Raw genomic sequence first — 40,570 nt, 5'->3', positions numbered from 1 at the left:
TGCAAAGAGTGGCCAAAACATACGAGGTATATCCGCGCCATTTGTTTTATAGCCCTTTGGGATGGTTATTTTTGCATAGTCAGCGGATGCCGATTTATCGGCTATATCCGCCCCTTGAAAGCGTGATGGGGGATTGGGTGCAGGGATAAGGGGGCGGCTTCGCAATTTAAGCCCCCTTGTCACCTGCATATAAAATTCACAATCCTTTAAACAAATCTCATAATCCGCCACCAGCTCGAACCTATCCTTATCATATGGCTTTAATACTGGACGAGAGATTTTAACTATCTCGCCTTTGTTTTTATCTAGCACCTTTTTAGTAAAGAGTTTAGCTATGTAGGCTGTGAGTAGTTTTAGCATTTTATCTCCTTTTTAAGTTGTTTTGATAATATAGCAGTATATACTCTTATATAAAGGCATATTATGAAAACATACTCTTTAAAACTTGATGACACCCTCTTTAAGCAGCTTAAAGAGGTTACAGACATTACAAAAGATAGCTTTGCCTCTTTTATACGCTCTGCTATCGCTTTAAAAATCGAAAAAGAAAAGCAATCGCTATCTTTTCGCCTAAACAACATTACAAAGCTAGACCCCAAAGAGAGCAAAGAGATAATGGACGGTTTAAACGCTTTAAGTGATGATGATTTAAGCATATCTAGCAAGGTTAATATTAAGTTATGAATATAAACATTAGCTTTACTAAAAAAGCCGATAAATTCTTTTTTAAACACGAGGACATAAGGGCTAAATTTATACAAAATATCACCAAATTTGCTAAAGGTGATAAGGTTGATATAAAAGCTCTTGCTGGCACTAATGAGCCGATTTATCGCATGAGAATTAGCAAATATCGCATTATTTTTAGCATTAATGCAAACGGCGAAATTATCGCTGTTATTGTGCTTGATGCTGGTAGCAGGGGTGATATTTATAAATAGGTCCATTGTCTTTATTCTTTGCTTTGAAGCTCTAGTTTTGGCATATCTTTAAGCACATTTTCTACCCTTAGCTTGCTTATATCCATCTGTCCTTTTTCTACTTTGTCTTGCAATGTATAAGCCCACTTCCAAACTTCAGCACTCCATCTACCAAATGCTTCACCCTCAGCCCTAAAAGCATTGTCATATCCAGCGTAACTTCTTGCTGTAACTATATTGTCATATCCTTTTTTCTTAGCCTCACTATCAAGTATATTATCTACTGCTTTTATAAACTCAGCCTTTAGTTTTACTAAAATTTCATCAGGGTTTGGCTCTTTTTTAAGCTCATCTGGTAGCTTAACAGCCTTTGTAAAGGTTATATTTGCTTGCGAGCTTACATATGTTTTACCATTTATCGCCCCAATAAAGCTAAACTCTACATCATTCCACCTTGTATCTAGTGGGTCTGCTATGTAGTATTTCATTATCTTTCTCCTGTGTTTGCTAAATTTAACGGACTTAAGCTATTGCTATTTATAAGTGTTGTATAAGATGCATTTGCAGTACCATTACTATATATTTTTTTACCATCACAGATAAATATACTTTGTAGCTCAAGGTCTGAACTATCACTTATAGGGTATGCGCCAAACTCAAGCTTATTAGAGTAAGGTATTGGCATATCAAGCTTTGCATCTGATATCTTTACTAATGTATTATTTTGCGCACTGTAAGCGTTTGTCTTATCAGTTAGGCTAGGATTAGACACTGTTAGATTTGCCCCACCATAGCTTCTTATATTTGATGAGTTGCTTATATGATAGCAAGAGCCATCATTTAAGATAAGCAAAGCATTATAGTAGTAGTAATACCTTTGAGAGAGTATCTTTACCTCTTTTACATTATTAGCGTAAAGCTGCCAGCCTTTATTTCTTAAAACTTCACCATTTAGCCCAACTAAAGTAGCGCTTATATCTTCATTATTGTTTAAAAATAGCTTACCATCATTAGTTAGTAGCATACCTAGTCTGTAGTTAAATATATGCACCCATTTTACACCCTCAAACTCAGTGCCATCAGTTCTTTTTATAGCCTCATAGGGTCTGTTTCTTTGATTAGAGCCAACACCAAATTTAACCATACCATCAACAAGCCCAGCCGCATAAGCCTTACCATCTTTTATATACCACGCACAATCATGATAGCTATTGCCTGAAGAGCTTGGATAGTTGCCATACTCATCAGCCTCAAAGCTTTGGACATCTTTTACTACCTCTATCCATGAAGTCTTATTTGTGCCACTAACTCCAAGTGAGCCAAACTGATTATATCCACATCCCCAAACATCATATCTATCCCTTAACCCACTTTTAGCCCTTGTAACTACAAAGCTAGTTAGCCCAGCACTTACAAATACCCTAACTATACCCTTACCACTAAGTGAGCTTTTTATAAATTTAGAGCTATTTACCGTTGTACCGATGCCTAGCTCTGCATTGCCATTATGTCCGCAAACATAAAGCTCATCATTTTCTAAAAGGACCCAGACTGTGCATTCGCAAGCTGTAGTTTGTGCCATGTAGGACCATACCTCTTTGACATTAGCATTAAATTCTATCTTTTTAGGAACATTTATAACATTTGTATGACCTGCTCCTAGTTGTCCATAGCCATTATAGCCCCAAACATATATATAAGGCTTTGCTTTTAGCTTAGCTATGACAAAAGCGTTGCTATATTGTCCAGTGCTTGATACTAGCTCTACACACTCCTCATTATATGGCAAAGATACACGCATAAAATCAGCATATCTATCATAAGACACAGCATATGGCGTTTGTGCAGAATACGCTACCGCACCTTTGCAAAATATATCACCATACTTTATTATCTCATTTGTGCTAGCATCCCTTGTAACTTCTTGATAAAACCACTGATAAGGCACACTGCTAAGACGAGAAAATATCCTTACGCCTTTATATGTATCAGTCTTTAACTCTGTTTTTAGCTCTTGTTTTGTGATGTACTGGCTAGCTAGCTTACCTCCTAGCTTTGTGCTATCGCTAGCTATTTCATCCTTGCCAAGCTTTGCATCTAGTGCCTGCCTCGTAGCTGTTGAGATAGGTTTATTAATATCAGCCGTATCATCGACATTTGATAAACCAATATCGCTTTTATTTAGCTCTGGTATTACCGACTTATCTATCTTACCCTCATCATTAGTTGTTATGGTATTTTTAGGCAGTAGCTCTTGTATGCTTTGTTTTAGCTGCCCTAAAAGCTCACCTATCTTATTTGAGCTATAGGTTGTGTTTGGTGAAGGGGCGGTATCGTTTATGGTGGCACTTGTTTCTACATTAGGAGCTTTAATGTTTTTTAAAAGCTCATTTATGCGCTTTTCGCCATCTTTTAACTCTTCTAAAAGCTCTACCATCTGCTTTACTTTGTTAAGCTCAGCACTTACGCGTACCATTTGTTCTACCTGCTGTTTTATTGTATCAACTGCATTTTTAGCTTCTAAAATTTCAGTTTTGGTTTTAGCAATCCCTTCAATATCAAGACTTAAAACCTCCTCATAATGATCGATTAAATAATCAATCATCTTAGTAAATTCATCTAGCTGTCTAATATCTACTTTATCTCTCATTTTTATTCTCCATTCTTTTTTTATAGTGCATTCTTACTTTATCGGCGTAAAATTTATTTAGTATAAAGCACTCTTTTATATCTGCTATTTTTTTGTTGTTTTTAGTGTATAGGTCCATTGTTTTTAAAAAGCAAATCACCGCCTTTTTTGTCTGCTCATCAAAAAACGGCTCACTTTTTCTCATCATAAATCTATCCGCATCATGTTCAAAATTTGGATCAGGCAACATCGCCTCGCCTCTATCATGCAGCTTTGAAAAGTACGGCTTTATATCTTGTGCGCGTGGCAAGTCTAGACACTCTTTAAAGCTTATATCACCTTCGCCATCTAATAGATAAAATTTCACGCTATCAAATTCATAATATTCGCCATGCTTATTTATTTGTAGTGCATTTATGCCTTGTGATACTTGTATCTGTTTTAAAAGTATGCAGTATGGGTTAAAAAGTTTTAATAAACCACTACTTTCAAAGATTACATTACGCATTAGAACTTCCTTTTATTTTGTATGTTACTTTAAAAGTAGCGGCAAAAAAAGGACACTATTTTATTTATTTCCAAACATTTGTTAGTATGCCTGAAGCTTGATTTTCTTGTGAAATTTGTCTATTTACGCGATTTTTTTCAGCTTTAAATATCTTATCTTGATACCTTTTCTTAGCTATGGCATCATAAACCGAGCCTACACCACTAAGCACTGAACCAGCTATACCAAGATAAGAGTTTGCCTTATCTAGCATACCCATACCAGCCCCAGCTCCTGCAGTTTTACCCATATCAAAGCCCTTTTGCATATCTTTATTAAACATTATGCTATTTGTATTAGCCCCAAACTCCCCCATCCCTGCAAATGCTGAAGTATTATTTGGCATAGCTGGCGGCGTAAGGCTTGGCGCATCTATCATATACTCAGCGCCCCACTGCTTTTTACCTAGCCTTTTTATATCAAACTCATCCATTTTTTATCCTTTCTTATTTATTACCATTTCATTTGAGCATCTACTGAGTGATTGTACATCTCATTTCCTGCCATATTTTCATACAGCCTACCCGTTACAAAACTGTTTATCTCTTCGTATTCGTCTCTGTCTATTTTTGGATAGCTTAGGATGTAGGCGTATGGTTCATTTACTGTTAGCGGAGCATACTTAAACTCTCCAGCCATAGTCGAGTTATACATATCCCCACCCGCAAAATACCGATACATTTCAGTACTTGTTATGATATTATAAAATATCTCGTTTGCACTAGCTACAGCATTAAGCCACTTGTTATAATGGTCCATATACTCTTCATAAAGCTTACGATATCTTTCGTTTGTGTCTGCTATATATTTTGCCGTGCTATATATTGAGTAGCCACTATATGTCATCCCAGCGACACTAAAAGCAGTGCTTAGCCACGCTGGCACATATGAGCTTACAACTGGTGCGACCATACTACCTATACCAAGTGTAGCGTAATAGTATGTGATGATATTTGATATCGCTGCCACTCCAGCATAAATTTCATCTATATGTTTTTTAATATGTTGTGAGTTTAAAACAGCTTTTTCTAAGCTGCCCAACGCGTTTAAATTTGCGTAAGTTAGCCCCCCATTGTTTGTCAATGTATCAAAATACACCGCAACCGCAGCCAAAGCCCAGTATTGCTGTGTCCAAGCACTAACTACACCAGCAACAACACCTACACCACCTTTAAGGCTATTTACCACTCCTTGCTTTATTAACTGTTTGCGCCCTTGGATTGCGCCTTTTGGTATATTTGCCGCTGCTTGACCTAGATACTTTGTCACATTTACTGCAAGTTTGCCAGTTTGTTTTATTATCTGTCCTACCCTACCACCTATCTTATCGCCGATAAGTATAAGCGGACGACCTGTAATTTCTCCGATCGTCTTTAACGGTACCTTTATCGTATGCCCTACTGCTTTTGAGATTGCTTTACCTACTGCTTTTACGGCTTTACCCATTGCACTACCTTTAAATTTGGTAAAACTATCTCGTATTCATCTTTTGTCTTAGTTGGCTTTGCCATGCTTTTATACTCCCAAACATCTTTTGAATGTACAAAGACTCTTTTACCTTCAAAGTTTAAGAGTATCTGAGTATAAAACCATAGCCAAAATGGCTTTTTGCGGTAAAACTCATCTATATAAAAATGAGTTAGACTTACACCATTTTGACCAATAAACCAAAAAGCAAAGGCGATAAGCTTACCGCTATCTTTTACACCTACCGCATTACCAGCATTTATGTAGCTATTCATATTTTGCTTTAAATTTCTTTGGTTATATCGCTTTGAAACTATTTTAAAGCACTCATTAAGATCGCGTTTTTTTAAAGGCTGTATGTAAAATAGTTTTTCATCGCTAAATACATAAGGCAAAGCAAACATAGCTTTTACTCTCTAGCTAAGCATTTTTTGGCTATATCGCCAAAAGTTGTCTTGCTGTAATCAAGGCTATTTATATACTCTTGCGTAAAATTTAAAGGATAATACTCATCAAGCTCAAGCCAAAATTCTAACCACGCAAAACTATCAAGCCCAGCTTTATTTAAACTATCATCAAGCCCTACCTTATCTCCACCCACACAAAAGACTATTTCATTAACCTTCTCTAAAAACTCATTTAACATTTATACTCTCTTTTTGGGTGTAAATTTCACCATTAATGTTGATTTCACAAACTATTTCTTGCTTGCCTTTGGTGCTAAATTTATGCATAACCTTTTGTGCTGTGTAGCTGTCACCTTCTATCGTCCAAGTAAATTTTATTGTTTTTTGGTCCGCTCCAGCTATCAAGCAGTAAAAGTGCGTTAGTTCGTTTTGCTTTGGCTCATTGCTTGATATTATCCTTACTATTGGAGCAGTTGTGAGTTTGTCTGCATTTGTTGCGCTGCTTAAATCTATTGGCATTAAGTCTGGCTTTGTGATAGCTATACTCTCTTCTTTAAGCGGATTTGTTCCTATAGATAGCACATTGTCTTTTACTAAAGTATGCAGGTTTTCATTTCTGATATTAAAATCCTTATCATCGCTTAAAACCTTTAAATAGTTATTTAAATGCTCTCCACGCTTAATGATCGCATTATCGTTTGCCGTTTTTATAAGTACTTTGCGCTTTTCATTCTCTGCAACATTTGATATATATGTACCAAGCAATTGTTGCTCTTTTAACCTTATTGTAGCTTCTAGCTCAAGTTTTCGTAAATTCTCATTACTATTTTGTGCTAAAGTTAAAGCCTTGCTGGCTAGTCCTAATTCTTGGTCTATCCTTAGTTTTAGGACCTGCTCATTTAGTGCGCTTATCTCAGGTTCTCTTTTTGCGTTTTCTGTGATCTCTTGCTCATAGCTTAGCCCTAGTCTTAGCGTTGCTTCTGTTGCAGTTGTTAGTATCGCACTAAATGCTTTTGACATAAAGTCCGCATAAGCCATCGCCTTTTCTTGTTCGCTAAACATAAACCTTTCAAGTCCAGCTTCAAAGCTCTCTTTTGATTGTTGAAATATCTCGCTTTGCATGTAAAGCGTATCAAGTTCGTTAAATCTATCTTTAAATTTTTGTAGTGCTAAGCTCATATTTATACCTTTAGGTATTTTGTCCTAATCTTTTTACTCTCAGAGTATCCTTCGTAAATTTGTGCGATTTTTTCAAGCTCTATTTTAAAATTATTGTAATAATATCTTGATTTTTGTAAGCTATCTACACGCTGCTCTTTTTGCAACGCTAGATACATCACATAAAACACAACGCATTCAGTGCAATACTCCTTAAGATAAAGCTCGTCATCTATATCGTTTATCCTTTTAAAGCTATTGTAAATTAACATTAGCTCACCAGTTTTTAGCTCCTTATTTAGCATTATGCCTTCATTTATAAAACTAGCACTTAACTCATTAAAGCTTATAACGCTATCTAAGCTTTTTATGGGTATTTGCCTACCATTTATAAAAACGGCAAGTGGCGTTAATATATCATGAGGAAAGGGATAAATTTTAGAGCCGTTTAGTTCAAATTTTAAGCTGTTTTTAAAAAGGTGAAGCTGTGAAGCGATAGTAAGATAAGCCATATTTACATAACTTACTAGCTCCGCATCGCTTAAAATTTTATCAAAATCAGCTTTTTTTGGGTCTTCAGTTCTAAGTCTTGATTTAACAAGTAAAATTATATCCCTAACTTTTATCATTCCTGTTTTTTCCTTTTTTTTATGTTCTTTAGCGGCGTAACAAAGTCACGCCTAAGAACCAATGCTAAAGACTTGTCCGACTTCGCGGACTAAATTTATGTTCTTTAGCGGCGTAACAAAGTCACGCCTAAGAACCAATGCTAAAGTTATATTTTTGCTACTCGCAAAATAAATCAATGTTTTTAGCGTTTCTTTTACGCAAGGACAAGGGGGCTTAAATTGCGAAGCCGCCCCCAAATCCTTGCACCCAATCCCCCCGCACGCTCAAAGTTGCTTCACTTCGTGAAGTTTTATTTTGACTTTGCGGACTAAATTTATGTTCTTTAGCGTGGTAACAAGTTACCACTAAGAACCAATACTAAAGACTTGTCCGACTTCGCGGACTGGATTAATGTTTGGTTCTGTTTGTCTCGCTTTGCTGTGCGATACTTCACGATTTAAATAAAACAAACTACATCTCTGTAAAATACACCGATGGCGTAAAGTAATGCACTCTTACAGCTATTTTTCCAGTATCTGCACTATTTGCACCTGTTACATCTATTATCACTGAAGTATCTTTAAGCACTTTAAAATTTTGCTTTTCGCTGACAATAGTCGCTTTTGCGCTAAATAACCCTTTTGCACTATCGATAAAATAATTATCTGTGCCATTAATACCAAGTTTAAAATTTGTAGCCTTGCTGGTTTCTAGCACTTCAACCGCCACGCTTAGCACGATTGCGCCTTTTGGCAAAGAGGCAACAACTTTATTTTTGCCAAGTTCTGCTACATCGTATTCATTGTTTATTAAATATCCTATTTGATGTATATTTTGTCTCATTTCTTACTCCTTATTTTGCCGATATGATGCCGATTACGCCGTAATCTTGCCCTTTGTAAGGCGACACTGAAGCTCTTTCATGTGGCTCATAAACAGCCTTTGAAATGCCCAAAATCTTATCTATACCTACACGGATTTTACGCCCCATATCGTGAGACTTGTCAATGTATAAAGTAGGCGTCTCATTCATTCCTATACATAACGCACTAGCCCCTAAAAGCACACCGATACTAGTCTCAACACTAGACTTACCACCATAATCAGCTAACTTACCAGCTTCTCTGCCTATCTCAATATGACTTTCAAATTTAGCTTGATTAAATCCAGATGATGGAAGTCCTACCTCGTAATCTGTCCAGCTACCCATATCTATCACGACGCAGCCTTCTATCGAACCAATGCAACCTGTAAAGATATTATTATCCTCTCCCCTTGCTCCTGCTTGTTTTTGCATCTCTTGCCACTCTTTGTCTTGCTTTAGCTGCTCAGCTTGTTCTCCAGATACAAAAAGTATATATGTAGACCTAAAATACTTTATACCCTGTTTTGTTTCAGCCTCAAAGCCAAAAGGACGGATAGGAAATGTCGTAGTACCATCATACTTATAGCCACGCCTTGCCATGCTAATGGCTCTTTGTATAGTCTTAACGCTTAGCTTATCATCTTTTGTGATTTTACCGCAAAGCTCTTTTACACTCTTTGCTGTAGTATCTTGATAGCCATCTGTTGCTTTTGCTGCAACAACATTTGTAAAGTTATTTACTATATTAGCAAACACAGATGCACTTACATAGTCCTTCATCCAGTCTTGTAAGCTCTCCACCGCCTCTTTTGCAAAGTCGATATTTCTTAAATCATCATAATGGATTATATCGCTTTCAAGTGAGTTGCCAACTACTTCAGGCTGTATTGTATAGCTAAATATCTCCATATTGTCTTGATTAGCATCAAAATTTGTATTTCCTTTTATGCCATCTCCACGCAACTTATCCTTAATACGAGGACGAAACGGCTCAATACCTTTGCGAGGATACACACGCAAAATTCTATTTTTACCAGTGCCTATAAAAGGATCTAGCTTACTCTCTAGCCAGTAGCCTTTTTCTATCTCTTTTGCCACCTGTGTTTGCACAGATTTATCATCATATATAGCATTCCATCTAATCGGCATTTTTAAACTCCTTATTATCTTCTAAATGCTGGGATGTATTCATCAAGCCCGCTCATCCCGCTATCTTGCGTAAAGCTACCCTCTAATTGTTGTGGTAGTTTTTCACTCTTAGCACCGCCACCCATTAACTCATAAACTTTCTCATAACCCTGTAAAGCAGGTAAAGACAGTATCTCCTCCCTTTGCTTTTTGGTTGTTTCGTTTTCAAAAAACTCACTCATTGCATTAAAGTCAGCGTCAGGATGAGCTTTTAAAAACTCTTTTTTAGCATTGGCAATATCTCTATTTTGCACTTTGTCTCTAATTTTTAAATTTAGCTCATTGATGGTTTTGACCTTACCGCCTAATTGCTCTTCTATAAATAGCTCTTTTTGCTCTTCAACTTTTAAAAAGAACTGCTCTTTATCACTGAAAAACAACTCCTCAAGCTCAGGGCTTAAATTTTCACTCATAAACTTTGCAAATCCAGCATCAATTGCGTTTCTGCTTTGCTCTAGTTCCTCTTGTGCTAGTTTTAGCGCCTCTTCGTCCGAGACTGTGTCAAACTCATCAACTTGCTCTTGCGATGGCGTTTGTTGTAATTCAGACTCGTTTTGCACTTCTTCATTTTCTGGCATGCCTATCCTTTCATTTGAAATTTCAGGAACGATAACATAAGTTAAATTTAAAAAAAAGGACACAAATTTAGTCCGCAAAGTCAAAATAAAACTTCACGAAGTGAAGCAACTTTGAGCGTGCGGGGGGGGGATTGGGTGCAAGGATTTGGGGGCGGCTTCGTAATTTAAGCCCCCTTGTCCTTGCGTAAAAGAAACGCTAAAGAACATTAAGATTATGGTGGGCAAGAGGGGAGCTACTTTCGAAGCGTTCCCCTCTCGCCCCCTAGCCCCCACTCACCCCTAGCACGAGCAAGGTGATCAAACTTCGTTTGCATAAATTTAGTCCGCGAACTTAGTATTGGTTCTTAGTGGTAACTTGTTACCACGCTAAAGAACATAAAATTTAGTCCGCGAAGTCGGACATAGCTTTAGTATTTGCTACTTTAGGCGTGACTTTGTTACGCCGCTAAAAGTAGGTAAAAATAAAAAGTAGGTAAAAATAAAAAGTAGGTAAAAGAGGAAGCAAGGGCTAGAGGGCATTTAAAAACTCAAAGCCCCTAAAAAGGGGCTAGGCTTAGTAAGCCTTGACTATGATCATACAAAGTAGTATAATAGCCACTGAGATTTTTAAAAGCACTAAAATCACCTCACTTTCTGAGGCATAATTTAGGCTGGAGGTCCGACCCTCTAGCCTAACCTCTAGCGCAATTATACACAACTTCCCTTAAATATTAAACGCTAAAAACATTAATTTATTTTGCGAGTAGCAAAAATATAACTTTAGTATTGGTTCTTAGTGGTAACTTGTTACCACGCTAAAGAACATTAAGATTGGTGGGCAAGAGGGGAGCTACTTTCGAAGCGTTCCCCTCTCGCCCCCTAGCCCCCACTCACCCCTAGCACGAGCAAGGTGATCAAACTTCGTTTGCATTAATTTAGTCCGCGAACTTAGTATTGGTTCTTAGTGGTAACTTGTTACCACGCTAAAGAACATAAAATTTAGTCCGCAAAGTCGGACAAGTCTTTAGTATTGGTTCTTAGTTTGGCTGTGCTAAACGCTAAAGAACATTAAGTAAAAAACAAATTTTCTTTTTTCGCACACTCTAAAAACTCGCCATAAGCCATATTAAAAAAGGCTGTATAACTCATCTTTAGCTTTCTGGCTTCTTTTTTTATTTTTGTATTTAAGCTTGGTGGTAGTGGAAATTTTATTCGTTTTGTAGCATTTTTTGCTTTTGATATATGCTTCATTTTGCCCCTTTGCCTTTTTTAAAAAATAAAATCTTATAGCTGCTTCAATTATCCTTGCTCTTGTTTGATTTTCAAACCATGCTATATACTCTATTTGTTTTAAAATTTCGCCATTTAAAGAAAGCATTATTTGTCTCTCTCTTGGCTTTTTAAAATGCTTTTTATAGTGACTTGGTCTATTGCTCATCTTTAGCCTCTGCTTCTATAATTAAATTTCTTAGCTCATCATCGCTAAGACTTGCCATATCCGCCATACTTGCCGAGCTGTTAAAATTTGCTATATTTATCACATTTGTAGGCTCTTTGCCATGTATGCTTTGCTTAAGCGTTGCATATACATTCATCACATCCTTACTAGCTGAAATTATCTTTTCAGGCTTTACTCCATGATTTACCATCTGCTTTAAATTTGCCTTTGCAAGGACTGCTATTTCAGCCATTGACTTATTTATAAAACTAGCACTCATCGCTTCAAGTAGCATTTCATCAGCCCTTGTTTGGACGATATCATCACTACACTCCACGCCCAATTCATCAAAGCCTTGTTTTATCTGTCTTGCTACGCTTTGCTTTGCATAATCAAGCTTACTAGCCATTGCCGTTTGCACTAGTTCGCTTTGTATTACATCATTACCAGTTTTAGCAAATCTGCCTTGCTTCCAGTCCTCCTTTTTTATCCAATCATAAAGAGTTCTAGCTGAAATTTTAAATTTCTCAGCTACATCCTTAACCTCGTAAAAATGCGTCTCGTAATATGTTCTAATACTCTCTTTATCACCTTTAAAAGCCATTTTATTAACTCCTTTTTATTTTTATGTTCTTTAGCGTTTCTTTTACGCAAGGACAAGGGGGCTTAAATTGCGAAGCCGCCCCCAAATCCTTGCACCCAATCCCCCCCCCACACGCTCAAAGTTGCTTCACTTAGTGAAGTTTTATTTTGACTTTGCAAAACTATTTTTACCTACTTTTAGCGGCGTAACAAGGTCACGCCTAAAGTAGCAAGATAATCAAATTCATATCCGCCATGTCCGTTTTAGTGCATATCTATTATTTTCTAGTGGCTTTTTATCTGTCATCTTTTTGGGTGACACGACACCATTTAACACAAATCCCTTACAAAGTGCATCTAAACAGTTATCCTCATTTGAAGTTTTTTCAGGGTTAAATTTTTTAAACTCTTTTTTTATCTGCTCTAAGCCTCTTGCGTTGTTTCTTACCTTTAGTTGTCCGACATTGTAATAACTAAGCATAGACATGATACTAGCATTTTTGCTTATGTCTTTACGCGGCGTAAAGCTAAAGATAGGATTTTTTATCGTCTCTTTGCCCTCACTTCTAAACTTTGCATTTACAGCCGTTACCTTTTTCATTAGTAAGCGATGTGCTGTTATTCCGCCTCCTGCTGCTTCGATGTAAAGCGGAGCTTTTGGATGTGCGATCATCATGTCTATCATCTTATCACAAAACTCATCCTCTTCCCACTTACCATGAAAACAATCAAGCATTACACAAAGTTCTCTTTCTAGCTCATCTATTGCCCAGCCTTCACACACTATAGCCCTATCATCGCTAGTTGATTTTACACTTTCACTAGCATCAACAAATATATACTCACTAAGTTCAGGCAATTCATAATCATTTATCCCGCTTAATAAACTTTGATCAAATACACCTCCATCGCTTTCGCTTGGGTCTTGTTGCATTTGTGAGCTAAACTCAGCCAGTCCCATCTGCACCTTTTTAGCCTCTAAGTCAGCTAAATTATGCTTTGCAGCAAATAACGGCTCGTTTTGTGCTCTTTCGTATATAAAATTACCGTAAGAGTATGTCTTTGGCTTATCGTTTAGGGCTTGAAGCCCTATATGCAGCCACTGGTTGCCATGCTCTTTTAAAAGCTCTCCGCAAAGATCATCTTTATGAAGTCTTTGCATTATTATTACGATACTTGCCTTTTTATCTGCGGTCTCATCAAGACGGCTTAAAAGTGAGCCACTAAAATAATTGCTTACCTTTTTTCGCACCGCCACGCTTGTAGCTTCACTTGCCTTCATCGGATCATCAATTATTATCGTATGAGCGTGAAATCCAGTAACCGCTCCGCCGATAGTAGTAGCATATAATCCACCACCTTGCGGAAGTCGCCAATGACTTGCTTGATCTGTGGTTAAATTTTCATGTGCAAAGATATTTAAAAATTCTTTGCTCTTAAAGTATGTCCTTGCTTCATCACTTGTTTGTACGCTTAGTTCATCGCCGTAAGAGGTATAAATAAACTTATGAGCTGGATTTTTACCGATACCATAAGGGATAAATGTCCTACCTATAAGCTCTGTTTTGCCATAACTTGGCGGTATATTTAGCATTAGCCTTGTTTCCTCGCCTCTTAGCACCGCTTCAAGTGCTTCGCACATGTAGTCAATATGCCAATTGTTAAGTAGTGGTTTTTTGTAATAGTATTGAAATTTATACTCTAAGTGTGCTTTTAGGCTTCGTCTTGCTAGTTCTCTTTGAGCAAGCATTTTTTTAAGCATATCTTTATTCATTAAATCTCCTTATCATAGCTCTTACTTGAGAAATTTCTTTAAAATTTCTCCTTTTTATAGCCTCAGATAAAAGCCGTTTTAGCTTTTTAGCATACAGTGTCCTAACTGCTACTTGCATATTAGTTTCAGGTGTTTGGTACAAAAGGACCTCCCTTAATGCTACTGAAGTAGTATCACTTATAACCGCACGAAAAGCCTCTTTTGTTGTTTCAAACTCATCAACTGTCAAAAACTCAGTAACATAGCTTTTATTCTCAGGGTTTAGCGCCATAAATTTTATAAGTGCTGCCTCGATAGGGTCATATCTGTTTAATATAGCCTGCTTAACTCTAGCTGGCATATCTAAAGAGTTTTCATTAAGTTCGTAAGTATGCGTTGCGTAAGCCTTGTATTCACGCTTTAAAAAGCTATCATCTATAGAGTTTATAAATCTTTTTAAATTTGCTACTTTTTGCATTCTAGACTCTATTGCCAAGTCAAAAAAGCCTTGCATGATATAATCTATATAGTATTTTATTATCGGCTCTTTTTTGGCGTTTAGCAGCTTGTCGCTCTCACCATTTTTTACCATATCAGCTATATCTTTATATTTTGTATTAACCACCATCACATAGCTATCATAAAGACGGTTTAAACAAAGCAGCTCTATACCTTTTAAGCAAGCTGCCCTTCCTGCATTGTCATTGTCAAAAAATAGCGTGATTTTTACACCAAATTTTACTATCTGGCTTAAATGCTCTTTTGTTAAAGCCGTTCCAAGCGTTGCAATAGCGTTATTAACCCCTGCTTGATGTGCCATTATCACATCTATATAGCCTTCACATATCACCACTTCTTTTGTTCTTATAATCTCAGGCTTTGCGACATCAAGACCATAAAGCAAAGTAGATTTATTAAAAACATTGCTTTGAGGGCTGTTTGTGTATTTTGGATTAACATTTTTATCAAGACTTCGCCCACCAAAGCCAACAACACGCCCAGTATGTAGCTTTATAGGAAAGATTAGACGGTTATTAAACAGCCAAAAACCAAAACGCTTTTTATCCTCTTGCTTTATATTTGCAAGCTCTATACCAAAACCAAGCTCAAATTTTTGCACCATCTCATCACTTATGCCACGCTCTTTTATATACCCCATGACCTTAAAAAGCTCGTTTTTGTAGCTATCTTTGGCATATTCTAAAAGCTCATTATCAGCTTTTGCCTTAATGCTTGAATTTACACTACTACTTTTTATAAGTGTAAAATTTATTTTGTCTGCTATCTCTTCGCAAGCCTCCTCAAAGCTTAGCTTTTTGTATTCGCTTACAAATCTTATTGCATCCCCACCAGCTCCGCAAGCAAAACAGTGATAAATTTGTTTTGAAGGGCTTATTATTAAAGATGGCTTTGTGTCAGCGTGAAAAGGACAAACAGCACTAAAATTTGCACCATTTTTTTTAAGTGGTAAATAGCTTGAGATAACATCACAAATATCAATACTCGCCTTAAAATCATCCAAATTTTGAATCATTTACACCCTTTAGCTCTTTTAAAATTTCTAAAACTTGCGCTAGTTTTTTGCGGCTCTTAACGCATACTTCGCTTTTTCTTTGCAAATAAGCTTGAAGTATTAAGTCAAGTTCGCATAAGTTATTTTCTATATCATCACAAGCTTTTTGCATAGATAAAATTTCATCGATATATTGCTTGCGGCTCTTATTTAAGGCTATCATTTTCAACCGCCATCCCAAGCTTTTTATTTTCACCTAAACCACAAGACAGATTTAGTACTTTACCACCACTCATACTAAGCCTTGATCTTGTGCCTTTTGTAAAAAATACCCAAGCGCTTCAGGAGTATCACTTGCAATAGGTATATCTTGTTCTATAGCCTTGCAAAACTCCGCATAAACACCTTTTGAGGTTTTAACATACTCGCTATCACTTATGCAATTAAAGGTTATAAATATCTCATCACACTGCTTTAACTGCAAAAAGCATATTTGCATCGCTTCATCCCAGCTAATATTTTTGCACTTCCTCATATTTGCCAAAACTGGCGAAAAAAGCTCGACACTATCATCATTATAGTATTTTTTAGCACACTCAAGCGCTGCACTTGCTACTCTTATAGTAGCCCCACCACCTAAGTTTAAAATAGCCGTATATGGACTGCACACATAAACTTTTTTTGTTATTTTCTTTGCTCTTGCTCTCATTGTTATATCCTTTTTTGTAGATAAAATTTCACATTTGTTACCATGTATCCCTCTTTACTAGTAGTAAAAAACCGCATCAACCATCTTACAAATTTCATTTTTTTACTCCTCAAAGTCCTTTATTTGAGGTTTTGCCTGTGTTAAATACACACGCTTAAACCGCCTTGTTATAGGGTCAAACGCCACCTCTTCTTTAAAGTGCTTTCCAGTTTGCTTATTTTTCTTTATGATAAGCAACCTTTTTGTTGGATCATACTCCATATTTTTCTTATCGTCAGCACTTGGCTTTATATGCTCTATGCGTATTGTTATTGAGCTTTCATGTCCGCCTTTTTTGCTACCCATAGGGTTATTTGGATCGCCCTTTGCGGTTTGAACTATTAGCATTATTACTATCTCTAGCGAGTGTGCTAATTTTGCAAGAGTTGAAAATTTCGCGCTCTCTTCTTCCTCCATGCTTCTAGCCTTACTTACTTCAATACGCATTTGACTATCTATTAAGAAAAACTTTACACCCATCTTATGCAAAGCCCTTATATTTTCAGCCACTTCGTTTATATTGTAGCCTTCGTTGATGATAAAAAGATTTTCATTTTCGCAAAATTTTGGATCTTGCTGTAACTTTGCTGTTATGTATTGCCTTGCTGTAAATTCAAAACAAAAAAACGCCGCTTTAAACCCTTGCGATACATTTTCAAGTATCTGCACTCCGATACTAGTCTTACCGGCTTCAGGCTCACCGCTAAGCAAGACAAGCTGAGACATCTCTATACCGCCACCAAATGCCATATCTAAAAAGCTAACTCCTGTTTGATAGCGTGGTAAGACTGGCAAATTTTGTATATACTCTGCCCATTGTTTAAAATTTCTAAACTCATGCGGTGCATCTTTAGCATAAGCCATTATGTCATCTATATCAACGCTTATGCCATCATCCGCCTTGTCTGTTAGCATTTTAGCTATCTGTCTTTGGCGATTGATCTTGTAGCTATGCTCTAGCTCTGGTATATAGCTTATGATATTTGGCGTAGGATTAACAGGGGCGATAACATTTAAAAGTAGATTTGTTAGCCCTTTGTCATATTGCACCCTAATGGCTAGTTTTTCAAACTCTATAATCTCATTAGCATTTCTTAAGTCTATAAGCTCTGTGTAAAGCTCACTATAGCCGTTACTTAGATGATATGGCTTTATGATTCTACTAAACTCATCAAATTTTTCAGGATAGCTAATAAGCGATGAGATTATTAAAGGCTCTAGCACTGCTTTATCCATCTACTCCCCTTCTATCTCATTATACTCATCACAAAGCTCAAAAAACCGCTCATTTAAAAGATCAAAGCCCTCTTTTAAATACCCACTATAAACAAAATCAAATTGCTCATCGTGCATTGATGGCACATAAAAGCTAAGTATCTGTTTTATATATTTACGGTGAAAATTACTAAATTCGTCTTTTATATGCTCTTTAGCTAAACTATCATCCGTTTTCCTTGGTGCTTCGTCAATGGATTGTATCCACTCTAAACATATCTGCCTTACCTCTGCAAGCTCCTGAACTTTTAAAAGTGCATGCGGATTTTCTTTTGCGCCGTATTCTTGCAAATCATGCATGGCTAATTGCATACTCTTTTCAAGTTTTTTTAGACTATTTAGTGCCTTTTGCTTTGCACAATTGTTAAATTTAGCAATCTTATCAAGTGCCTTTTTTTGTTTTTGTATATCTGGACTACTCATCTTTTACTCCTTTATTCACCTTGTATAGGATACGCCTCGTAAGTTAATTGCAGATCAGACACTGCATTAAATACCCTTAAACAATTAGGACATTCAAAATTATCCCTCCTTGATGTGCTTTGTATCTCTTGCATTCGTTTATCCTTTGTATTTAATATATCTTGCAAATCTGACTAAACGCCAAAAAACATTAATTTAGTCCGCGAAGTCGGACAAGTCTTTAGTATTTGCTACTTTAGGCGTGACTTTGTTACGCCGTTAAAAGTAGGTAAAAATAGTCCGCGAAGTCGGACAAGTCTTTAGTATTGGTTCTTAGTTTGGCTGTGCCAAACGCTAAAGAACATTAATTTATTTTGCGAGTAGCAAAAATATAACTTTAGTATTGGTTCTTAGTGGTAACTTGTTGCCACGCTAAAGAACATTAAGATTATGGTGGGCAAGAGGGGAGCTACTTTCAAAGCCTTCCCCTCTCGCCCCCTAGCCCCCACTCACCCCTAGCACGAGCAAGGTGATCAAACTTCGTTTGCATTAATTTAGTCCGCAAAGTCAAAATAAAACTTCACGAAGTGAAGCAACTTTGAGCGTGCGGGGGGATTGGGTGCAAGGATTTGGGGGCGGCTTCGCAATTTAAGCCCCCTTGTCCTTGCGTAAAAGAAACGCTAAAGATCATTAAACTAAAAAGGACACCCACCGCCATCATAATATTGACCAATATCTGTATTTGCATAGCCACTATCTTGTTTTTGTTGCGATTTTATAGGCGCACTCCATACAACTTCATAAAGCAAGTTACTCTCTTGTTGCGGCTTAAAAAGTGCTATATACAGCCTACCACCGCTAAATACTGGACTTTCTATATGTCCCCTTAGATAGTGTTTGCCATCTTTGCTTATATTGTTCCAAACTCCGCCTATAACCTGTTGAGAGCCTTGCCAAGTCTTGCCTTTATAAAGCAAGATTTTAAAGATAGGCAAGTTTGTATTATTTTTCAACTCTTCATCATTCGTTGGCGACAAGATTACATTTATAGGGTTTAAAAATGGTAAATTTATACTACCACCTATAAAGTTTATCGTCTTGCCGCTGCTCTCATCTGTGTATTGCCTGTTGGTAAAATAGCCTATATTCATTCTGTCTCCTTTATCTTTTTGTAGTTTTTAAGGTATTGTACTAGTCTTTTTGCCACATTCTCATTTAGTGCAAACGCCAATGAGCCTAAAAACTCATCCGTTGCGTCTTGCTCTATGCTTTGTGCTATAAAACACCCATTATATTCACGCTCTTTTGCCTTCATATTTCGTTGTCTTTTATAGTATGCTTGCATTAGTTCTGAAATGTCAAAATAATCCAAAACATCATCGGCTTTTAACTCTTGTAGTATATCCTCTGCATCAACATCGATACAAACTCGCATAATCACTCCTTGTGTAAAATTTTGATTTATTTTGTCGGACGAATCGATGAGCCATCCTTTTTTATCAAGAGTATAGCTCTCACAGCTTTTATCACTAAAGAAAAACACTAGCGTAAGTTGTTTTTCGTTAGTCTTTGTGTAGTCGATAAACTCATTATTGTTTAAGTGGCTCATGCCAAAGAGTTTAAGTAGATTTTCATTATCTCTTTTACGCATAAGATTATAAACCGCCACCGCTCTTTTTGATAACCTTGTATTATCTTGCATCTTTTTTTGTTTTAAGATTGAAAACTAAGTAAAAACCAAAAAGACGAAAAACACAGCATCTTTTTTGTTTTTTGTAAAAATTGTATTTTGTATAGCCTAGCCTTATAAGCCTTGTAGCAGTCCAACCTATAGTTCTCATAACCCGAAGGTCGGCGGTTCAAATCCGTCCTCTGCAACCAGTTCAAAGCTCCTCTTTAACTAAGTATAAAGTTGCTCAAAAAATTAAAAAATCATAAAAAATTTTATATTATTTGTTTTTTTTCAGTATTTTGATGTATAATAATAAACACAAAATTTCAAGCAAAGGAGTTAAAATGAAAATATCAGGTAAAGTAACCATGATGGTTATAGCATCGCTAACGGTTTTGCTAGTAGCCCTTGTTGCTTTAAATCACAAGTTTTCGGGCGATATGATCACCGAATCAAAAGAGGAGTTACATAATGCTCTTATGGATAAGCAAAAAACTGCTTTAATAAATGAGATGAAAATTTACACGGACTTCATTAGCGCAATAGAAAAAGCATATATAGAGGATGGCGAAAGCAAGGATGTTACTATTAATGATATCGTATTTAAATATATTAAAAATATAGTCTTTGGCAAATACAAAACAGGTTATGCATTTGTCATGAAGCCAGACGGTACCTATGTTATGCATCCAAAGCAGCCAGAACTAAATGGCAAAAATGGACTTGAAATAGCCGACAAACACGGAGTAAAATTTATTAAAGAGTATATAAGAACAAGCACTCTTGATGAATTTGTTGAACACACCGTAACTATAGACGGAGAAGATGTGCAAAGACTAGGCTTATCTCAGGCTATTAAGATAGCTGGTGAAGATTTTGTTATAGCTATGGCAACATCATTAAATTCTCTAAATGAACTCATCGCAGAAACCGAAGAGCACCAAGAAAAAATGGCAGCTGAAAATTTGATGATGTTTATCATACTAGCTGTCGTTATAGCTGTAATCGCACTTATTTTAACGATGTTGTATTCAAAATTTTCTATCATCAAACCACTAAATGAACTCATCATAAGAGCTAAAAACCTATCAAGCGGAGATGGCGATCTAACAAAAAAGCTTGAAGTTAAAGGCAGAGACGAGATAGCACAAGCTAGTAGCGCCATAAATGATTTTATCGAAAAAGTAAGGGTTCTTATCGCAAATGCAAAAAGCCTCTCATCAGAAAATAGTTCTATCGCAAACGAGCTAAGCTCCACCTCACTTCAAACTGGCAAACGAGTTGAAGAATCAACCGAAATGGTAACTCTTGCCACTCAAAAGTGTTCAGACATGCAAACAACCATGTCAGACTCTGTTGAACTAGCAAAAGTTGGCAAAAGCGACCTTCAAAAAGCAAGCGAATATATCGCGACAGCAAACCACGCTATACAAAATTTATCAAGACAGATTATGAACTCAGCCCAGATTGAAGGTGAAATGGCACTTAAGATCGAGCAGCTAAGCAAAGACGCCGATCAAGTAAAATCAGTCCTTGATGTGATAAACGATATCGCAGATCAGACAAATTTGTTAGCACTAAATGCAGCTATTGAAGCGGCAAGGGCTGGTGAACATGGTAGAGGATTTGCCGTGGTTGCTGATGAAGTTAGAAAGCTAGCTGAACGCACACAAAGCTCGCTAACTGAAATAAATGCTACTATTAGTGTTATCGTTCAAGCCATTAGCAATAGCAGTGAACAGATGACGCGCAACTCAAAACAAATTCAAGAGCTAACCAAAGTCGCTAGCGATGTCGAAGAGACTATAAGAGTCATGGGTGATGCTATGAATGGTGCTATTGGCATGTCAGATAAAACCACAGAAGACTTCATAAATACAGGTAAAAGCGTTGATGGCATAATGGAAAATATCGCAAATATTAACGCTCTTTCAACCGAAAATGCAAGAAGTGTTCAAGAGATTGCCGCAGCAGCAGAGCACCTAAACAAGATGACTGATGCGCTAAATCACAAGCTTGGCGAATTTAGAACCTAAAAAACAAAAAGTCAGGGCTTTAGCTCTGACTTTATCTTTAAAATTTACAAAACTACTTTTATTAAACCATATCAGGCTTTGCCATGCCAGCCTCTACCAAAAAGCAGCTTGGTAGATAGTTTACTTTTTTTATCTTGTCAAATTTCGCATAACTTAGATAAAGCTCATCTTTTGCCCGTGTGACTGCTACATAAAAAAGCCTTCGCTCCTCATCCAAAGAGCCTCCCATATTCATGAGCTTTAAATTTGGAAAGCGGTTTTGTGCCAGATCAACAACAAAAACAATACCAAACTCAAGCCCCTTGCTAGCATGCACACTAAGCAAATTTACACCCTGCCCTTGACTCATTTCAGAGCTTCCAAGGGTTAAAAAATTATAAAATTTACTAATATCATTATAGTTTTTACTCATCTCAGCAAGCAAGCAAGCCTTTTGCATGATACGCTCTTTTGACTCATTAAATAAAATAGGATCAACACTACCGTTTTTAAGCGTAGCTCTTTTTGTGGCAAGCGTATCGACGATAAAATTATAAATTTTACTATTTTTTATCTCGTTTATAGCTAAATTTGGGCTTTTTTGCGTACAAAGTGAGCCAAAAAGCCTATACGCTTCATAAAGAAATTCTGCTCCATTTTCGCTAAGCTTTTGAAGTTTTAAGGCTGGATGTGAGATAAAATTTTGGCTAAATCCTAGGTTTAAAAACCTAGTTGTATCACCAAATTCATCAAGATCGTCAAAAAGCCCAAGCTGGTAGTTTCGCCCACGGTTACTTGAGATATTTACGCTTGTATCTGGATTTAAAATTCCATCCAATACACTCTTATGCCCAAGCTTCATCAATGCATCAAAAAGCTCCTTTGCCACGGCACTTCCGATACCTTTTGCATACTCAAATATATGTATAAACGCCATTATATCACGCGGATTAACAACGATACCCATGATGTCAATAAGTGCTTTTATCTCCCTACTTTCAAAAAAACTAGTACTACCCTTGCGTTTTGAGCTTATGCCTCGCTCACGAAGTGCTATCTCAACACCATCTGCAGATGAGTTGTTACGAAAGATGACTGCTATATCTTCACGCGGTAAAGGGCTTAGCGAGATAATGTCGGCGATATTTTCATACTGTTCGATTAGTTCGTTATAAACTAGTAGGCGCGGTGGCTTAAACTCGCCCTCACGGCTTACGATTAAGTTTTTAGGGTACAAGCGTGGATTATTTGCTATAACCTTATTAGCAAGGGCTAATATACTTGAGCTTGAACGGTAGTTGATATTTAAAGCATAGATATTTGCGTCCTTAAAACGCTCGCTAAAGGTACCGATAATCTCGATATTTGCGCCATTAAACGCATAAATGCTTTGATCAAAGTCACCAACACAAAAAAGACTTTTTGTGTTAAACGCATCAATCAATGAGCCTTGTAAAGTGTTTGTGTCCTGATATTCGTCAATTAAAATTTCATCAAAAGCTAAATTTACTCCACTATTTAATTCATTTCGCATTTTTATGAGCAAATCATTAAAATCAGCATAGCCGAATTTCTCCTTTTCTGTCTCAAACTCACGCAAAACATCATCGTAAATTTCAGCATAAACAGCTTGTTCATCATTTTTTTGTTTAAAGTATTCATAAAAACTAAGCTTAGTTTCAGTATTTTGATAAAGTGAATAAACATCGTACAAATACGCTCCACCATAAGGCTTTACATCACTTAGATGATAAAATTTTCTACGCTCAACAAGGCTTTTTAACAAAATTTTAAGCTCACTTGGTTGCTTTAAGACTATATTTTTTCCAAGTGCTTTCAGCAAAGTAAAAGACACAGAGTGAAAAGTTCCAGCCGTTATCTTGCTAGTTAAGCTCTTATCAAAGTATCGTCCCAACCTAGCTATCATCTCGCTTGCAGCTTTGTTTGTAAATGTAAGTAGTAAAATTTTTTCCGCGCTTACGCCTTGGTGTAATAAATGTGCGATACGGGCAACAATGGTACTGGTTTTGCCTGTGCCTGCTGAGGCTATGATTAGATTGTGTCCTGATGGTGCAGTTGCGGCGGTGTATTGCTCTTGATTTAACTTTGAAAGTGGCATAGTTTTCTCCAAAAAAGGCTTGATTATACCAAAAGGCAGATAAATTTTGATATAATCCGCCCTATGTTTTTTAAAATTTTAAAGCTTTTTACTCTTTTTTTTCTTGCTTTTTTTTGCTTTTTTTTGACGCTTGATGTCATTTACCCATTAAATTTAGATGCGCTTAAAAAAGATGAAAGTAAGGTTGTTTTTTATAGCAACGGTGAAATTTTACGCATAAAACTTGCTAGCGATGGGACTCTTAGATTTTATACAAAAAATGTCCCAGATGTTTTAAAACAAAGCGTTGTGCTTTTTGAGGATAAGTATTTTTACTATCATTTTGGCATAAATCCACTCTCTATCATACGAGCCGCCATACACAACATAAACCATAAAAACCGCATAGGGGCAAGCACCTTAACCATGCAAGTAGCAAGAATGCTTAGTCAAAACGAACGCACCTATGCAAACAAAATTCGTGAGATATTTGTCGCACTTCAGCTTGAGTGGCGTTTTAGCAAAGATGAAATTTTAAATTTTTACTTTAATCTAGCGCCTTATGGCGGTAACATACAAGGAGTAAAAGCTGCCTCACTTAGCTATTTTCAAAAAGATCTTGATGAGCTTAGCTATGCACAAATGGCACTCCTTAGCACCATACCTAAAAATCCAAACAAAAATAGACTTGATCGTCGCTCAAATATAAATATCCTTAAAAATCGAGTCATAAAAATGCTTTACAAAGCTAACATCATCGATAAAAACGCCTTTATCAGAGCACAAAATGAGCCGTTTCAAAACACCCGCAAGAGCCTACCATATAACGCCCCTGACTTTAGCGATGTAGCTATAAAAAATGGCTTAAAAGATACAAATTTAAGCCTAAAAATGCAACAAAATTTACAAAATGTCCTAAAAACTTCCATGCTAGCGTTGCGAGAAAAAAATGCAAATAATGCCGCTGGTATAATTATTGACAACACAAAAATGAGCGTAATAGCCTTTGTTGGCTCGCATGACGAGCTGGCAAATGATGGAAAAAATAGCGCACTAAATATGAAACGAAATGTAGGCAGCACCCTAAAGCCATTTATATTTTCTCTAGGTCTTGATAGCGGTCTTATAACACCAAAAAAAGAGCTTATAGATACGCAAATAACACTAAATGAGTATACTCCAAGAAATTTTAATAATAGCTTTATAGGCATAGTAAGCGCATCTGACGCACTTCGTTTTAGCTTAAATATCCCATTTGTAAGCCTAAATGAAAAGCTTGGTGAAAATTCACTATTTGAACTAATGCAAAAAGCAAATTTAGTTGATGAAAAAAAAGAATTTTACGGAGCAAGTATAGTGCTTGGTAGCTCTGAAATAAGCCTTTTAAATCTAGCTCATCTTTATACAATATACGCAAACAAAGGCATGCTAAAGCCACTTGAGTTTGCTGGCGAGCTTGTGAATGGACAAAAAGATGAGATGTTTTTAATCAGCGAACAAAGCGCCTTTTTAACCGCAGAAATTTTAAGCAATGCAAGCAGAACATATCTAGGAAATGCTTGGCAATATGCACAAAATACGCCGCGTATCGCCTTTAAAACAGGAACAAGCTACGGCACAAGGGATATCTATGCTGTTGGTGTTAATCAAAACTACACCATAGCCGTTTGGATAGGAAATTTTAACGCTCAAAAGATGATAGGGCTAACTGGCTTAAAGGATGCATCAAAGGTGATTTTTGATATGTTTAAGCTTATATCTTTAAACGAAAATTTAAGTTTTATGAGAAAGCCAAGTGGCATAAAAAGTGAAAAAATCTGCCTTGACGCCTTTAGCCTAAAAGAGTGCAAAAACGAGCAAGATGATGAGATAATAGAGGGCGTAAAACCGCTATCGCAGTGCGAAAATATGCGTAGCGAGGAGCTTGATTTTTTAATCAAAAATGAAATTTTAACCAAACTAGAACTCTCGCAAAGTCCTTGTAAAGAGCATTTAAGAGACAAAAAACCTGTATTCTCAAGCCCTTATGCAAATGAAAATATCATAGCCTTTAATGAAGTAAGCAAAATTATGGTAAAATGCTATGCATTTTTAGGAGATGAAATTTTCTTAAAAATAGACGATAACGAGTTTATCAAAGTAGAAAGCGGAAGCGAAAATATAGTTAGCTTGCCACTTGGTGAGCATACACTAAAGTGCCTTGATGAAAACTCAAATTTAACACAAATAGATATAAAAATAAGGAGATGATATGCTCTTAGCGCGTCTTTTTTTACCACTTGCACTTACTATTTCCACTTACGCTTTTGAGCTTAATGGAGAAGCTCGGATTTTTGATGGTGGTTTAATGCTTGAACTTGGCACAAAAAATGAATTGAGTGAAAATTTAATAGGCAAAATAACTAATAAAGAGCTTGTAAAATGCAGTCCAAGCATTGAAGGCATTAGTGAATACTCACAAAAAAGTATCATAATTTATCAGCCAAATTTGCACGCTGGTATGCAATATATCTGCGCCACCAAAGAGAGCAAGACAGAGTTTCAAACAGATAACTTTGCCGTCAAAGAGCTAAAAAAGATAAGCCCAAAAAACTATGTCATAGCGTTTAATGATGATATAAATGCAAGCGAACTAGCAAATTCCCTAAAGATAGATCAAGCAAGCTTTAGCACACAAATGCTTAGCAAAAAAGATGTTCTTATAACTCTTAATGAAGATATTTTAGAGCCAAATTTTAGCCTTGCAAAAGGTTTTAAAAGCATTTACGGAGCAAAGACTCTAAAAGATTTTAATAAAAATTTTAGCAAAACCAATGCAGAAAAACCAAATTTTACCGATAATGAAAAAGCAAAAACACTCACTCTAGCTACACCAGTCTCAGCCCAGCTTGAAAACGGCAAAATGGGGATAAGATTTTATCTAAAAGACTATATAGAAACAGATGGCGCTAAGAAATTTATAAAAATTTCAGGCATTAAAAATTTTAGCATCTCACAAACAGAATATGTTACCCACTCTCAAAGAGAAAGCGAAAATATAGATAGTAATTTTTGGTACTATTTTACTATATTAAGCGATGAGTTTGCGCCGCAAACTGAATATGATATAGAGCTTTTACCGGGCTTTGGAGATGAGTATAGCATACTTAGAAGCAAGCAAAATTTTAGCGTAAAGCTTGGGGATTTAAAGCCATTTGTAAATTTTATAAATGACCTTCCATATATCTCAAGCGTAGGCACTATCGGTATAAAAAGTGCAAACACGCCACAAATAAAAGTAGTAATAGAAAAGCTTAGCGACCAAAACTATAGATACTTTTTAAATTTCAAACAGCACGAACTTAGCGAGCTCACAACTGAAGTAGCCTCTAAAATCTACGACCTTGGCGGGACCTTAAACCAACCACAAGAACACAAGATAAAGCTTGATTTTGCTGGCTCTGGTGATGGTGTTTATCTTATAAATATCTTTTACGATAAAGACAAACTTTTGCAAAAAGCTGTATATCTAAGTGACATCGCCGTAAATGCAAAGCTAAGCAAAGATGAGCTTTTTGTCTTTGCTAACCGCATTGGAGAGAGCATGATGCTAGCAAATGCAAATGTCAAAATTTATGGGCATAAAAATGAAGAGCTTGGCGTAGGGGCAACAAATGATGAAGGAATTTACAGGCTTAGCAAAAAAGATATTTACAAAAACGCAAAGTCAGTTGTAGTCAGTCTTGGTAAAGAGCAAAATTTTCTTATTATAAACGAGCTTGATAAACTAAACAAAAATGCCTACTATAAAAAACAAGATGCAAATGAGAGTGTAAGTGCATTTGTGCATTTTGCAAGTAACATTATCCGACCAGACGAAAACATACAAGGTGCGATATATCTAAGGACTGATGACTTTAAGCCATTAAATCAAATGCCAGTTAGACTCGTTTTTAGCGATCCACAAAGCAAAAAACTCATAGAAGCTAGCCTAAAAACAAATGAATTTGGCGTTATTGATTTTAACAAAAGCCTCTCTAGTGAACTTACTGGAAAATTTATACTTGATGTCATATATGCCTCAAAAAAGATAAGAAGCGTTCCTTTTTTTGTAGAGAGCTTTACACCGTCTCGGATAAAAAATGAGATATCTTTGCAAAAAGAAAATTTTAAAAACAACGAAGTTATCCTAGCAAATTTTACAAGCACCTATCTTTTTGGCTCTGCGGCTGGAAATTTAAGTGCAACAGCCGAGCTTAGCATGTTTAACAAAGAGTATAAAAATGAAACATACAAGGACTTTAGCTTTAAAAATCATACTCTAAAAAATGGCGAATACCAAAGTATATTTAAAAATTTTAAGCTTGAAAATAACGGCACAGCCCAACAAGCTTTTGCTATACATCTACCGCAAAACTCTGCAAATGTTATCGATGCGATTCTTACATTTAGCACAAATGATGACGGCAAGAGCGTTAGCGATATTAAAAATTTTGAAATTTTCCCATTTGATAATATTGTAGGAGTATATGCAAATAAGACATTTGTTGAGCCGAACGAAAAGGTAAAACTTCAGGCTATATCGCTTGATACGAATGCATTTTTGCCACAAAAAAAGGATATAAAATTTCAAATAAAACGCACCATCTGGCAGTATAACATAAACGAGCATGGACACTTACGATGGTTTAAAGAGCTTGAAGATGTAGCAGAATTTATAAAATCAGAACCTTTTGAATATGAATTTTTACAAAGTGGCGAATACACAGTTATAGCAAAAGACGAAATAAGCGGCGCAAGTGCCAGCGTAGATATAAGCGTAAGCGGCTTTAACTATTCAACACTAACCCCAACAAATGAGCTAACTCAAGCGCAAATTAAGCTAAATGCTAAAAAATACAAAGCTGGTGAAACGATAAGTGCCGATATTAGCTCAGTTATAAAAGAGGGTATAGCGCTTATAACTCTTGAAGCAAATGGCGTTATAGCACATAAACTAACACATATTAAAAACAATTCAGCAAATGCTAAATTTGAAGTGCCAGAGGGCTTTGATGGAGGCTATGTAAGTGCTAGCATTTACAGACTTGCCGATCAATCAAATGTGCCTTTTAGAGCTTACGCTAAAGTTTATACAAAAGCCAATGTTTTACATAAAGAGCTTAAAACTAGCATAAATGCTCCAAAAACCGCAAAAACAAACCAAAAAGTTCGCATAGAGATTAAAACCGCTCCAAACTCAGATATATCGCTGTTTGCAGTAGATCTTGGAGTGGTAAATATCACAAATCAAGAAAGTCCAAATCCACTAAAATATTTCACAAAACAGCTAAATGACGGAGTTTTTGACTATGACATATATAACAGCCTAGCAAGCTATGAAGTTACTGGGAAGGTTTTAAATTTTGGCGGAGATATGACAAATATGCTAATGGCTGCACGCATGACAAAGCACGAAAGTCCTGTTGATAGCAAGAACATTGAGAGCTTTGTAAAGATGGCTCGATTAAAAGCCGATCAAAATGGCACTGCTGTCTATGAGATAAAAATTCCACAAGGATTAAATTCAGCCGTTAGGGTAGATGCTATAAGCACAAATGATGATAAAATAGGCGCATCAAGCCAAAATATCATCATAAAAGATGATGTCGTGCTAAAACCTAGTATCTTAAGCTACATTGTAAAAGATGATGAGATACAAGCACTTTTAAGGCTAATAAACACCACTGATAAAGAGAAAAATCTAAAACTAAGTATAAATTCTAGTCAAAATTTAGATGTAAATTTAAGCACCACAAGCATAAGTATAGATCCAAAACAAAGCGAAGTTTTAGAGCTAAAACTGAACGCAAAAGAGGTCGGCAAGGCAAATTTTGAGGTCATAGCAAAAGAAGAGGATGGTGAAATTTTTACTCATACAAGCAAACTTGACATAATACACAAATACCCAAAAAGCACTTTTGCAAAAAGCTATAGCATTGAAAAAGCAAGAAATTTTCAGCTTCCACTAGGCTTTAAAGATATCAACATAGATGCTTCAACATCCATCTCAAGCCTAGTTGCCACTCTTTCAAAAAATTTGATTGAGTATCCTTATGGATGTTCGGAGCAACGCTCTAGCAGGCTTCTCGCCCTACTTCACGCAAAAAGTGCAAATGATACACAAGAGCAAGACAGGATACGCTTTATAAAAAGTGGCTTAAATGAACTAATAAAAATGCAAAAAAGTAGCGGAGAATTTGGCTACTGGAGTGAAGTTACAGATGTAAACACTTTTGCCTCAATCTATGCAGCCGATACTATTTTTGAGCTTGATAATGCAGGTTTTAGCGTCGATAAAAGTACTAAAAACCGCACTATAAACGGGATAAAAGAGTTAAAGCTAAAAAATCAAACTCAAGCACTCTACGCACTTTATATACTAGCAAAATTTAATGCCATAGACAAGTCTAGGCTAAATACACTTTATGACTCAAAAGCCTACACAAGAAACTTGCTAGATAGCTATTTGATGGCTTCTATTTTTAAAATTTCAGGATATGAAAAAGAGGCAAACTCTATCATAAAAAATAAAAAACCACAAAATCAAACCATACAAAATAGCAACGAAAATTTTCACTCAGCACTTAGAAATGACGCATTTGTGCTATTTTTACATGCCAAGCATTTTGAAAAAGACTCATTTTCTGATAAGCTTGCAAAAGAGCTTATAACAAAGATAAACAGCACAAACTCAACACAAGAGCGAGCCTTTGTTTTGCGTGCATTAAATGCCTATTTTCCAAATCAAGATGGTGCTAATTTTAAACTAACTTATGATGGAAAAACGACCGAATTTCAAAAGGGCGCAAGCGTAAATATAACCTCTAAAAATGGCGAATTTAGCATAGAGTCTAGCACTCCTATTTTTGTAAGTATCGTCTCAAGCGCATACACAGATCTTAACATCAAACACCAAAAAGATCAAAAAGAGCTTGATATTTTTAGAACTTTTGTAGATAAAAGTGGTAAAGAAATATCCTTAAACTCACTTAAAGAAAATGATATTATTTACTCAAAACTTGAGATTAGCGCAAAAAGCCCTATTGAAGTTGGCGTAATAAACGAGATAACTAGCACTTGTTTTGAAGCTATAAATGAAAATATAACAAACATCAATCGCCCAGAGATACTGAAAAATAGCTTAAATTTACAGTATCAAACATTAAAAGATGATCGTACTATAAGCTTTTTTAGTCTTTATGAGGGGGCTAGCAAAACGCTATTTACCCCTTACAGGGTCGTTTTAAAAGGAAAGTGTAACCTACCAGCAGTAAGCGTGGAAAACATGTATAATGAAGAGCAAAATGATTATGATTTGGCTCAAAAAAGCTTTATTGTAAAATGATTCTCAAAGGGGCTTTGTGCCCCTACTCTGTCCTTAAAAAGCCAAATTTAAACATTTTTTTGATAAAATCGAACACTTTTAAAAGCTAAATTTAAGGAATTATCGTGGCTGAATTTTATGACTCAAAAGAGATAGAAGAAAAATTTTATAAAATTTGCGAAGAGCGTGGATATTTTGAGATAGATGGCAATAAAAATATCCAAAAAAATAACAAAAATTTCTGTATCATGATGCCACCGCCAAATGTTACAGGCGTGCTTCACATCGGACACTCGCTAACTTTTACACTCCAAGATATCATGACTCGCTATAAGCGTATGGATGGTTTTAAAACACTTTGGCAGCCTGGGCTTGATCATGCTGGCATAGCTACACAAAATGTTGTAGAAAAGCAACTTTTAGCACAAAATATAAAAAAAGAGGAGCTTGGGCGCGAAAAATTCCTTGAAAAAGTCTGGGAATGGAAGGAAAAAAGTGGCGGTCAGATAGTTCATCAGATGCGCCGTCTTGGTATCACTCCAGCATGGAGCAGAGAGCGCTTTACTATGGATGAGGGGCTAAAAAAGGCTGTAAAAAAGGCTTTCGTAAATTTATATGAAAAAGGATTAATTGTCCGTGGTAACTACATGGTAAACTGGTGTACTCACGATGGTGCATTAAGCGATGTAGAGGTAGAGCATAAAGAAAATAACGCAAAACTTTATCACATTAGATACTATTTAGCAGAAAACTCAAATGAAATTTTAGACACAAAACCTTATGTCATCATCGCCACAACTAGACCAGAAACATACTTTGGCGATACCGCCGTCATGGTAAATCCAAACGATGATAGATACAAACATTTAATCGGCAAAAAAGTGATCTTGCCGATAATCAACCGACAAATCCCTATCATCGCAGATGAGCATGTTGATATGGAGTTTGGAACAGGTCTTGTTAAGGTTACTCCAGCGCACGATATTAACGACTATGAAGTTGGAAAGCGCCATAACTTGGAGTTTTTAACTATTTTTGATGAGAATGGAATTTTAAACGAACACTGTGATAAATTTACTGGACTTGAGCGTTTAGAGGCGCGTGATATTATAGTTGCTGAGCTTGAAAAGCTGGGAAATGTAGAAAAAATAGAAGACTATCAAAACCAAGTTGGATACTGCTACCGCTGTAAAAATGTGGTCGAGCCATACATATCAAAACAGTGGTTTGTAAAAAATAATATTGCCCAAGATGCGATAAAAAAGGTAAATGAAGGCGCAGCACAGTTTTACCCAAGCCACTGGATAAACAGCTTTAATGCTTGGATGCGCGAACTAAAAGACTGGTGTATAAGTCGCCAGCTTTGGTGGGGACATCAAATTCCTGTATTTTACTGTGATGAGTGCGGGCATGAGTGGGCTAGCGAAGAAGATGAGCCAGAGTGCTGTCCAAAATGCGGCAAAAAGCACTTTCATCAAGACCCAGATGTGCTTGATACTTGGTTTAGTAGCGGTTTGTGGCCTATATCAACGCTTGGCTGGGGCAATGGCGAGAGCTTAAAAAATGAAAAATGGTTTGAAAGCGATCTTAGCGAATTTTATCCAAATACAATGCTAATCACCGGCTTTGACATACTATTTTTCTGGGTTGCAAGAATGATGTTTCAAAGCGAAAATGCGCTAGGGCAAATTCCTTTTAAAGACATCTACCTACATGCCCTTGTAAAAGATAAAGATGGTAAAAAGATGAGCAAAAGTAGTGGAAATATCATAGACCCGCTCGATAAGATAGATGAGTATTCGGCTGATATTTTACGCTTTACACTAGCACTTCTTGCAGTTCAAGGACGCGACATAAGACTAAGTGAAGAAAAGCTCGTTCTTGTTAGAAATTTTACAAACAAGCTTTATAATGCAAGTAAATTTTTGTTACTAAATGAGTCTAAATTTCAAAATTTAAGCGATATGCAGATAAAAACTAGCCTTGGCAGATACATGCTCTCAAGGTTTAATAACTGCGTAAAAGAGGTTAGAGAAAATATCGATGCATATAGATTTAATGACGCAGCAAACGCGATTTATAAATTTCTATGGGACGAGTTTTGCGACTGGGGCATAGAACTTAGCAAGGCAGATAAAGAGGCTATAGGCGAGCTTGGAGCGATATTTAAAGAAGCTATGCGTTTACTAAGCCCATTTATGCCGTTTATCTCAGAGTATCTTTTTCATGAACTTGGCGGCACAAGCCTAGAAAATGAAGCCTCCATAATGGTTCAAAGCTATCCATCTAATGTGAGCAGAGATATAAAAATAGAGCAAAATTTTGAATATATCATAGAAGCTATCGTAAGTGTGCGCCGGGCAAAAGCGACAGTTGAGCTTGGAAATTCAAAAATCAAAAAGGCATTTATAAAGCTAAATGATAAAAATAGCGGACTAAGTGAATTTACAAACTATATAAAACTACTTGCAAAATGTGAAGAGATAGAATTTAGCGATGAAAATATCGCAAATTCTGCCGTAGATGTAAGCGAAAATTTAAGCACATTTATACCACTTGAAGGCATTGATACAAGTGCAATGAAAGAGCGATTAAATTCTCAAAAAAATAAGCTAGAAAAAGAGATAGCAAAACTAAGCGCAATGCTAAATAATGAAAAATTTGTAGCTTCAGCTCCAAAAAATGTGGTCGAAACAAATCGTGAAGCCCTGCAAAATGCAGAAGAGAAATTTGCTAAGGTTTGTGGCGAGCTAAAGGCTATTGGGGCTTTATAACTAAAACAAGGAGAGAAGATGCTAAAAGGTGGTATTGGCGGTTTTACACTCGGCACAGTTGTTGCAGTTGCTCTATCTTGGAGTGCGAACAAAAGTATATTGTGGGCGATAATGCATGGATTTTTGAGCTGGATATATGTGATTTATTATTTTTTAATGAAATAATAATATAATCTCAGCGTTAAAAAATGCGTTTTAGCAAACCATTATAAATAACAAATTTAACTATACAAAGGAAAAAAATGAAAATAAAAGTAGGAATTTTAGGGTACGGCAACCTAGGTCGTGGTGTTGAACTAGCAATAAAAAATAGCAAAGATTTAGAAACAGTTGGTGTTTTTTCAAGAAGAGATCCAAAAAGTGTAAAAACATGCGGAGCAAGCGTTTATAATATAGATGAAATTTTATCGTATAAAGACAATATCGATGTTTTGATACTTTGCGGCGGTAGTGCAACTGATTTGCCAGAGCAAACGCCTGAGTTTGTAAAAAATTTTAATGTCGTTGATAGCTTTGATACTCACGCTAAAATTCCAGAGCATTTTGCAAATGTCGATAAGGCAGCAAAAGATAATAAAAAAGTAGGCATCATAGCGGTGGGCTGGGATCCTGGTATGTTTTCATTAAACCGCCTTTTTGGTGAAAGTGTATTAGAAAATGGCAAAACTTATACATTTTGGGGTAAAGGCGTAAGTCAAGGACACTCTGATGCTATCCGCCGTATCAAAGGCGTCATCGATGCTAGACAATACACGGTACCAATAGATACTGCACTACAAAGCGTGCGAAACGGCGAAAACCCAGAGCTTAGCACAAGAGCAAAACATCTTCGTGAGTGCTATGTCGTAGTAGAAGATGGGGCTGATAAAGCAAGCATAGAGCATGAGATAAAAACTATGCCAAACTATTTTGCCGACTATGATACAAGCGTAAATTTTATCGATCTTGAAACACTAAAGCGTGAGCATGGTGGCATACCGCACGGTGGATTTGTGCTAAGAAGCGGCGTTAGTGGTGAAAATGGCGAAACAAAGCACATTATAGAGTACAGCTTAAAACTTGACTCAAATCCAGAATTTACAGCAAGCGTCTTAGTGGCTTATGCAAGAGCAGCTTACCGCCTAGCCAAAAAAGGCGAAAGTGGCGCATATAGTGTGTTTGATATAGCTCCAGCACTTATCTCACCAAAGACACCAGAAGAGCTTAGAGCAGAAATTTTATAAGGAAAAATATTTTGATCGAGATAAAAAACCTCAAAAAATACTACGGCGATACTCTTACAATAGATAATGTAAGTCTTGATATAAAAAGTGGTGAAATTTTCGCACTTGTCGGACATAGTGGTGCTGGCAAAAGCACGATACTTCGGTGCATAAATGGACTTGAAAGCTATCAAGGAGGAAGCGTAAAAGTCTTTGGCAAAGAGCTAAATCAAATAAGCCGTGATGAGCTAAGAAATTTCAGAAAAGAGATAGGCATGATATTTCAGCACTTTGCACTAATGAACCGTAAAAATATCTTTGAAAATGTAGCGACTCCGCTTAGATTTTGGGGTATGAAAGAGGATTTTATCCGTTCTCGCGTAAATGAACTTTTAAATTTAGTTGGGCTTGAAAGTAAGACAAAAAGCTATCCAAACGCTCTAAGTGGCGGTCAAAAGCAGCGTGTGGCGATCGCCCGCGCCCTAGCCCTAAATCCAAAAATTTTACTCTCAGACGAAGCAACCTCAGCCCTTGATCCAAACACTACAAAAGGGGTTTTGGAACTTTTAAAACGCATAAACAAAGAGCTTGGTATCACAGTCGTGCTAGTTACACACGAGATGGATGTGGTAAAAAGCATCGCAAGTCGAGCGGTCTTACTTGAACATGGGCAAATCATCGGCTCTGGCAGGATAGAAGAGCTGTTTTTAAAACCAAATTTAAAGATGAAAGAATTTTTGGGTGAAGACGAGTTTTTACCTGAAAATGGGGTAAATATACGCCTATTTTTTCCAAAAGAGGTCGCCCAACAAAGTATCATAACACAGATGGCAAGAGCCCTAAATATCGACTTTAATATCGTCTGGGGTAAGATAGAAAAATTAAACGAAACAGCACTTGGAAATTTAGTAATAAATGTTGATAAAAAAGACAAGGAAAAAGTGCTTGAATATATCGCAAAAAGTGGTGTTTTATGGGAGGTAGCAGAGTGATTTTACAAGATAGTTTTTTGTCAATTTTTATAAAAATTTACTCTAAAATCAAGCAAGAAAATAGGCAAAAAGGGGCTTCATGTTTGGCATAGATTTTTCAAAATTTCCGGATATTTTTGATAGAATTTTACTGCCTGCTATAAATGAAACGCTTTATATGAGCCTAGTTTCAACATTTTTAGCCTTTGTCATAGGTCTTTTGCCTGCGGTTTTACTAATCCTTTTTGACAAAGATGGACTTCGCCCAAATCCAAAATGCTACTTCGTCCTAGATGTTATCATCAACACCTTGCGCAGTTTTCCATTTATTATTTTAATCATCGTTTTGATACCAGTTACACGAATGATAGTAGGAACTAGTATCGGCACCACAGCAACCATCGTGCCGCTAACCATCGGTGCAGCTCCATTTGTAGCAAGACTAATTGAAAGTGCGTTTAAAGAGGTCGATAGTGGCATCATCGAAGCAGCAAAGAGCTTTGGTGCGTCAAATTTTCAGATCATCTTTCGTATCATGTTCGTTGAGGCCTTACCCTCTATCATCTCGGCATTTACTTTAACTCTTATCGTAAATATCGGCTTTTCAGCGATGGCTGGTGCGGTTGGAGGTGGCGGACTTGGAGCGGTAGCGATAAACTATGGCTATCAAAGATTTCGCCCTGATATTATGTTTTACACCGTCGTGATACTCATCATCATGGTGCAAATCGCACAAATTTTAGGAAATCTAGCCTATAAATATACAAAAAAATAATCTCAAAAACAGCTGTTTAACACGGCTGTTTCTTTCCCTTTTAAATCCAAAATTTCAATTTGTGCTTTTGAAATTTGCTCTTTAAAATTCTCTATATCAGCTACGATTTTTTCTTGAATTTCAAGTGGTGGGAGTGGGATTTGGAAATTTTGTATATCATTTAAATTTACTCTTGGCATTCTTGCTCCACTTGTTTTTTCTTCTTGTAAGCTTATAAATTCAGACAAAAGCAAATACAATACAAAATTTGAATTAATTTCATCTTTTAATTTTAATCCGACAAGTTCAGATGAAGCATATATTAATTTCGTCTCTTTGAAATAAAAAATTTTCTTTAAATATGGTCTTAGTTTTGAATAATAAATATAGCCGTTTTTTAAAATCAAGGAATTGCTTCTTATAATATTTGAATTTGCTTTTACGACCTTAAATTTTAAACTACCTTTTTCAACATTTTCTAGCCCAACATATTCAAATTCTTTTTCACTTGGAATTTTAGTGTGCGTATCTATCTCTTGTAAAATCTCTCCAAGCCTCACAAGCGGATATTTTGGCTCAGATTTACCTGTCTCATTAAAATTTACACTTTGATTATATGTTAAATCCCAACGCTGCAAATCCTTAAACCGAGTTACAAAAGTCTTTTGTTTTTGCACTTTTTGCTTTTTGTGAAGTCCAAGTGCTATATATATATATATATCAATTTCATTTTTTAGCCTTTGTTCTTCTTCTTGCAAAGCTTTGATTTTAGATCTGATATTTTCAATATCATTTACTATTTTATTTTGAATTTCAAGTGGCGGAAGCGGGATTTGTAAAAATTGCATTTCATTAAAAGATATATATTGTCTGTTGGTCGTTCCAGTTATTTTTGAATCTAAGAAATTTTGAAAAAAACTACGCCCAAACAAATACTGTAAAAATTTTGGATTTACTATGCTTTTATCTATTTTTACTTGAACCATATTTTTTGAAGCATAGTAGCCGATAAAATCATCTGTAACCACGCCAAAAGCACCGTTTTTTGTATCCACTTTGCACCAAAACAAATTTCCTAATTCTATTTTTTGGTATGACTTGGTTGTTTTTGTAATAAGTTCCTTGCCTTTTGCAATTCTGTTATGATATACACCCAATCCATAAGAACGAACGCCTAAAATTTTATAATCTTTATCGGCTTGTAAAGTTTCGAATTCCACAGGATATGAATGCAAAAAACTTCCGATAGTAACCATTGGATATTTTGAATTTTTAAAAATCTTATCTATATAAAAATTATTTTTTATACTCCAATTTTGCAAATCCTTAAACCAAACAACATTTACCTTACTCATTTACGCCACTCCAAGAAATTTGATGCTTGGCTAAAAACTCTCTAAAAAGTGTAGCTATACCTTTATCTTTTAAATTTCCATCTTCATCAAAGCTATCCATTAGCTCGTTTGGCACATTTTGACCTGTTTCGCCTGTGCTTGTTATGCCAACACTAAGAGGTTCTGCCATAAAAATAGGATAGTCAAAGTCATTTTTAGCATTTTGCCAAGCTTGTTTTGCGATATATTCTTGTAAGACTTTTAATCTCGCTTTTGCTATTGCCTTATCATCTTTGCTAAATTTAGCTTCTTTTTCGCCTTTGTTTTTGCGATATGAGATGATTTCGTCTAGGCTATCAAGTTCGTCTTTATGCAGTGTTTCTAAGCTATTTTTATGCGAACTTAAAAGCTCATCCCATTTGACTTGTTCATCAAGGCTAAATTTTTGCACGAACAAAATCGAGCATTTCACACTTGCACCACTACTTAAAAATGTCTCACTTGGCAAAGATACGACCGCTCGTATGAATGCCTTGCCCTCTACAAAAGTGCGGACATAAGCTGCATTTGGCGTGTTAAATACGCCTTCTGGTAGCACTATCCCCATTCTACCACCTGGCTTTAACAAGTCAAGAGAGCGATTTATAAAAAGATGCTCTGTTTTATCGCTCGTTAAATTTTCTTTTAGATTAAAAAGCGAAGCGATAGGCTTACCAACATTATCTATGATTTTCAGCTGAGCTTTTTGATAAGTCTCTTTACCATAAAGCTCGCAATAACCCTTAATATACTCCTCAAATCCATCTCTTGGAACAATCTCACCTTTGTCGTTTTTACGCATTTGAGCAGCATTTGCTTCAATTAGGTCGTCTTTTTCTACTTGTGAGCCAAATGGCGGATTAGTAAGAATAATATCAAAACGATCTTCAAAAATGCCGTTTATGTTTAAAAGTCCGTCATGGTGGTGTATGCCGCCGTGTCCATCTCCATGCATTATCATATTCATTTTTGATGTGCGTGCCATTCTGTCATTTGCATCTGTGCCAAAAATGCAAAAATTAGATAGTTTAAAGATAGGCGAATTTTTGTTTTCTAGGCTTAAATTTTCTTGTAGCTCATCATATTTTTTATTTAAAATTTCAGCCTGTTTTGCAGTAGGCTCTTTGTCTTTTAAAAGCTCCTTTTTAAAGCTTTCATACTCTTTAATAATGCTTGTTTGTATAAGCTCTCTAACCCTACTAAATATGCGTATCAAAAATCCGCCACTACCACTAGCTGGATCGCAAGCGGTCTCGTTTTCCCTTGGATCTATCATATCTACCATAAAATTTACTATGCTTCGTGGAGTGAAAAACTGACCTATCTCACCCCTAAATGTCCGACCCAAAAACCGCTCAAATGCTATGCCTTTTACATCAGCAGAAGTTAGTGAAAGATTATAAATTTCAAGCTCACTAACAATGCGTATGATTGTGTTTGGCTTTAAATTTATCTTTTCATCAAAACTAAAAATCTGATCTTTTGCAAACTCTTTTTTGGTATTTTCAAAAAGTGTTTCAACGGCTGATTTATCAGTTTTTATGAGTGGATTATTTTTTATATCGTTTTCTAGCTTATCTAAATAATCTTTTGTAAAAATATTTGTTGTGGAGTTTTCATTTTTTAAAAGTAGTCTTTCGACATAAACCTTCATAAATAAAATTTTAGCTATCTCATCAAATGCAGCCGCAGGATCTAGCTTTTCTATATTTCGTATTATATTGTGGCATTTATGAAGCAAATTTGCAAACTCATCTTCTTTAAATGCAACTAGAGATTTAAGTAAATTTTCTATCTCCTTTTTACCAGCTCCATTTTGCGGTATGTTTGAAATCTCTTGGCGGTATCCGGGCATTTTATCTTTCATAACTCGCCAAAATCTTGTCTCGTAGCTATTGTGTGTTACAAAAAATGGAGCGTCCGTTTGTCTTGCATAAAGCTCTCCTTGCATATAGTCACGCTCACTAATATGGATATTATCCGCTTTGCACTCAACGATTATTAATGGGGATTTATTTTCATTTTTTGCTTTTACACTCTCCCAAATAATTATGTCCGCTCTTGCCCCACCACTTCCACGCAAACCACTATAATCACGCTCCTCGTCCATCTGAGAGATATCATATCCATAGGCATTTACGAGTGTGCAAATGTAATTTTGACGCACTTTCTCCTCAGGAGTAGCGACTTTATATACACCCTTTATGTGACTATAAATTTTGCCATTTTTATCAAAGTTTATTTCAAGCATTGCTAACCTTTTATTTTTTTGGCATATTATATTTTTATTTAGCTTAATTTTTTTATT

35 protein-coding genes and 1 pseudogene are annotated in these 40,570 nt (G+C 36.1%); 10 read left to right on the top strand and 26 right to left on the bottom strand.

What is annotated here, in order from left to right; all coding sequences use genetic code 11:
- Positions 1-360: pseudogene (locus U5B17_RS02855) on the bottom strand (hypothetical protein); the annotation flags it as partial.
- 63 nt (positions 361-423) lie between these two features.
- Between U5B17_RS02855 and U5B17_RS02850 the strand changes: the two are divergent.
- Both U5B17_RS02850 and U5B17_RS02845 read left to right on the top strand, forming a co-directional pair.
- A complete protein-coding gene (locus U5B17_RS02850) occupies positions 424-684 on the top strand; it encodes a hypothetical protein (RefSeq protein WP_430803846.1) in 261 nt (86 codons plus the stop codon).
- A complete protein-coding gene (locus tag U5B17_RS02845) occupies positions 681-941 on the top strand; it encodes a type II toxin-antitoxin system RelE family toxin (RefSeq protein WP_430803845.1) in 261 nt (86 codons plus the stop codon). The genes U5B17_RS02850 and U5B17_RS02845 overlap by 4 nt, the downstream gene beginning before the upstream one ends.
- Positions 942-952: 11 nt before the next feature.
- On the opposite strand, the gene U5B17_RS02840 is transcribed toward U5B17_RS02845, so the two are convergent.
- From U5B17_RS02840 to U5B17_RS02735, 22 genes are all read right to left on the bottom strand, one after another.
- Entirely contained in the window at positions 953-1,408 is a 456-nt protein-coding gene (locus U5B17_RS02840; RefSeq protein WP_430803844.1) for a hypothetical protein, read from the bottom strand.
- Complete coding sequence (locus U5B17_RS02835) at positions 1,408-3,570, bottom strand: RCC1 domain-containing protein (protein WP_430803843.1); 2,163 nt, start codon at positions 3,568-3,570, stop codon at positions 1,408-1,410. The genes U5B17_RS02840 and U5B17_RS02835 overlap by 1 nt, the downstream gene beginning before the upstream one ends.
- On the bottom strand, positions 3,560-4,057 hold the full coding sequence (locus U5B17_RS02830; protein ID WP_430803842.1) for a hypothetical protein: 498 nt from the start codon (positions 4,055-4,057) through the stop codon (positions 3,560-3,562). The genes U5B17_RS02835 and U5B17_RS02830 overlap by 11 nt, the downstream gene beginning before the upstream one ends.
- Before the next feature lie 64 nt (positions 4,058-4,121).
- Positions 4,122-4,529 carry a hypothetical protein gene (locus U5B17_RS02825; RefSeq protein ID WP_430803841.1) on the bottom strand — a complete coding sequence of 136 codons (408 nt, stop codon included), beginning with the start codon at positions 4,527-4,529 and terminating at the stop codon, positions 4,122-4,124.
- Positions 4,530-4,549: 20 nt separating this feature from the next.
- Positions 4,550-5,542, bottom strand: coding sequence for a hypothetical protein (locus U5B17_RS02820; protein ID WP_430803840.1), 993 nt, complete (start codon positions 5,540-5,542; stop codon positions 4,550-4,552).
- Positions 5,527-5,967, bottom strand: coding sequence for a hypothetical protein (locus tag U5B17_RS02815; protein ID WP_430803839.1), 441 nt, complete (start codon positions 5,965-5,967; stop codon positions 5,527-5,529). Before U5B17_RS02815 ends, U5B17_RS02820 begins: the two co-directional genes overlap by 16 nt.
- 5 nt (positions 5,968-5,972) lie before the next feature.
- Positions 5,973-6,209, bottom strand: a complete 237-nt coding sequence (locus U5B17_RS02810) for a hypothetical protein (RefSeq protein ID WP_430803838.1) — start codon at positions 6,207-6,209, stop codon at positions 5,973-5,975.
- Positions 6,199-7,149, bottom strand: a complete 951-nt coding sequence (locus U5B17_RS02805) for a hypothetical protein (RefSeq protein WP_430803837.1) — start codon at positions 7,147-7,149, stop codon at positions 6,199-6,201. Before U5B17_RS02805 ends, U5B17_RS02810 begins: the two co-directional genes overlap by 11 nt.
- 2 nt (positions 7,150-7,151) lie before the next feature.
- Positions 7,152-7,757: a hypothetical protein gene (locus U5B17_RS02800; RefSeq protein ID WP_430803836.1), complete on the bottom strand. Its 606-nt coding sequence runs from the start codon at positions 7,755-7,757 to the stop codon at positions 7,152-7,154.
- 451 nt (positions 7,758-8,208) lie between these two features.
- On the bottom strand, positions 8,209-8,580 hold the full coding sequence (locus U5B17_RS02795; RefSeq protein ID WP_430803835.1) for a hypothetical protein: 372 nt from the start codon (positions 8,578-8,580) through the stop codon (positions 8,209-8,211).
- Between the two features lie 10 nt (positions 8,581-8,590).
- Complete coding sequence (locus tag U5B17_RS02790) at positions 8,591-9,751, bottom strand: phage capsid family protein (protein ID WP_430803834.1); 1,161 nt, start codon at positions 9,749-9,751, stop codon at positions 8,591-8,593.
- Between the two features lie 14 nt (positions 9,752-9,765).
- The gene (locus U5B17_RS02785) at positions 9,766-10,431 is read right to left on the bottom strand and encodes a hypothetical protein (RefSeq protein WP_430803833.1); all 666 of its coding nucleotides are present in this window, start codon (positions 10,429-10,431) and stop codon (positions 9,766-9,768) included.
- Positions 10,432-11,415: 984 nt separating this feature from the next.
- A complete protein-coding gene (locus U5B17_RS02780; protein WP_430803832.1) occupies positions 11,416-11,598 on the bottom strand; it encodes a hypothetical protein in 183 nt (60 codons plus the stop codon).
- 176 nt (positions 11,599-11,774) lie between these two features.
- A complete protein-coding gene (locus U5B17_RS02775) occupies positions 11,775-12,389 on the bottom strand; it encodes a helix-turn-helix domain-containing protein (RefSeq protein ID WP_430803831.1) in 615 nt (204 codons plus the stop codon).
- Positions 12,390-12,611: 222 nt separating this feature from the next.
- Positions 12,612-14,141: a hypothetical protein gene (locus tag U5B17_RS02770; RefSeq protein WP_430803830.1), complete on the bottom strand. Its 1,530-nt coding sequence runs from the start codon at positions 14,139-14,141 to the stop codon at positions 12,612-12,614.
- The gene (gene dnaG / locus U5B17_RS02765) at positions 14,134-15,654 is read right to left on the bottom strand and encodes a DNA primase (RefSeq protein WP_430803829.1); all 1,521 of its coding nucleotides are present in this window, start codon (positions 15,652-15,654) and stop codon (positions 14,134-14,136) included. Before dnaG ends, U5B17_RS02770 begins: the two co-directional genes overlap by 8 nt.
- On the bottom strand, positions 15,635-15,856 hold the full coding sequence (locus tag U5B17_RS02760) for a hypothetical protein (RefSeq protein ID WP_430803828.1): 222 nt from the start codon (positions 15,854-15,856) through the stop codon (positions 15,635-15,637). The genes dnaG and U5B17_RS02760 overlap by 20 nt, the downstream gene beginning before the upstream one ends.
- A gap of 69 nt (positions 15,857-15,925) precedes the next feature.
- Positions 15,926-16,342: a hypothetical protein gene (locus U5B17_RS02755; RefSeq protein WP_430803827.1), complete on the bottom strand. Its 417-nt coding sequence runs from the start codon at positions 16,340-16,342 to the stop codon at positions 15,926-15,928.
- 102 nt (positions 16,343-16,444) lie between these two features.
- On the bottom strand, positions 16,445-17,617 hold the full coding sequence (locus tag U5B17_RS02750) for an ATPase domain-containing protein (RefSeq protein WP_430803826.1): 1,173 nt from the start codon (positions 17,615-17,617) through the stop codon (positions 16,445-16,447).
- Entirely contained in the window at positions 17,618-18,079 is a 462-nt protein-coding gene (locus U5B17_RS02745) for a hypothetical protein (protein ID WP_430803825.1), read from the bottom strand.
- Between the two features lie 674 nt (positions 18,080-18,753).
- Entirely contained in the window at positions 18,754-19,209 is a 456-nt protein-coding gene (locus U5B17_RS02740) for a DUF736 family protein (RefSeq protein WP_430803824.1), read from the bottom strand.
- On the bottom strand, positions 19,206-19,760 hold the full coding sequence (locus U5B17_RS02735) for a hypothetical protein (protein WP_430803823.1): 555 nt from the start codon (positions 19,758-19,760) through the stop codon (positions 19,206-19,208). Before U5B17_RS02735 ends, U5B17_RS02740 begins: the two co-directional genes overlap by 4 nt.
- Positions 19,761-20,074: 314 nt before the next feature.
- Here U5B17_RS02735 and U5B17_RS02730 point away from each other — a divergent pair, with 314 nt between their 5' ends.
- On the top strand, positions 20,075-21,766 hold the full coding sequence (locus tag U5B17_RS02730) for a methyl-accepting chemotaxis protein (RefSeq protein WP_430803822.1): 1,692 nt from the start codon (positions 20,075-20,077) through the stop codon (positions 21,764-21,766).
- Positions 21,767-21,827: 61 nt separating this feature from the next.
- On the opposite strand, the gene U5B17_RS02725 is transcribed toward U5B17_RS02730, so the two are convergent.
- Positions 21,828-23,864, bottom strand: a complete 2,037-nt coding sequence (locus tag U5B17_RS02725) for an ATP-dependent helicase (protein WP_430803821.1) — start codon at positions 23,862-23,864, stop codon at positions 21,828-21,830.
- Between the two features lie 123 nt (positions 23,865-23,987).
- Between U5B17_RS02725 and pbpC the strand changes: the two genes are divergently transcribed.
- The 7 genes from pbpC to U5B17_RS02690 all read left to right on the top strand — a co-directional run bounded on the left by pbpC (position 23,988) and on the right by U5B17_RS02690 (position 36,910).
- Positions 23,988-26,093 (top strand): penicillin-binding protein 1C, encoded by a 2,106-nt coding sequence (gene pbpC / locus U5B17_RS02720; RefSeq protein WP_430803820.1) that lies wholly within the window; start codon positions 23,988-23,990, stop codon positions 26,091-26,093.
- Between the two features lies 1 nt (position 26,094).
- Entirely contained in the window at positions 26,095-31,209 is a 5,115-nt protein-coding gene (locus U5B17_RS02715; RefSeq protein ID WP_430803819.1) for an alpha-2-macroglobulin family protein, read from the top strand.
- A 104-nt stretch (positions 31,210-31,313) separates the two neighbouring features.
- Complete coding sequence (locus U5B17_RS02710) at positions 31,314-33,962, top strand: valine--tRNA ligase (protein WP_430803818.1); 2,649 nt, start codon at positions 31,314-31,316, stop codon at positions 33,960-33,962.
- Positions 33,963-33,980: 18 nt separating this feature from the next.
- The gene (locus U5B17_RS02705; protein WP_430803817.1) at positions 33,981-34,127 is read left to right on the top strand and encodes a hypothetical protein; all 147 of its coding nucleotides are present in this window, start codon (positions 33,981-33,983) and stop codon (positions 34,125-34,127) included.
- A 77-nt stretch (positions 34,128-34,204) separates the two neighbouring features.
- Positions 34,205-35,185: a diaminopimelate dehydrogenase gene (locus U5B17_RS02700; protein WP_430803816.1), complete on the top strand. Its 981-nt coding sequence runs from the start codon at positions 34,205-34,207 to the stop codon at positions 35,183-35,185.
- 11 nt (positions 35,186-35,196) lie between these two features.
- Complete coding sequence (locus U5B17_RS02695) at positions 35,197-36,156, top strand: methionine ABC transporter ATP-binding protein (protein ID WP_430803815.1); 960 nt, start codon at positions 35,197-35,199, stop codon at positions 36,154-36,156.
- A gap of 79 nt (positions 36,157-36,235) precedes the next feature.
- Positions 36,236-36,910 carry a methionine ABC transporter permease gene (locus tag U5B17_RS02690; protein ID WP_430803814.1) on the top strand — a complete coding sequence of 225 codons (675 nt, stop codon included), beginning with the start codon at positions 36,236-36,238 and terminating at the stop codon, positions 36,908-36,910.
- Between the two features lie 2 nt (positions 36,911-36,912).
- Here the strand turns inward: U5B17_RS02690 and U5B17_RS02685 are convergent, their stop codons facing one another.
- Together U5B17_RS02685 and U5B17_RS02680 are read right to left on the bottom strand one after the other, a co-directional pair.
- A complete protein-coding gene (locus U5B17_RS02685) occupies positions 36,913-38,244 on the bottom strand; it encodes a restriction endonuclease subunit S (protein ID WP_430803813.1) in 1,332 nt (443 codons plus the stop codon).
- A complete protein-coding gene (locus U5B17_RS02680; protein WP_430803812.1) occupies positions 38,237-40,513 on the bottom strand; it encodes a type I restriction-modification system subunit M in 2,277 nt (758 codons plus the stop codon). The genes U5B17_RS02685 and U5B17_RS02680 overlap by 8 nt, the downstream gene beginning before the upstream one ends.
- Between the last annotated feature and the right edge of the window lie 57 nt (positions 40,514-40,570).

The organism is Campylobacter australis (assembly GCF_050586305.1).
GTDB lineage: Bacteria > Campylobacterota > Campylobacteria > Campylobacterales > Campylobacteraceae > Campylobacter_A.
The sequence above is the reverse complement of the archived record's forward strand: the minus strand, read 5'-3'. Positions and strand labels throughout refer to the sequence as shown.

Excerpts from the sequence above, each read along its gene's own strand:
- U5B17_RS02850 (WP_430803846.1), top strand. The coding sequence starts at position 424 with ATGAAAACATACTCTTTAAAACTTGATGACACCCTCTTTAAGCAGCTT.
- U5B17_RS02780 (WP_430803832.1), bottom strand. The coding sequence starts at position 11,598 with ATGAAGCATATATCAAAAGCAAAAAATGCTACAAAACGAATAAAATTT.
- U5B17_RS02810 (WP_430803838.1), bottom strand. The coding sequence starts at position 6,209 with ATGTTAAATGAGTTTTTAGAGAAGGTTAATGAAATAGTCTTTTGTGTG.
- dnaG (WP_430803829.1), bottom strand. The coding sequence starts at position 15,654 with ATGATTCAAAATTTGGATGATTTTAAGGCGAGTATTGATATTTGTGAT.
- U5B17_RS02800 (WP_430803836.1), bottom strand. The coding sequence starts at position 7,757 with ATGATAAAAGTTAGGGATATAATTTTACTTGTTAAATCAAGACTTAGA.
- U5B17_RS02820 (WP_430803840.1), bottom strand. The coding sequence starts at position 5,542 with ATGGGTAAAGCCGTAAAAGCAGTAGGTAAAGCAATCTCAAAAGCAGTA.
- U5B17_RS02690 (WP_430803814.1), top strand. The coding sequence starts at position 36,236 with ATGTTTGGCATAGATTTTTCAAAATTTCCGGATATTTTTGATAGAATT.
- U5B17_RS02815 (WP_430803839.1), bottom strand. The coding sequence starts at position 5,967 with ATGTTTGCTTTGCCTTATGTATTTAGCGATGAAAAACTATTTTACATA.
- U5B17_RS02680 (WP_430803812.1), bottom strand. The coding sequence starts at position 40,513 with ATGCTTGAAATAAACTTTGATAAAAATGGCAAAATTTATAGTCACATA.
- U5B17_RS02805 (WP_430803837.1), bottom strand. The coding sequence starts at position 7,149 with ATGAGCTTAGCACTACAAAAATTTAAAGATAGATTTAACGAACTTGAT.
- U5B17_RS02840 (WP_430803844.1), bottom strand. The coding sequence starts at position 1,408 with ATGAAATACTACATAGCAGACCCACTAGATACAAGGTGGAATGATGTA.
- U5B17_RS02700 (WP_430803816.1), top strand. The coding sequence starts at position 34,205 with ATGAAAATAAAAGTAGGAATTTTAGGGTACGGCAACCTAGGTCGTGGT.
- U5B17_RS02825 (WP_430803841.1), bottom strand. The coding sequence starts at position 4,529 with ATGGATGAGTTTGATATAAAAAGGCTAGGTAAAAAGCAGTGGGGCGCT.
- U5B17_RS02755 (WP_430803827.1), bottom strand. The coding sequence starts at position 16,342 with ATGAGAGCAAGAGCAAAGAAAATAACAAAAAAAGTTTATGTGTGCAGT.
- U5B17_RS02740 (WP_430803824.1), bottom strand. The coding sequence starts at position 19,209 with ATGAATATAGGCTATTTTACCAACAGGCAATACACAGATGAGAGCAGC.
- U5B17_RS02685 (WP_430803813.1), bottom strand. The coding sequence starts at position 38,244 with ATGAGTAAGGTAAATGTTGTTTGGTTTAAGGATTTGCAAAATTGGAGT.
- U5B17_RS02750 (WP_430803826.1), bottom strand. The coding sequence starts at position 17,617 with ATGGATAAAGCAGTGCTAGAGCCTTTAATAATCTCATCGCTTATTAGC.
- U5B17_RS02775 (WP_430803831.1), bottom strand. The coding sequence starts at position 12,389 with ATGGCTTTTAAAGGTGATAAAGAGAGTATTAGAACATATTACGAGACG.
- U5B17_RS02830 (WP_430803842.1), bottom strand. The coding sequence starts at position 4,057 with ATGCGTAATGTAATCTTTGAAAGTAGTGGTTTATTAAAACTTTTTAAC.
- U5B17_RS02790 (WP_430803834.1), bottom strand. The coding sequence starts at position 9,751 with ATGCCGATTAGATGGAATGCTATATATGATGATAAATCTGTGCAAACA.
- U5B17_RS02730 (WP_430803822.1), top strand. The coding sequence starts at position 20,075 with ATGAAAATATCAGGTAAAGTAACCATGATGGTTATAGCATCGCTAACG.
- U5B17_RS02725 (WP_430803821.1), bottom strand. The coding sequence starts at position 23,864 with ATGCCACTTTCAAAGTTAAATCAAGAGCAATACACCGCCGCAACTGCA.
- U5B17_RS02845 (WP_430803845.1), top strand. The coding sequence starts at position 681 with ATGAATATAAACATTAGCTTTACTAAAAAAGCCGATAAATTCTTTTTT.
- U5B17_RS02760 (WP_430803828.1), bottom strand. The coding sequence starts at position 15,856 with ATGATAGCCTTAAATAAGAGCCGCAAGCAATATATCGATGAAATTTTA.
- U5B17_RS02835 (WP_430803843.1), bottom strand. The coding sequence starts at position 3,570 with ATGAGAGATAAAGTAGATATTAGACAGCTAGATGAATTTACTAAGATG.
- U5B17_RS02745 (WP_430803825.1), bottom strand. The coding sequence starts at position 18,079 with ATGAGTAGTCCAGATATACAAAAACAAAAAAAGGCACTTGATAAGATT.
- U5B17_RS02715 (WP_430803819.1), top strand. The coding sequence starts at position 26,095 with ATGCTCTTAGCGCGTCTTTTTTTACCACTTGCACTTACTATTTCCACT.
- U5B17_RS02770 (WP_430803830.1), bottom strand. The coding sequence starts at position 14,141 with ATGAATAAAGATATGCTTAAAAAAATGCTTGCTCAAAGAGAACTAGCA.
- U5B17_RS02795 (WP_430803835.1), bottom strand. The coding sequence starts at position 8,580 with ATGAGACAAAATATACATCAAATAGGATATTTAATAAACAATGAATAC.
- U5B17_RS02735 (WP_430803823.1), bottom strand. The coding sequence starts at position 19,760 with ATGCAAGATAATACAAGGTTATCAAAAAGAGCGGTGGCGGTTTATAAT.
- U5B17_RS02705 (WP_430803817.1), top strand. The coding sequence starts at position 33,981 with ATGCTAAAAGGTGGTATTGGCGGTTTTACACTCGGCACAGTTGTTGCA.